Raw genomic sequence first — 55059 nt, 5'->3', positions numbered from 1 at the left:
GGCCGGGCAGCGGCCGCGAGATCGGCGTGTTCTCGGTGGCGACGAGCCGGGACAGCGCCTCGTCGCTGCCCGGGCGCATCTGCCACGCCGCGAGCGACAACTGCGCCGACGTGGTCGGATCGTTCTCGCGGAGCGCGTCGGACAGCGACACGACCTGCTGGAACTGGGCGTCGGCCCGTTCGTCCTCGGCCCGGGTCTTCGCGGCCAGCGCCATCACACCCATCACGACGGCGATCACCGTCGAGAACGCGAGCGCGGCCATCACCGTCCGCTCCATCCGGGCCTGCCGCCGCACGTGCCGCACCGACGCCTCGAGGAACTCGCCGGCCTCGGGTGTCAGTGACGTCGCCAGGGCCGGGATCCCGTCGGCGTCGGATCCGGCGGCGCCGGACCGGGGCAGGGTGTGCTCGGTGAGCAGGTCGAGTCGGCCCCGGGGATAGAGCAGGCTGTGGGTGCGGTCCCGCTCCCCCCAGTGCGCGGCATCGTTCTCGATCTGCTGCCGGAGCGCCGACGACGACCGGTCCTCCTGGATCCAGCCCTCGAGCCGCGGCCAGGTCGCGATCACCGCGTCGTGGATGAGTTCGACGTCGTCACCGTCGACCACGAGGACCCGGGCGTTGACGAAGTGGTCGACGACGCGACGCCCGGCACCGCTGTCCGATCCCGGGGCCGCCGTCAACTGGGTGAGCGTGCGGCGGATCTTCACGTCGGTGCCGGTGTGCGTGACGTACACCAGGTGCACGAACATCGACCGGGCGACAGCACGGTCACGCTCGTCGAGTTGCTCCCATGCCCGTTCCGCGGCCGTGGCGACCGAGCCCAGCACACCACCGGTGGCCCGATAGTTCGCGATCGTCAACTGGCCGCCGCGCCGCCGCTCCCACATCGTGTCGAGCAGGTGCGACACGAGCGGCAGCACGGTGCTGCCCTCGGGCTGGGTCGAGGACGACGCGGTGAGGACGCCGAGATCGTTGAGGATCAGGTCGACCAGGCCCGACTCGAGTTTGAGGCCGATCATCCGCGCCGGCCGGGTGACGACCTCGACGACCTCGTCGCGCAGCAGCGGCGCCACCGTCTTGCTGCGCTGTTCCAGCGCATCGGCGAGGACGGGATACGTCAGCGCCTGCGCGTAGAAGTCGGATCGCATCGTCGCGACGACGGACGCGGCCTCGGACGGTTCCCGGCCGGGCCGCGCCGTCGACATGTGCTCGAGCACGACGAGGAACCGGGACCGCTCCGCGGCCACCCCGCACTGAGTGAACAGTTCCTCGATCTGGTCGACCACGACGAGCAGTCGGTCGGCGCCGGCGCGGTCGGCCGCGCGGCGCATCGCCGCATCGATCTGCGTGTGGTCCGCGTCCTCGACACCGTCGGCCAGTTCCGGGACCACGGTGGCGAGCGCGACGAGTGGATGCGCGCCGGGCGTGAACACGACTGGGGCGAACGCTGCGCGCCGACCGTCCCCGGGGGCACGGTCGAGGCCGCGGAGTTCGGGGATCAGGCCCGCCTGGACGAGCGAGGACTTACCGACACCGGATGCGCCGGTCACGACGACGAAACCGCGCCCCTGCGCCGCGAGCACCGCGCCGACGAGCCGATCGACGCTGCGGCGCCGCCCGAAGAACAGGTGCTCGTCGCGCTCCCGGTACGGGGACAGGCCGCGATACGGCCGCACCCCGGCGGGCAGGGTGGGCGCGTCCCGTTCGACGTCCGCGGTGAACGTACGGGCCGCGGGGGCCACGGTGGCGCTGCGCCACCGCGCCTCCCACTGCTGCATCGAGAACAGTCCGTCGGCGGGCGGCGTCCCGACGTGCAGGGCGCGTGCCGTCTTGATGAGTACCGCCAGGACCGGCCGCACCGACTCGAACGTCGCGGGCATGCGCTTGCCGGACCGCCAGTCGCTGATCCGCTGCACCGACGCGGGCTTGTCCCCGCCCATCGACCGGGTGAGGGCCGCCGCCTCGGAGGCCACCTTCTTGAGCGGGGGGCCGCCGGCCGTGGCGAACAGCAACCGGAGGTGGTCGGCGAAGTCCTGTCGGGCCTGCGCTCCCGGGGTCTGCGGGGCTGCCCCGTCGTCGGCCTCGGACGTCATCGTCCGCACTCCTTTTCCGTCCCGAGTATCCGCTGCGGAATTATTCCTCACCGCCTGTGAACTGCGATGATAACGCCTCACGTGGAGGATCCAGTTTCTGCGTTCGCTGAAGCAGGGCAAAGTCGACATCGACGCACAGCGGCCCTACGAGCCCGCTGCGGGTGCCGGTGGGGACTGAGTGGTACGAGGGGTAGCCCCTACCGGCACACGTACACGGAGGAGAGAGCGCACGATGATCGAACGAGCGACGAAGTTGACGGCGAAGACACCGCCGGCGGCACTCGCCACTCTCGTCATCGCGGCGACGGTAGGGCTGATGATGCTGTTGGGTGCGGCCCCCGCCGACGCGGAATCGACCGCGACGGGGGCGGTGTCGATCTCGGTCGACACCGCCCGTTGACGCTTCGATCCGATCGAGTCGGCGGGGGGCTGCCCGCCCACCGCGCCGCGCCGGACGTCAGTCCCGGCGCGCCGCGAGGACCGTCTCGTACAGTTCCCGCTTCGACACGCCCGCGGATTGTTCCGCGGCCACCTGGGCGCACGCGTCCTTGAGCCGGACACCGTCGGCGACGAGTCGTTCCACTTCCCCCACCAGATCCTCCGGATCCGCGGCCACCGGCCGGGCCCCCTCGAGGACGACGGTGATCTCCCCGCGCGCGCCGTCGACGGCCCACTCGGCCAGTTCGGCGAGCGTGCCGCGACGCACCTCCTCGTAGGTCTTCGTCAGTTCCCGGCAGACCGCGGCCCGGCGGTCCCCGCCGAGCACGTCGACCGCGTCGGCCAGGCACGCCGCCAGTCGGTGCGGCGCCTCGAAGAACACGCACGCCCGCTGTTCGGTGCGCAGCGCCTCGAACCAGGTGCGCCGCTGCCCCTGCTTGCGCGGTGGGAAACCGTCGAAGCAGAACCGTTCGACCGGCAGCCCCGACAGGGCGAGCGCGGTCGTCACCGCGGACGGTCCGGGCAGGCACGTGACCGGCAGATCCTTCTCGACGCACGCGGCGACGAGCCGGTAGCCGGGGTCGCTCACCGACGGCATACCGGCGTCGGTGACCAGCAGGACGGTGCGGCCGTCCTCGATGTCCGCGACGAGCGCCGGCAGCCGTGTCACCTCCACCTGGTCGTAGAAGCTGACGACGCGGCCGGTGATCGTCACCTCGAGCGCGGCGGCCAGGGACCGGGTGCGCCGCGTGTCCTCCGCGGCGACGACGTCGGCTGATCCGAGTGCGACCTTCAGGCGATCGGAGGCATCACCGATGTCACCCATCGGAGTTGCGGCGAGGACGAGGCGACCAGTCATGGGTGACAGCCTACGATCGACCCGTGACCCCACTGACGGACGAGCGCCCCGCGGCGCCGGGGACCGGTTCGTCCGACGGTTCCCCGGTGACGAGCCCGGCCCCGCTCGTACCCGTGGACGACGGCGGTCCGACCGATCGGCGACGCGGCTGGATCGTGACGCTGGTGATCACCGTGCTCGCCGCGATCACCCGGTTCACGATGCTGAACTACCCCACCGATGCCGGGACACCGGTGTTCGACGAGAAGCATTACGCGCCGCAGGGCTGGCAGGTGCTCACCGGTGGCGGGATCGAGGACAATCCCGGTTACGGACTGGTGGTGCACCCTCCGGTCGGCAAACAGTTGATCGCGGTCGGCGAGGCCCTGTTCGGTTACAACGCGTGGGGTTGGCGGTTCGCGTCGGCGCTGGCCGGGACGATCCTGGTGCTGCTCGTGGTGCGGATCGTGCGGCGGATGAGCCGGTCGACGCTGGTCGGCGCGCTGGCCGGTGTCCTGTTGATCGTGGACGGTGTCACGTTCGTGTCGTCGCGACTCGGGATGCTCGACATCTTCCTGGCCCTGTTCACGGTCGCGGCGCTCGGGTGTCTCGTCGTGGACCGGGACCAGGTGCGGGCGCGGACGGCCCGGGTGCGGGCGGAGGGCCGGATCGCGGTCTCCGATTTCGGGCCGCGGCTGGGGGTGCGGTGGTGGCGGTTCGGTGCGGGCGTCATGCTCGGTCTGGCGTGCGGCACCAAGTGGTCGGGCCTGTACTTCATCGCGTTCTTCGGCCTGCTGTGCGTCGGATTCGATGTTGCGGCGCGCCGGGCGTACGGGGTGCGCCGGCCGTGGGTGGGGACGGCGCTGCGCGATATCGGCCCGTCGCTGTACGCGCTGGTGCTGGTGCCGATCGGGGTGTACCTGGCGACGTACGCGGCATGGTTCGCGAGCGAGACCGGGGTGGATCGGCATGCGGTCGGCAGCCGGGTCGGGTCGGGCGGCCCGTTCGCGTTCGTCCCGGATGCGCTGCGGTCGCTGTGGTACTACAGCGCGAAGGTGCTCGAGTTCCATTCCGGGTTGACCAATTCCGCCGGCAACCACCATCCGTGGGAGTCGAAGCCGTGGACGTGGCCGATGGGGCTGCGGCCGATGCTGTACTACTTCGCCGAGGGCGAGCACGTGTCCGGGTGCGGCGCCTCGAGTTGCGTCAAGGCCGTCATGTTGATCGGTACCCCCGCGATGTGGTGGCTGGCGGTGCCGGTCCTCGGATGGGCGTTGTGGCGCACGGTCGTCGGACGGGACTGGCGGTACGCGACGGTCCTGACCGGGTACGCGGCGGCGTTCCTGCCGTGGTTCGTGACCATGGACCGGCAGATGTACTACTTCTATGCGGTCACGCTCGCACCGTTCTTCGTCATGGCCGTCGCGCTCGTGCTCGGGGAGATCCTCGGCCGGGCGACGTCGACGCCGGAGCGCCGCGGGACCGGTCTGCTCGCGGTGTGCCTGTACGTGGGGCTGGTGGTCGCGAACTTCGTGTGGTTGTGGCCGATCCTGACGGCCGTCCCGATCACGCCGGAGACGTGGCAGCAGGAGTTGTGGCTGCCGAGTTGGCGGTGACGCTCCGGGTCCGACGTCGACCCCCGGTCAGACGGCCGCCAGGATCCGGGAGTTCTTCCCGATCACTGCGTCGACGCTGAACCGTCCGGCGCCGACACCGGCGACGAGCAGCGACGCGACCCCGAGGGCGACCACCAGTTCGTAGCCGCCGTCGCCGACGAACAGGCCGTTCCCGGCGTGGACGAGGACGAACGCGCCGGCCATGTCCAGGAACAGCAGTGCGCCGGCGATCCGGGCGGCGAAGCCGACGAGCAGTGCGATGCCGCCGACGAGTTCGATCGTGGCGGCGGCGATCGCGGAGACGTCGGCGAGCGGAATCTCCATGCCGGCGAACGCGGTCTGGGTGCCGTCGATGCCCCACGTCGAGAACTTCTGCCAGCCGTGGGCGACGAAGACGACACCGAGACCGATGCGGGCGATGAGCAGAGTGACGTCACGGAGGACGGTCGAGGAGGTCATGGCAGGAACGATGACACGATTAAGTTGAAGCGTCAACCTAGTTGTGTCGGTTCACACCCCGCAGCGCCGTTGCCACGAACATCGCCGCATCCGCATCCGAGATCCCCATCCGGCGCACCGCCACGACGTACTCGCTGGCAGCCTGCTGCGCCTTCGCGCGCGTCGGATCACCGAACGCCGCGACGAACGACCCGAGCCGACCACGCGTCTCGATCACCCCGAGCTGCTCGAGCTCGCGGTACGTCCGGGCCACCGTGTTGGGGGCGATCCCCAGATCGGCCGCCAGTTTGCGCACCGTCGGAATCTTCGTGCCCGCCACCAGTTCCTCCCGGCGCACCAGGTCGAGGATCCGTATCCGCAACTGCTCGAACGGCGGCACCCCCGAGTCGTGGTCGATCTCGATCTCCACAACCGCCCCTTTCGTCCGCGCCGCCGGGGCGACCGTCGCATCCCACGGTAACGCGGTCGCGCCGCCGCCCCGTGCACAATGGCTCTCATGACAGACACGCACGGCAAGGCGACCACCGCGACGATCTACCACAACTCGCGGTGCAGCACGTCCCGGAACACCCTGAAGCTCATCGAGGAAGCCGGTATCGAGCCGACGATCGTCGCCTACCTGGAGACCCCGCCGACGCACGACGGGCTGCGCAAGCTCCTCGACGACGCCGGGCTGCGCCCGAGTGAGGCGATCCGCGCGAAGGAGGCGGTCTACAAGGAACTCGGGCTCGCGTCGGCGTCGGAGGACGAGCTGCTCGACGCGATGATCGCGAACCCGATCCTCATCGAACGGCCCATCGTGGTGACCGACCGCGGCACCGTGCTGGCACGCCCGTTCGAGAAGGTCCGCGACATCCTCTAGTTGCAGTCCCCGCCCGATTCCACCGGCCGGGGCAGCGGACCGCGGGCGAGCGGGCACGACATGCACCGCGGTCCGCCCCGGCCGGACCCCAGTTCCGAGCCGGGGATGCGCAGCACCTCGATACCGGACGCCTCCATCCGCGCGTTGGTCTCGACGTTGCGTTCGTAGGCGACCACCACACCGGGTGCGACGGCGAGCGTGTTGTTGCCGTCGTCCCACTGTTCCCGTTCGGCGACGACGTGATCGAGTCCGGTGTCGATGACCCGGAGCCTGTCGATGCCCATGGCCGCGGCGGCAGCCGCCAGGAACGGCTCCGGCCCGGCGATGACGACGGCACCGTCGCGGCGCCGGATCGTGTACGCGGACAACGTGTCCCGCACCACCGGATACATCACCACGGCGTCGACGTCGACCATCGTCAGGACGGTGTCCAGATGCATCGACGCCCGTCGCTGCTCGATCGGTACCGCCAGCACGGTGTGTGCGAGACCGTCCTCGAAGACACTGCGCGCCAACGCTTCCGCACCGGCCGGCGTGGTCCGCTCCCCCACCCCCACCGCGACGACCCCGGGCGCGAGCAACAGCACGTCACCGCCCTCGACGGGTGCGGTGTGCGATTCGTAGGCGCGGCGCACACCCCGGAACCGGGGATGGTGCGCGTAGATCAGGTCGGTGAGCGACGCCTCCCGCACCCGGGCCGGCAACGCCAGCGACGGGATCGCCACCCGCCGTCCGATCCAGAACGACGAGTCCCGCGTGAACAGCAGGTTCGGCAGCGGATCGATCACGAAGTCGGCGCCGTGATGCATCAGACGCACCAGGGACGGCGTCTCGGCGCCGGTGCCGATCGGCAGTTCGTCGAACGTCATCCCGGCGGTGAGGATCGCCGACAACTCGGCCGCGGGAACACCCCGCAGATACGCCGCCAGATCCTGGGCCAGCGCGTGCCCGAGCCGACGGGGGTCGACGGCCGCGGCGATGCCCTGGATCCGGGCCGCGCCGCTGGTGGTGAGGGTGTCGGTGAGCAGATCGGCGAGCAGCAGGACCTCGACGCCGCGTCCGCGCAGCACGTCGGCGAACGTGTCGTGCTCGTCCTGGGCCCGATCGACCCACGGCAGTCCGTCGAACAGCAGTTGGTCGTTGTTGCGTGGGGTGAGACGCCTCAGTTCGTCACCGGGACGGTGCAGCAGCACCGCCTGCAACGCACCCACCTCGGTGTCGACGCCCGGATCGGGCCCGACGTCACCCGCACTCATGGTTGAACGGTAGTCCCGGGCGCCGTCATCGGCACCCGGGACCACCGTTCGACATCAGTTCTCGTGGGTCAGTTCGCCGCGCCGAGGCGCGCGTCGATGTCGTCGCGGTCGCGGGTGACCATCTGCTCGACCATCTGCTCGACCATCTTCTCGATCTGGCCACCGATGATCGGCACCTTGACGGTGACGGTGCCCCGCACGTCGAGCACCGCACCGGTGTCGGACGGACGCAGGTCGTACTCGCCGACGATCGCCACCGGCACGCCGGTGGCGTTGCCGTCGACGCGGCCGGCGGCCCGGCCGCCTTCGAGCGGACGCCACGTGTCGATGCGCTCCATGCGGACGTCACCACGAATCGCCTTGCGCACCAAGGCCGGGAAGCCGTCGGTATCGACCAGTTCCGTCATCGTGACCACGGTGACGGGCGCGCCGTCGGCGTCCTGGGCGGCGGCGACCTGGACGGACGAGCGGTCGTTCGCCTCCCAGCGCGAACCCCAGTACGCGGGGTCGGAGACGAGGGCGTGGACCTGCTCGACGGAGTGGCCGAACTCGGCCGAGAATGCGAACTGTTTCGGCATGCTCCACACGCTACCCGACCCGGTCAGGACAGCAGTCCACGCTCCCGGGCGACGGCCACCGCGGCCGTGCGGCTGTCCACACCGAGCTTGGTGAACGCATGCACCAGATGCGATTTGACGGTGGCCTCGCTGACGAACAGCACCTTCGCGATCGCGCGATTCGACAGCCCCTGCGCCACCAGGCCCAGCACCTCGACCTCGCGGCCGCTCAGGTCGGCACGCGGCTGCTGCATCCGCCGGTACAACCGCTGTGCCACGTCCGGGTCCAGGACCGTCTCGCCGCGGGCCGCCGCGAACACCGAATCGATCAGGACCTGCGGCGCGGTGTCCTTGAGCAGATACCCCGACGCCCCGGCCTCGACGGCCCGCAGGATGTCGGCGTCGGTGTCGTACGTGGTGAGCACGACGACCCGCGGCGGATTCGGCTCCGCGGTGATCCGCGCGGTCGCCCCCGCACCGTCCATCCCGGAGCCCAGCCGCAGATCCATCAGCACCACATCGGGTTTCGTGGTGGCCGCCAGTGCGACGGCGTCCTCACCCGACGACGCCTCCGCCGCCACCTCGACACCGTCGTGCGACGCGAGCAGTGCCCGCAGGCCCGCACGCACCACCGGGTGGTCGTCGACCAGCAGTACCCGGACCGCACTCACAGTGCCCTCCCGATCGGAAGTGTTGCGGCGACCGCGGTTCCGTCGCCGGGCGCGGACTCCACGACCACGGTGCCGCCGAGTTCGGCGAGCCGGTCCCGCATCGCCCGCAAACCGAAACCGCCGGCCTCCCGCTGATCGAATCCGATGCCGTCGTCGACGACGTCGAGCCGGACCTCGTCGACGGCGTAGCCGAGGGTCACCCGCACCCGCCGGGCCTGCGAATGCAGCCGCACGTTCGCGAGCGCGCTCTGCGCCACCCTCAGCAACGCGACATCGCAGTCCATCGACGGGATGCCCGGCTCCCCGTCGGTGCGCAGTTCCCCGGCGATCCCGGTCTGGTCGGTCAACTGGGCGAGCAACCGGCGCAGCGCCGACTCGAGCGGCGCCGACTCGAGATCCGCGGGGGCCAGCGCCGCCACCACCCGACGGGCCTCGGTCAGGTTCTCCTGCGCGGTGTCCGCGATCTGCGTGAAGATCGCCGTCGGCTCGGTGCCCCGCTGCCCGGCCCGGGCGAGCAGCAGGATCGACGAGAACCCCTGCGCGAGCGTGTCGTGGATGTCGCGGGCCAGCCGGGAGCGTTCCGCGAGCGCCCCGGATTCGCGTTGCAGGAGCGCGAGCTCGTCCTGCGCCCCCACCAGCTCCCGGTGCGCCTCGGTGAGTTCGTCGACCAGGAGTTGACGTTGCGCGGCCTCCCGCGCCAACTGCTGATACACCATCGCCATGCCGGCCGCGACGGTCGCGCCGATCACCGGGCCGAGGATCGACGGCACCGTGTCCGTCTCGGCGTGCCACAGGCTCGCCGCGACCGAGACCGCGGTGAGCGCAACCGTCGCCGCGAGCGCCTGCGGTATCGACAGCAGATGGAACGCCAGGAAGAACAGTGCGAACGTGACCCACACGAAGTTGGGGTCCGAGACCACGAGTACCAGCCAGCCGAGCACCAGCCCGGCCAACCACCACCGTCCCGCACCGCCACCGAACGCACCCGACCGACGGGCCGCGGCGACACCCGCGAAATACCACGCGAGTTCGACGACGGCGAGCACGACGATCCACCATCCGGACGCCCCGTCGGCCGCGAGCACACGCGCGGCACCGACCGCGAGCAGGGCCGCGAACAGGACGTGGGCGCCGAACTGCATCGCTCGCAGGATCGGAGCCACACCACCGCGGTGGGCCGCATCATGAGCACGGGAGTTCTGCATTTCGCTCACGCTAACACCGGGACGGCCGGCGGCAGCCCCGCGAACGGGTATCTCCGACTTTCGATGGAGCGACGGACTCAACCGATGCGCGATGCCGTGACCACCGGTGTCCCGCCAGGCTGGAGTCATGTTCCTGAGCCTTCGCGATCTCCGCCATGCCAAGGGCCGATTCACGTTGATGAGTTCGGCCCTGTTCCTGATCTCCCTGATGGTCGTGATGCTGTCCGGACTGACCACCGGGCTGGGTAACCAGTCGATCGCCGCCGTCCAGAACATGGGCGCCGAACGGTTCGCGTTCGGTGCACCCGCCGAGGGCCAGTCGCTGTCCTTCGGCGAGTCCACGGTCACCGAGCAGCAGCGGTCCGTGCTGTCCGCCACGCCCGGCGTCGACGCCGCGGTCACCGTCGGTATCGCGCCGGTGCGCATCACCACCGGCGGCCGCGAAGTGGCGGCCTCCGCGTTCGGTGTCGACGGACGGTCGTTCGCGGCCCCCGTCCCGCTCGGCGCCGGCGATGCCGCCGTCGACCGCGATCTCGCGACCGAGAACGGATGGACCGTCGGTGACCACATCGCCATCGGACAGCAGACGTTCACGATCGGCGCTCTCGTCGACGACTCGTTCTACAGTCACCAGCCGGTCGTGTGGATCGACCACGGCGCCTGGACGCAGCTGCCGTCCGCGGGCGGCAGCGACGGCACCGTGATCGCGCTGCGCACGTCGGGCAGCTTCGACGCCGCGACGGCCGCCGCTGCGACGGGCACCGAGATCACGACCGTCCAGGGCGCGCTCGAGGCGATCGGCTCCTACACGTCCGAGCGTGGTTCGCTGCTGCTCATGCAGGTGATGCTGATGATCGTCAGCGCACTCGTCGTCGGCGCGTTCTTCACCGTCTGGACCATTCAGCGCGGCCAGGATCTCGCGGTCCTCAAGGCGATCGGCGCATCCACCCGGTACCTGCTGCGCGACGCGCTCGGCCAGTCCCTGATCGTGCTGACCGTCGGTGCCGGCCTCGGCACACTCGCCGCGATCGGGCTCGGCGCGATCGCGTCGACGGCCGTCCCGTTCACGTTGACGCTGTCGGGCACGCTCGTGCCGTTCGCCGCCCTCATCGTGATGGGCATGGTCGGTGCCGGCGCCGCGCTGGCCCGGATCGTGTCGATCGACCCGCAGACCGCACTCGCGACCGCCCGCTGACCACCGCCTCCCGAAAGGACTTCCCATGAGCATCGAACTGCGCGACATCTGCCTGTCCTACCCCGACGGCGACGCCCGGCTGCGGGCCCTCGATCACGTCGACCTGCACGTCGGACGCGGTGAACTGGTCGCGGTCACCGGGCCGTCCGGCTCCGGTAAGTCGAGCCTGCTGGCCGTCGCGGGGCTACTGACCACCCCCGAGTCCGGGACCGTGACGATCGACGGAACCGACGTCACCGGCCTCGGCCGCGGCGGACGCACCGACGTGCGCCGGGAGAAGCTCGGATTCGTGTTCCAGCAGTCGAACCTGCTGCCGTCGCTCACCGCGACCGAACAGCTGCTGATGGTCACGCACCTGAACGGCGGCTCGGTCCGCGGCGCCCGCGCCCGGGCCCGCGACCTGTTGGGAAGCCTGGGTCTGGAGAACCAGCTGGACCGACGCCCGAACCAACTGTCCGGTGGTCAGCGGCAGCGGGTCGCGATCGCGCGGTCCCTCGTGAACGATCCGGCGGTCCTGCTGGTCGACGAGCCGACGTCGGCGCTCGACGAGGACCGCAGCCGGGAGATCGTGGCCCTGCTGGCGACGCTGAGCCGGGAGCGGTCGGTGGCGACGGTGATGGTGACGCACGACCTGTCGCAACTCGATCTCGTCGACACCGCGTACGAGATGCACAGCGGCGCACTGCGTCCCCGTGTCGATTCCCGTCCCGCGGCGGCCCCTACAGCAGCCTGCTGAACCGGTCGTTGGCCTTCTGCATCACGAACTCGTACGGCGGCGCGAACTTGCGCGCCCACCAGTAGCCGAACCGGACGTCCGCGGACGTGTACACCATGAACCGGTTCTTCTCGATGCCGGCGACGATGCAGGAGGCCACCTTCTCCGGGGTGACGGCGTGCTTCTCGAAACGTCGGGTGAGTTTCTCCACCTGCGGGTCGGTGCGGTCGACGCCGGCGATCTGCACGGACCCGACGAGCGGGGTCCGCACCCCACCCGGCACGACGAGGCTGACACCGATGCCGTGCCGTTTCAGATCGAACCGCAGCACTTCGGAGACACCACGCAACCCGAACTTGCTCGCGCTGTAGGCGGCATGCCACGGCAGCGCCAGCAGTCCCGCGGCCGACGACACGTTGACCAGGTGCCCGCCGCGCCCGGCGGCGATCATCGGCGGCACGAACCGTTCGATGACGTGGATGGGACCCATCAGGTTCACGTCGACCATCGACTTCCAGTGTCGATGCTCGAGATTCTCGACGGTCCCCCACGCGGAGATCCCGGCGACGTTCATGACGATGTCGAGGCTGCCGGTCTGCTCGTGGACGGCGTCCGCGAACGCGGTGACCGCGTCGAAGTCCGCGATGTCGAGGGCGCGGGAGAAACGCACCGTTCCGCCGGCACGCTCCACGAGCGTGACCGTCTCCGCGAGACCGACCTCGTTGACGTCGGTGAGGACGAGGTCCGCGCCGCGGGCCGCGACCGCGATCGCGGTGGCCCGGCCGATTCCGCTCGCCGCACCGGTGATCAAGCATTTCCTGCCGCCGAACGCCCTGATCGCCATGCGGGCAGTGTACGTGCCGGATTCAGAGTCGCTGGGCCATCTCGTCCTGATAGTCGCGGATGGTCTTCTCGATGCCGTCGGCGTCGTCGACCCGACCGCGGTTGCGTGCCTCGTCGGCACGGTCACGCAGCATGCGGATCGCCCGACGCAATTCCGTGTCACTCATTCTGCGGTCCATGGCTCCACCCTCCCGCCGTCAACGTGCCGATTCGAGCTACCGTGAGGCTATTGTAGGCCGACTACGTCACATGGCTGTCTCAATCGCGGCATGGGACCAACCGAACGAACGATCTATCAACCTTCTCAATCGAGCTACCCGCCGGTTACCTCCGGTGCTACGATCGTCGCGATGTCTGACTTCGCCGCACGGCTCAACACGCTCTTCGACACCGTCCACCCTCCGGGCCGCAAACCCCACACCAACGCCGAGGTGGCGAACGCCCTGGTCGCGGATGGTCATCAGATCTCGAAGCCGTACATTTCGCAGTTGCGTTCCGGGCAGCGGAGCAATCCGTCGGACGAGACCGTCGCGGCGTTCGCGAAGTTCTTCAAGGTGCAGCCGGCGTACTTCTTCAACGACATCTACGCCGCCAAGATCGACCACGATCTCGAGCTGTTGTCCCGGCTGCAGGGGTATGGGCTGCGCCGGCTCACGACACGCGCGTTCGACCTGTCCGAGGAGTCGCAGGCACTGCTCACCACGCTCGCCGAGAAATTGCGGGCCGCGGAGGGGTTGCCGGAGGTTCCGCCGGACGCACCGCATTGAGACACGGACAACCCGCCGGCAAACGAAGCCGGCAAACGAAGAAGACCCCCTCCGGAAGGAGGGGGTCTTCTCGTCGGTGGAGCTGAGGGGAATCGAACCCCTGACCTCTTCGATGCGAACGAAGCGCGCTACCAACTGCGCCACAGCCCCGAACCACGATCCGCTTTCGCTGACCGCTCGGAAACTCTAACAGGACAGTGCCCCGTTCAGCGAATCGCCTGGTCAGCGTGCAGAATTCGAGTTCACATGGCGCGTCGCATGCCGCTGTAATCGTCGTAGCCGCGACGGTCCCGATCGTCGCGGCGCGCCGTTTCCACGTCGTAGTGCTCGAGATGGTCGAACGCCGGGTCGCCGTCGTCGACCTCGAGGACCACGGCCCCCGGCCGACGCAGTCGGGACGGGGCCGGTCGCAGTTCCTCGTCGGAGTCCGCCTCGGCTCCCGGACGGGACCGACCCAGGCGCACCGTCCGGCGGTGGCGGATCTCCTGCTCGATCGTGACCTGCCGGCGCAGGTACGCCAGGTAGCCGACGAGACCGCAGAAGGACGCGGCGAACACCCACCACATGATCGGGGTGAGCGCGACCGCGAGCCCGGCCGTGAGGATGGCCGCGAACACGATCCCGAGCAGTGCCCGCTGACGGAACCGGTATCGCTCGGCCCGCGCGATCGCATCCGCGTCCGGGTCGAACCCTCCCCGCCCGCGGCGATTGGGCACGAAGTCCCGCTCGACCCGGTCGTCGACCGTCTCGGATTCGGCGTGCGCGTCCATTCGATCCTCCGCATCTGTGCCGTACATATCGCCGTGCATATCACTACCGTGGGTGTTGCTGCTCTGACTGGTGGGTCCGTGCTCCCAGTTCGGGTCGCTGCGGTGCCCCGCCGCGGGTCCCCGAGCCGGACGTCGCGCGCCCCCACGGAACAGCACGCGGGTTGCGAGTGCCGCATCCGTCGTCTGCCGGATCCGCGGACGCCTGCTCACGAGCATGGGAACGAGGACGAACAGCCAGACCGCGACGAGAGCGATCCAGATGATCGAGGAACTCGGCATACCGGCGACCTCCTCCTTCGTCTACCAGCACTGACGACACCTACGACCGGCGCCGACCCTTCACCACGAACCCGTCCCAGGGTAGTGGTACAGCCACCTTCGCCGCCGCAGACGCGCCGACTCAGCTTTCGCAGGTGTCACACCCGTCACTCGATTATCGCCTCCCCGGACGAAAATTGCAGCCTCGAGACTCGATCGGCACCTCGGCCCGGCGTGTTACAGGTCACCCGACCGAGCTCGACCGAGCCGACATCGGACGCCTCGCGCATCACCGACATTCACCGCAGAACAATCGAATCGCGACAATTGACGCTCGACATCAAATCGTTAGCATCCGTTTATCGAAATCGCGTGAACAAGTGTCCAAACTCTTACGCATCAGTGATCGAAAAACGGATACTGCAACCGGGACGCCCACACCGGCTTCCACTCCGCTCGTGGCCGGCGCCCACCGGTCGCACACGTAGACGAGGAATTCCCATGGTCGCGAATCACCAGTCGTCCCTCATCCGCACCATCGTTCGAACCGGTACCGCGGTCGTCGCCGGGGCCTCCGTGGTCGTGCTGACGGCGGCGGTGGGAACGGCCGGCGCCGACGTCCTGACCCAGGAGAACACGTCCGCCCACGCCACGAGTTTCGACGGGTGGGAACTGAACATCGACCAGACCGGGCAGTCCCTCAACAGTGTGACGCCGCTGGCGGGGAACCAGTTCACCCGCGATCTCTTCGCGAGCGGACGGGCTCTCGCCACCGTGACCGGGAACGGGACATCCCCCTACACCGGGGGTGTCCTCGAGGTCGGCTACCAGATCGGCTACCAGGTGGACGTCGCCAACGGCGCCGTCATCACCGGGAACGCGGGTATCACCCCGAATGTCAACGTGCTCCCCGAGGTCGCGCAGACCCTGATCCTGACAGCCGACCCGGCCATCCCGGAGGCCGCGGAATTCCTCACCGGGCAGGCCCTCGACCTCGGCGTCCAGACACCGCTCGAGGGCAACCTGTCGACCCAGATCGCGCCCGGCACCATCGCGACCGTGCCGGTGCAGAAGAAGGAATGCAAGACCACCCAGTGCGCGATCACCCTGCGTGACGTCCACCTCGAGGTCAACCATGCCGCGGGCACGGTGTCCATCCGGTCGTATGCGACCTTCATCGCGTCCACCGACGTCGCCGACGACGTCGTCGTGAGCTACGGGCCGCCGGTCGTCGTCTGATCCGGTCACCGGGCCGGCTACGCCCAGTCGGCCCGGCCGGACCGCACCAACCGGTCGGACACCGAACCGGGCACCTCCTCGACGGTCATCGCGACCAGCAGATGGTCACGCCACTGCCCGTCGACGTCGAGGTAGCGGCGCAGCAACCCCTCCTCACGGAATCCGGCGTGCCCGAGTACCGCGCGGCTGGCGTGATTCTCCGGGCGCACCGTCGCCTCCACCCGATGCAGGCCCATCCGGCCGAAGCAGTGGTCCAGTCCGAGGGCGAGTGCCCCGGTGGCAACCCCCTGACCGGTGACCGCCTTGTCGACCCAGTAGCCGATCCACGCCGACGACAACGCACCCCGCACGATGTTGCCGACGGTGATCTGCCCCGCGAACACGCCGTCGACCTCGATGACCAGGGGGAGCATGCGCCCTTTCCGGGCTTCCCCGCGCAGATTCGAGCACAGGCCCGGCCAGGCCGTGGCGTGATGCCGGTCGTCCCACGGGGCCTGCCCCGTCGGCTCCCACGGCTCGAGCTGTTCCCGATTCTCGATCCGCAGCCGACTCCACACGACGGCGTCCCGTAACCGGATGGGCCGCAACGTGACCCGACCGGCGGACACCCGCAGCGGGCCGATCCGCGCGGGCCATCCCGGATGCACGGACACGGCGCGGTCAGCCCCGCTGCGCGAGGAAGGCGACGTCCACCTCTTCACCGGCACGGATCTCGGTGACGTCGGGATCGACGAGCACCAGACAGTTGGCCTCCGCCAGCGTCGCGAGCAGATGCGACGACCCGCCCTGCGCGCCGCCGAGCGCCTGGACGAGATACTCGCCGGTCGTCTCGTCCCGCATCAGCTGACCGCGGAGGAACCCCTTGCGATTCGGGATCGACGTGACCGCCGAGACGGCCCGCGCCGTCACGATCCGTCGCATCGGCTGGCGGCGGCCCAGCGCGATCCGGATGAGCGGGCGCACCATCACCTCGAACACGACCAGCGCGCTCACCGGGTTGGACGGCAGCAGGAACGTCGGCACCTCGTCACGGCCGAGCTGGCCGAAACCCTGCACCGAACCGGGGTGCATCGCGACACGTTCCACCTCGAGATCACCGAGATCGGCCAGCGCCTCCCGGACCTCGTCGGACGCACCGCCGCCGACCGCACCCGCGATCACGACGATCTCCGAGCGGATCAGCTGGCCCTCGACGACCTCCCGCAACCGACGCGGGTCCATCGTCGCGATACCGACCCGGTTGACGTCGGCGCCCGCGTCGCGGGCCGCGGCCGCGAGCGCATACGAATTGACGTCGTAGACCTGTCCGGGCCCGGGTGTGCGGTCGATGTCGACCAGTTCACCGCCGACGGAGATCACCGACAGGCGTGGACGCGGATGCACCAGCACCTTGTCGCGTCCGACCGCGGCCAGCAGACCCACCTGCGCGGCCCCGATGATGGTGCCGGCACGCACCGCGACGTCACCGGGTTGGACATCGTCGCCGGCGCGGCGGACGTAGTCGCCGGACCGGACCGGCTTGTAGACCTTGACGCGGGCGTGCCCGCCGTCGGTGCGGTCCATCGGCAGGACCGCGTCCGCGAGGGTCGGCATCGGTGCGCCGGTGTCGACGCGCACGGCCTGACGCGGCTGCAACCGGATCGGTTGCCGCGATCCCGCCGTCACCTCACCGACGACCGGCAGGGTCAGCTCCGTCGGCTCACCGTCCTCGCCTCGGATGTCGCCACCCGCCGCGAGGACGTCGACGCTACGGACCGCGTAGCCGTCGATCGCGGCCTGGTCGAAACCGGGCAGCGGCCGTTCGGTCACCACTTCTTCGGCACACAGCAGTCCCTGGGCCTCGGAGATCGCCACCCGGACGGGCCGGGGCGCCACCGCGGCAGCAGTCACTCGGGACTGCTGCTCCTCAACCGAGCGCATGTGGTTCCTCGTCCTCCCGACACCGTCGACCCGACCCCGTCACCGGGGTCCCGTACCAGCGAACCGTCACTCGGCGGACGGCTCCTGCAGTCGGTCGACCAGCCACTGACGCAGGGACGGACCGTACTCCTCGCTGTTCAACGCAAAGTCAACCGCAGCACGGAGGTAGCCGCCGGGATTTCCCAGATCGTGTCGGGTTCCCCGATGCACCACGACGTGCACCGGATGCCCCTCCTCGATCAGCAGCGCGATGGCGTCGGTGAGTTGCAGTTCGCCACCCGCGCCCGGCGTGATCCGGCGCAGCGCGTCGAAGATCGCCCGGTCCAGCAGGTAGCGGCCGGCGGCCGCGAACGTCGACGGTGCATCCTCCATGGCCGGCTTCTCGACCATGCCGGTGACCTTGAGGACATCCGGGTTGATGGCGTCGGGCACGTCCTCGACGTCGAAGACGCCGTACGCGCTGACCTGGTCCTTGGGGACGTCGATCGCACACAGCACGCTGCCGCCGCGCTTGGCGCGGACCCGCGCCATCGTCTCGAGGACGCCGCGCGGCATCACCAGGTCGTCCGGGAGCAGGACCGCGATCGCGTCCTCGTCGTCGCCGAGCACCGATTCGGCGCAGCTGACGGCATGCCCGAGCCCGAGCGGCTCGGCCTGGACCACGGACTCCACCTCGAGCAGCCCCGGCGCCTTGCGCACCTTTTCGAGCAGGTGATGCTTGCCGCTGGCTTCGAGCTTGCTCTCGAGGACCAGGTCCTCGACGAAGTGAGCGACGACACCGTCCTTACCGGGCGACGTCACGATGACGAGTCGGCTCGCTCCGGAGTCCGCCGCCTCACCCGCCACCAATTCGATACCGGGGGTGTCGACCACCGGGAGCAGTTCCTTCGGAACCGTCTTCGTCGCAGGTAGGAACCGTGTTCCCATGCCTGCAGCGGGCACCACCGCAGTCCGGAAGGACTTGTTGTCATTGGTGACGGCTTCTGTCATAACTCACCACCCTATCCACCGGCCCCCGCGGCCGGTCGGAGCGATCCTAAGGTGAGGGTCGTGAAAATGTGTTCCAAGGCGGATTGGCGGGCGCACGTCCTCGGTGAACGGCGGTCCGTCGCCCCCGAGGTCCGGGTCGCCGAGGCGACCGCCCTGGTCAGGTCCATCACATCCGCGGCCGCGGCACTGGCGCCCGCACGGGGCGCGGGCACCGTCTGCGCATACGTTCCGGTCGGTTCCGAGCCGGGCTCGGTGGCGATGCTCGACGCCCTCCGGGAGTCCGGGTGGCGGGTCCTGCTGCCGGTCACCGGCGCGCCCGGCCCGCTCGGGTGGGCCGAGTTCACCGGCGCCGACAGTCTGATCCCGGCCGCGCACGGCCTGCGGGAACCGACCGGCCCGGTACTGCCGTCGTCCGAGGTCGGGACCGCATCGGTACTGTTCGTGCCCGCGCTCGCGGTCGACCGGTCCGGGGTCCGACTGGGCCGGGGCGCCGGGTTCTACGACCGCACACTGGGGGCGATCACCCCCGGCACACCGCTCGTCGCCGTCGTCCGGGACGACGAACTGGTGGCGTCGCTGCCGGCCGACCCGCACGACGTCCCGATGACGCACGCCCTGACCCCGGGCCTCGGACCGGTCCCGCTCATCGGCCCGGAATAGCCGACGAGTTCGCGATGTTGGCACTTTCGACTGTAGAGTGCCAACACCTGCGGTTTCACAACCCAACGCGCTACACCTGCGGAGGACGCCCGTGCCCACCTACTCGTACGCCTGCACCGAGTGTGACAACCGGTTCGACATCGTGCAGTCGTTCACCGACGACACGCTGACCGTCTGCCCGGCATGCACCGGCAAGCTCCGCAAGCTGTTCAACTCGGTCGGCATCGTGTTCAAGGGCAGCGGCTTCTACCGCACCGACAGCCGTGGTGGCGGTTCGACCACCGCGAGCGAGCCCGCGAAGAAGGCGGACACGTCGAGCACCTCGGTTTCCTCGTCGAGCACGTCGACCAGCTCCGCGCCCGCCGCCGCCAGCTGATCCGCGGCGAGTTGTCCACAGCTCCCCGTTCATCCACAGGCGAGTTCTGATCGCCGTAATCGACGGGGTCCGGCCGCACCCGCAGCCCTAGCGTTGCCGGCATGGCCCACGAACCGCCGCGTCGACGCGACCCCCACGGCACCCGATCGCTCGCACCGTCACCGATCGGCCGTCTCGGCATACTGATCCGTCCGGACCGGTTCCGCACGGATACCACCCGCCGGGTCGCCGCCGGCGTGCTCGTGCTGATCGCGGTCGCCCTGTTCGTCCGGGACGCCCGCGTCGACGCCGGCGCACCGGTGATCGTCGCAGCCCGCGACCTCGTCCCCGGCGACGTTCTCACCGCCGCCGACGTCCGCGTCGTCGACCGCCCCGGCACCGACGTCCCGCAGGGGATCGTGCCGGGACTCGACGGTGTCACCGGGCACACCGTCGCCTCCCCCGTCCGGGACGGCGAGATCCTCACCGATGTCCGTCTGCTCGGTCCGCGTCTCGCCGCGGCCGCCGGCAACTCCCCCGACGCCCGCATGGTGCCGGTCCGCCTGTCCGACACCGGGTTGGCCGACATGATCCGGGAGGGCGACCGGGTGGACGTGCTCACCGTCCGCGATCCCGGCGCCGGCAACGCCCAGGCCACCGCACCGTCCCCCACCGTCCTGGCCTCCGACGCGACCGTCGTCCTGGTGTCCCCCGAATCGTCGTCCGGTGCGCGGCGGGAGCGAGTCGTGATGCTCGCACTACCCGCAGCCGAGGCCGGCGCGGTCGCCGCCGCATCGTTGACGAGCGCGATCACCGTCACCCTGCACTAGGGTTTTCCCGAGAAGTTCGACACACGAGGGGATGTCACATGCTCAAGGGTTTCAAGGATTTCCTGCTCCGCGGAAGCGTGCTCGACCTCGCGGTCGCGGTCGTCGTCGGCGCCGCGTTCACGGCGATCGTCACGGCGTTCACGAGCAACATCGTCAACCCGCTCGTCGCGGCGATCGGCGGATCGAACGAGTACGGGTGGGGCAAGGAGATCATCTCCGGCAACCCGGAGACGTTCGTCAACCTCGGCGCTGTGGTGACCGCGATCATCAACTTCGTCATCATCGCGGCCGTCGTCTACTTCGTGCTCATCGTGCCCGCGAACCATCTGAAGTCGCGGTTCACCACCCCCGAGGAGAAAGCCGAAGAAGCGCTCGACACCGAGGTGGAACTGCTGACCCAGATCCGCGATCTGCTCGCCGACGGTCGTGGCAGCGTGTCGGATGCGTCGGCAGCGCCCTCGACGGACGGCAAGCACACCCGCTCGCTCGACTAGCGGACCAGCCCGTGGTGCGGCGGCACCTGCCGCCGCAGCCACTCGTCCTGCCCGCCCCGGGCCTCCGACGCGCCGTCACGGGAGCGTTCGTCGGAGGTCTGGTCGGGCAGGACAGTGCCGAAGATGGCGTCCAGCCGGGCCCGGTCGATCCGGTTCTTCTCGTCTGTCATGGTATTCCGCGCCTTTCCGTCGTGTCAGTCGTCGATGCTCGACAGCTGCCCGATGACGTGACTCGCGAGCGGGGTGAGCGTGGCCATGCCGTCCCGCACCGCGGCCCGCGACGACGCCAGATTCGCGACCAGCGTGCTGCCGGAGATGCCGACGAGCCCGCGGGAGACGACCGCGTCCACCGCGCCGGCGGCCAGTCCCGACGAGCGCAGCGCCTCACTGATACCCGGAATTTCCCGGTCCAGTACCTCCGCGGTGACGTCGGGGGTGACATCGCGCGCCGAGACGCCGGTGCCGCCGACGGAGATCACCAGGTCGACGCCACCGATCACCGCGGTATTGAGGACGTTGCGGATCTCCACCTCGTCCGCGGCCACCGCGACCGTCGCGTCCACCAGGAACCCGGCCTCCGTGAGCAGTTCGGTCACGAGCGGCCCGATCGAGTCGACATCGCCGTGCGCGGTCCGGTCGTCGACGACGACGACGAGGGCACGTCCGGCCAACGGTGCTTCGAGTTCCATGACCCCTACCGTAGTGGTCGGCCTCGGGTATCGGGCGCTGTGCATCAGCGGCCGCCCTGCGTCTGGCCGGCGAGCTGCGCCTCCACCGTCTTGGTGGCACCCGACGGATCCTTGTAGGTCACCTGCACCTTGTCGCCCGGCGCGTGGGAGCGGATCGCGGCGATCAGCGAGTCCCCGGTGGTGATGATGCGGTCGTCGACCTTCGTGATCACGACACCCTTGGGGATACCGGCCTTGTCCGCCGGGCCGCCCGGGGTGACGTCGACGACGGCCGCACCGCCGGTCGTGGTGTCCCGCGCGGACACCTGGACACCGACGATCGCCTGCGTGGCCTTGCCTGTCTTGGCGAGTTCGTCCGCGATGCGCCGGGCCTGATCGACCGGGATCGCGAATCCGAGTCCGATCGAGCCGCCCTGGCCGCCCGCCGTCGCGATCGCGGTGTTGATGCCGATGAGTTTGCCGTCCATGTCGACGAGCGCGCCACCGGAGTTGCCGGGGTTGATCGCGGCATCGGTCTGGAGCGCGTCGATGACGGTGTTCTGGTTGCCCTCCTCACCGCTCGTCGACACCGGCCGGTCGAGAGCCGAGATGATCCCGGACGTGACGGTGCCGGCCAGGCCGAGCGGGGAACCGATCGCGACGACCTGCTGCCCGACCTGGACGTCGTCCGAGTTCCCGAGTTCGATCGGGGTCAGGCCGGACTTGCCGTCGACCTTGATGACCGCGATGTCCGACGTCGGGTCGGCGCCGACGAGCGTCGCCGGTGCGGTGCTGCCGTCGGCGAACGCCACCATCAGTTTGCCGTCGGGTCCACCGCCGGACACCACGTGGTTGTTGGTCATGATGAGGCCGTCGGACGACAGGATCACGCCGGATCCCTCGCCCTGGCCGCGGGCACCGGACACCTGGATCTGTACGACGCTCGGCACGACCTTCTGGGCCACCGCCTCGATCGAGCCGGCCGGCGCGGCCGACACGTTGCTCGTCGACGGCTTCGGGGCGTCGAGCGCGTTCGTCACGGACGTGGTGCCGCCGCCGTTCGACGTGGCGAGCGAGCCGACGACACCGCCGATACCACCACTGACCAGGGCCAGCGCGATGGCGCCGGTGACGATCGCGGTGCGTCCGACCCGACGCGGATGCTGCGGTCCGGCGGCCGGAACGGGCGCACCGGTGGTCGGCAGGCTGCCCGTCCCCCCGAGACTCGGGAACTGCTCGGTCGGCTGGTGGCCGGCCGGGAAACCCGGCTGCGGGTAGCCGGGCTGCTGCGGGTGACCCGGATGCTGGGGGTAGCCCTGGTTCTGCGGGACGCCCGGGTTCTGCTGGTAGCGCCACGGATCCTGCGGGGCACCCTGGTCGGGGCCGCCGTGGGGGGTACGGTCGTCGGTCATCACGCCGCCTTCTGTCATGACCGCCTGGGGTTCGGCGGCACTGGTCCGGTCTGGACTTCAGCCTGCCGGGTACGACTGAGAAGCCGCTGAGACCGTGCTGTCAGTTTCCCGTGTCCTTGTCGAGGTCCCTGCCGGACTGGGATTCTGTGTACTGGGATTCGCCGGTCCGGGATTCGCCGGGCAGCACGATCCGGATGAGCGCCCCACCGCGCGGCGACGTCTCGACCGCGATCGTGCCGCCGTGCTTGGTCACCATCTGCCGGACGATCGCCAGACCCAGCCCCGATCCGGGCATCGACCGCGACGCCGTGGCCCGGTAGAAGCGCTCGAACACCAACTCGCGTTCCTCGACGGGGATGCCGGGGCCGGCGTCGTCGACGGTGATCTCCAGCAGTCGGTCACCGACCTGCCGCATCCGCACGTCGACGTGCTGCCCGGACGGGCTCCACTTCGCCGCGTTGTCGAGGACGTTGAGGACCGCCCGCGACAGGCCTGCCTGGTCGCCGTAGATGTACCAGGGGGTGGTGGCGGCGTCGAAGTCGATCTCGTTGCGGCGGCGACGCGCCTTCTCGAGGGACCGTTCGACGACATCGCACACGTCGACGAGTTCGAACACCGTCTCGGGCGCGTCCTCACGGGCCAGGTCCACGAGATCGCCGACGAGCGTGGACAACTCCTCGATCTGCGCGACGACGTCGGCCCGCAGATCGGCCATGTCCTCGTCCGGGATGCTCGGTGCGCCGGGACGGCTCGACGCGATGAGCAGTTCCATGTTGGTGCGCAGCGATGTCAGCGGGGTCTTCAGTTCGTGTCCGGCGTCCGCGACCAGCCGACTCTGCCGGGCCCGGGATTCGGCCAGCGCCCGCAGCATGGTGTTGAAACTGACGGTGAGCCGGGCGAGTTCGTCGTGTCCGGTGACCGGTATCGGGGTCAGGTCGTCGGTGCGGGCGACGCGTTCGGCGGCCGCGGTGAGCCGGGCGATCGGCCGCAGCCCGGTCCGCCCGACGGTGGTGCCGGCGGCCGCCGCCAACACGACACCGCATCCGCCGACGACGAACAGCACCCAGGCGAGCCTGTCGAGCACGTCCTTCGTCGGCTGCAGTCTCTGCGCGAGGACGAGGGTGCTGCCGTCTCGGGTGCGTTCGGCGAGGACCCGGTTGTCCTCGACGGTCCGCAGCGAGAAGTCCCGCTGCCCGCGGGCGACCGCGAGTTCCGGCGGCCCGATCGGGACGGCCGAGCCGGGCGGGATGTACTTGTTCAGGTCCGGGAAGATCAGCGCCACACTGATATCGCTGGTGTACAGCGTCGCACCCGCGATGTAGCGGGGGTCGAACGTGATCAGGTCGTTGTTCACGATCGCCGCGGCCCGCGACTGCAACTGTTTGTCGACGTCCGCGTACAGCGCCCGCGACACGACCGCGTACGCGGCCACGGCCATGACGGCGACCGCGATCGCCACCACCGACGCGGCGAGCAGCGTCACCCGCCACCGCAGCGACACCGACCGGGTCAACGGCATCGGCGGACGCATCTCGGTGCGGCCGGGTGCAGCCGTCACGGGGGCGTCTCCCGCAGCACGTAGCCGACACCGCGGACGGTGTGGATCAGCCGGGACTCCCCGTCGGCCTCGGTCTTGCGGCGCAGGTACCCGACGTACACCTCGAGGGCGTTCCCGGACGTCGGGAAGTCGTAGCCCCACACCTCCTCGAGGATCCGGCTGCGTGAGAGCACCCGGCGAGGGTTCGCCATGAGCATCTCGAGCAGTGCGAACTCGGTGCGGGTGAGACTGATCGACCGGCCGCCGCGGGTCACCTCGCGGGTCACCGGGTCCAGTGTCAGATCCTCGAACTTCAACGCCTCGGAGTCCTCCGCCGACGCCGGACCGGCCCGGCGCAGCAGCGCCCGCAACCGGGCGAGCAGTTCCTCGAGCGCGAACGGTTTCGGCAGGTAGTCGTCGGCGCCGGCATCGAGTCCGGCGACCCGTTCGGACACCGAATCGCGGGCCGTGAGCACCAGGATCGGCAGCTCGTCGCCGGTGCTGCGCAGCCGACGGCACACCTCGAGCCCGTCCAGTCGGGGCATCATCACGTCCAGCACGACCGCGTCGGGACGGGACGCGGCGATCTTCTCGATCGCGTCGACACCGTCGACGGCGAGTTCCACCGTGTACCCGTTGAAGCTCAGCGACCGCCGCAACGATTCGCGGACCGCCCGATCGTCGTCGACCACCAGAATGCGCATGCGGACATTTTGTCCCGACGGACTGAGATCCCGCTGAGAGGCTCCCGTTCGAAAGCACCCGGGCGTGTCGTGCCTGGTCCGGTAGGCTGAGCGTCATGGCAGTCAAGAGGGCACCGTCGCGGAAGGCACGCAGCGAACAGGGCCGCAAGCCGAAGAAGAATCCGCTGATCACCGCGGGCATCGAGACCGTCGACTACAAGGACGTCAACCTGCTGCGCACGTTCATCTCCGACCGCGGCAAGATCCGCAGCCGACGGGTGACGGGGCTGACCCCGCAGCAGCAGCGGCAGGTCGCCACCGCGGTGAAGAACGCCCGCGAGATGGCGTTACTCCCGTACATCACCGGCAAGTAGGTGCCGGCCGGGCCGACCGGCGGACAGGTCTAGACTTTCCGCCGAGTTTCGGTTCGGTTTTCGGAGGTGTCCCGCGGCGTGTCGGGTGTGGTCGCGGGTTTCACTGTCATCTTCGTCGTCATCGCGATCGGGTTCTTCCTCGGCCGCAGCGGCACTCTCGGCGAGCACGGCCAGTTCGTGCTCAGCCGCCTGGTGTTCTTCGTCGCCACCCCGGCGCTGCTGTTCGACACCCTCGCCGGCTCCGACCTGTCCGTGGTCTTCTCCCCCACCCTCGCGGTCGCCGCGGCCACCGCGTTCGCCGTCGCCGGCATCTATCTGGCCGTCGCGACACTGTGGCTGCGCCGGCCGTTGCCGGAGTTGACGATCGGCGCGCTCGCGTCGTCGTACGTGAACTCGGCGAACCTCGGTATCCCGATCGCGGTGTTCGTGCTCGGCGATGCGTCGTTCGTGGCGCCGCTGCTGCTGTTCCAGATCATGATCTTCTCGCCGATCGCACTGACTGTCCTCGACATCAGCACGATGCGCCGGGACGCGTCGCTGCTCGAGACGATCACCACCCCGTTCAAGAATCCGATCGTGCTGGCCGGTGCCGCCGGTCTGGCGGTCGCGGTGTCCGGGTGGCAGCCACCCGAAGCCCTCATGCAGCCGTTCACACTCATCGGCAACGCGTCCGTGCCCGGGGCGCTGCTCGCGTTCGGGCTGTCCCTGTACGGGGTGCGGGTGCTCGAGAAGGGTGCCAGTCCACGCCGTGACGTCGCCCTCGCCTCGGTGCTCAAGATCGTGGTGCAACCGCTGCTCGGCTACCTGATGGCCCGGTTCGTCCTCGGCCTCGACGGGCACGACCTGTTCGCGATCGTCGTCATCTCGTGCCTGCCGACCGCACAGAACGTGTTCGTGTACGCCAGTCGCTACCAGCGCGGCACGGTCCTCGCCCGCGATGCTGCGCTCGTCACGACCCTCGGCTCGATTCCCGTGATCGCCCTCGTGGCGGCGGTACTGGCGTGACCCGTCTACGAGGGCCACTGCGGGCGGTTGCTGCGCACGACTCTCGGGCGATCGTGCAGTAACCACCCGCGGCGACCTGATAGACACTCCGTATGGCCGACACCGAGATCACGTTCACCACGGGTGACATCACCCTGCACGGCAGCCTCCGACTTCCCGCCGGCTCCGGTCCCGACGCGCCGGCCCCGGCGGTGCTGCTGCTCGCGGGCAGCGGGCCGACCGACCGCAACGGCGACAGCGCCCTGCTGCCCGGCAACATCGGCACCCTCGAATTCCTCGCGGATCTGCTCGAGAAGCGTGGGTTCGCGAGCCTGCGCTACGACAAGCTGGGCAGCGGCACCACGGGTCTGGGCCCGTACGACCCGGAGGACATCGGGGAGCTCGGTTTCTCGGTGTTCACCGAGGGTGCCCGCGCCGCGTGGGAGTTCCTGGCGGATCGGGCGGCGGTCGACCCGGAGCGGGTGTACGTCGTCGGGCACAGTGAGGGTGCGCTGATCGCGCTCGCCCTGGCCGGTACCGGCGCGAACGTTGCCGGGGTCGGGCTGCTCGAGCCGCTCGCCGTGCGGCTGCTCGACCTGCTCACGACGCAGATCGACCGTCAGCTCACCGCGGTCGTCGGTGCCGGGCAGTTGCCGCTCGAACTGGCCGACGCGCTGCGGCTGGCGCTGGCCGGGGCCGTCGAATCGCTGCGCACCGATGCGACGCTCACCGACGATCTGCCGGAGCCGCTGCGGGCCGCCGGTCTGGTGCCGGCCAACGCTCGGGCCCTCGCCGAGGAGGATGCGCTGGATCCGCGGGAGCTGGCGGGACGCCTGCCGGCCGGGACGCCGGTCGTGACGAGTTGCTCCGCCAAGGACATCCAGCTCGACTGCACCGACGTCGACGCGCTCGACGCCGCACTCGCCCACACGGCGCTGACCTCGATCCGGATGTCCACCGCGAACCACGTGCTCAAGGAGATCGGTGACACCGCTTCGACGGGCGCCGACTACATCGCACCGTTGCCGTGGTCTGCCGAGTTCACGGCCGGTTTCGAGGGCTGGCTCGACACCCTCTGACCGCGTGGTGATCCCGCGCGGCGACACGCCGGAACGAGAAACCGAGATGTCGCCGCGCGGACACTGCTGTATGGTTCTCCGTTAACCAACGGGCTCACACGAGAAAGGTACGGTCGCGATGCAGTCGAAGTCCTCGGTACTTGCCGTGAAACTTGCTCACAAGCACATGTATTTCGCCGTACCCGCGTGGCACCGCCACGCAGCCTTCATCGAGTGGCCCCGAGAAACGAGTTCCCCGTAACCGGAACTTCTTTCTCGGGCACCCGAAGGCACATCGCCTCGGGTGCCTTTCTTTTATCCACTTCCAGTCAGGAGAACCACATGAAGCTTCGACTCGGTGCCGACGGCACCACCACCACGCCCCTGCCCGGGGATCTCACCGGTCAGGTCGTCACGATCGATCTGCGGCACGTCGACGCCGGACACGACACCGGTGCGGCCGCACTGGTGTCCGAGCTGCTCGCCCGCGGGGCGGCGCGTCTCGTCATCGCCGGCACCAGCGACGACGACGCTCCCCCGTCCGGCCTCGCGGCCTGAGAGACGAGGGAGCGTCGTGGCGGGATGCGCTCAGTGCGCGAAGTGGCGGGCACCCGTCAGGTAGAGGGTGACACCGGCGGCGCGAGCCGCCTCGACGACCTCGTTGTCGCGGACCGAACCACCGGGCTGGACGACGGCACGGACACCGGCGTCGAGCAGGACCTGCAGTCCGTCGGGGAACGGGAAGAACGCGTCGGACGCGGCCACCGAACCCTGTGCGCGGTCACCGGCCCGCTGCACTGCGAGGTGTGCGGAGTCGACGCGGTTGACCTGGCCCATGCCGACGCCGACCGAGGCGCCGTCGTTCGCGAGCAGGATCGCGTTGGACTTCACGGCACGGCACGCACGCCACGCGAACGCGAGGTCCGCGAGGGTCTTCTCGTCGGCGGCCTCACCGACGACGAGCTGCCAGTTGGCGGAGTCGTCGCCGTCGGCGTCGAGGACGTCGCGCTGCTGCAGCAGGGCGCCGCCGGAGATGGGACGCAGCTCGATGCCGGTCGCGGTCGGGGCTGCGGCCTCGAGCACCCGGATGTTCTTCTTGCGGGCCAGCACCTCGACGGCACCGTCCGCGTACGACGGGGCGATGATCACCTCGGTGAAGATGTCGGCGACCTGCTCGGCCATCTCGACGGTGACCTCACGGTTGGCGGCGATGACGCCACCGAACGCGGACACCGGATCGCACGCGTGCGCCTTGCGGTGCGCCTCGGCGATGTCGGCACCGACCGCGATACCGCACGGGTTGGCGTGCTTGATGATCGCGACGGCCGGCTCGGAGTGGTCGTACGCGGCACGCCATGCGGCGTCACCGTCGGTGTAGTTGTTGTACGACATCTCCTTGCCGTGGAACTGCTTCGCCTGTGCGAGGCCCGCCGGACCGGCCGGGCTGTCGTACAGGGCCGCGCCCTGGTGCGGGTTCTCGCCGTAGCGCAACACCGCGGAGCGGTCCCACGTGGCACCGATCCAGCGCGGGAACTGCGACAGTGCAGAATCTTCCGTCGCTTCGCTCGGGGCGACCGTCTCGACGAGGCTCTCGGTCATCCAGGTGGCGACCGCGACGTCGTACGACGCGGTGTGCTGGAACGCCTGCGCGGCCAGCGCGGTGCGCTCGAAGAGGCTGAAGCCGCCGGCCTCGACCGCGGCGAGGACGCCCTCGTACTTGGCGGGGTCGACGACGACCGCGACGGACGGATGGTTCTTCGCCGCGGCACGCACCATCGACGGGCCGCCGATGTCGATCTGCTCGACACACTCGTCCGGGGTGGCGCCCGACGCGACGGTCTGCGTGAACGGGTACAGGTTGACGATCACCAGCTCGAACGCCTCGATACCCAGCTCGGCGAGCTGCGCGAGGTGCTCGGGCTTGCGGGTGTCGGCGAGGACACCGGCGTGCACGCGCGGGTGCAGCGTCTTGACGCGACCCTCGAGGCATTCGGGGAAACCGGTCAGGTCCTCGACCTTGGTGACCGGGATGCCGGCGTCGGCGATCTTCGCGGCGGTGGAACCGGTGGACACCAGTTCCACTCCGGCCTTGTGCAGGCCGGTGGCCAGTTCGACCAGCCCGGTCTTGTCGTAGACGCTGACGAGTGCGCGGCGTACAGCCTTGCGTTCACTCACTGGGGATCACGGCCTTTCGTCCGTCGGAAACAACACCTCGGAGGGCGACGGCGGCCACGACCTCGGCCAGCAGTCGTCGTTCGACAATCTTGATGCGCTCGTGCAGCGCGGCCTCGTCGTCGTCGGGGCGGACCTCGACCGGTTCCTGCGCGAGGATCGGGCCGGTGTCGACGCCGCCGTCGACCAGATGCACGGTGGACCCGGTGACCTTGACGCCGTAGGCGAGGGCGTCGCGGACGGCGTGCGCGCCGGGGAACGACGGCAGCAGCGCGGGATGCGTGTTGACGATCCGGCCACCGAAACGCTCGAGGAACGCCGGGCCGAGGATCTTCATGAAGCCGGCACTGACGACCAGGTCGGGTTCGTGCGCGGCGACGGCCTCGGTGAGTGCGACATCCCACGCGGCGCGGTCGGCATGGTCGCGGAGCGACACCTGGAAATCGGCGATACCGGCGTCGGCGGCGTGCCCGGCGGCCTCGCAGTCCCGGTCGACCCCGACAGCGACGATCGTCGCGGGATAGCCGTCGGCGCGGGTCGCATCGATCAGAGCGCGGAGAAGGCTGCCCGTCCCCGACGCGAGTACGACGATCCGAGCGGGCACCGTGGGCCGCAGCTGGTCACGCGTGGCAGTCAGCGCACTACTCCTGGTTTCGCAAGACGGTTCCGGCCCGACAGGGCCGGGTACAGCCTAGTCGCTGGGGGTCACCGGACCTTCCGGCAGGTCGCCTTCCGTGACGGGCGTCATCTCGGCCTCGGGTTCGTCCACGATCTCCGCCTCGACGACCTCCGGTGTCCCGTTCTCCGGTGTCCCGGCTTCCGTGATCCCGGCCGGCGCCTCGAGTTCGGCGGCGGTGTCGGCGCGGTAGCGGACGGCGGGCCGCTCGAGGCGTTTGATCTCGAAATCCGGGACGGCGGTCTCCGGCACCGTGTCCGGTGCCGTCAGGGTGTCGGTGGCGACGTCCGGATCGTGTTCCTCTTCCGGATCGGGTTCGACGACGGCGCGGCGGGTGACGAGAACGCCGACGATCAGTCCGGGCACCAGCAGCCACCCGAAGGTGATCAGCCCCAGCAGTGCCGGGTCGACGCCGACGTAGCCGTACGCGCCGAGGTCGCCGCCGGCGAGGACACCGGCGAGGGCGGCGAGGACACCCGCCCCGGCGGCCGCGAGCGCGACGACGGACGCGGTCCGCTGCACGGACAGGTGGATGCGGCCGCAGTCGCGGCCGAGCAGTGCGCCGATCGTCACGGGGATCGCCAGTAGCACCGGCCACGCCGTGCCGACCAGTTCGGTGGGGACACCACCGAGCACCGGGACGGGGGGTACCGGTCCGGCGTCGACGGCGAACAGGCTCAGTGTGGTTCCGCCGGCGTGGGCGGTCCCGCCGAGCAGCACTGCGACACCGCCGATCGCGGCGTTCGGCAGGTACAGCACCGACAGGACGGTGAGACCGAGGACGCCGACCACACCGCTGCCCTCGGCGAGCAGGGCGCCGACGTCCGACCACGACCACACCAGCGACGCCGTGGTCACGGCCGTTCCGGCGGCGAACAACAGTCCTGCCGCGCGCGCACCGGGCACGACGGCGGACGGCACCCATCCGGGCAGGCCCCAGCGCCGGCACAGCGACCGTCCGGCGGTCGTCAGGACACCGGCGACGGCCGACAGCGCGTGGATCCCGACGACTGCCGCGAGTGCGGGGGCGATGCTCGGCGATACCAGCGGCAGCGTCCCCTCGGCGTCACCGACGACCGCGAACGCGATGAGGGTCGCCGCGATCGGTCCGGCGATCGCGGCGGCGATCACCTGGCCGGCGACCCGCGGGTCACTGTCCGGGTGGACGGCGCGAGCGCATCCGCGGGCCACCGCCCACATCAGCAGGATCGTGGGGAGCAGCGGCAGGACACCGAGCGGCGCGTCGGTGACCGTGAGCGACACGTGGTGCAGGGCCAGCCAGCCCGCCGCGACGCCGCCGACCGCGCCCGCGAGGTCGCTGTTCGACGACACCAGCACGACGACGACCGCGGCACAGACTGCGGCGAGGGCGATTCCGGTGGGGCGCAGGGCCACCGCGAGCAGTGCCCGCGCCCGGTCACCGCTCGGGGCGGCTCCGGTGGTGGTGCGACGGGTGCTGCGGGCGAGCAGGGTCGTCACGCGCTCACTTCGCCTCGTCGTCGGACTCGGCGGACGGGGAAGGCTGGGCGGGCTGCTGCTGTGGAATGTGCTGGGTGGGCTGCTGCGACTGGTACGCCTGGAACTGCCCGTATCCGGCGGTCGGCTGCTGCGGCGGGTAGCCCGGCGTCTGCGGTGCCTGACCGTACGACTGCTGCGGATAGCCCTGCGACTGCTGCCCGTACGGCTGCTGCGGGTACCCCTGCGGCGCACCGTAGCCCTGCTGCTGCGGCGGCGCGTAGCCCTGCGGGTGGCCGTAGGCGGCGGGGTGGACGTGTGTGGTCGTCGGCCGGCCCTGCGGCATCTTGAGCACCTCCGCGTCGACCAGGAAGAGCAGGACCGCGGCGACGGCCTGGACGAACGCCAGGATCAGGATGACGATGCCGCCCACCGCGAGACTGCCGCCGCCGGAGAGGCTCAGCATCACGACGAACGAGACGACCAGCCCGACGACCGATGCGACAGCCGCCGTCGCGTGCTGGTTCTGCTTGGGCAGCAACGACACTCCGGCGAGCAGACCACCGGTGAGCAGGAACGCGACCGGGAGCGCGCCGACACTCTCGAAGGCGTTCATCGTGAACGAGAACCCGTAGCCGACGCTGGACGAGTTCTCGACGTACGGGGCGAATCCGAGCAGGAAGACGACGACACCGACCGCGAGTACGCCGAGGCCGAGGAAGAACGACAGCCCTTTCGCCGCGGGGGTGGCCGGCGCCGGCGCGGGCTGGCCGAACGCCGCCCCTTCGGGGTAAGTCATGTCTGCTCCTAGTCGATCGTGCGGGCCCCCTGCACGCTACCCGCACCCTCCGACGACCCGCGCGAAATACCGGGCCGCCGTGGTCGTGGCGGAAGATGAACCATGCCTTTCACGCTGCCGCCCGGAGCCGACGTCGTCACCGAGACGGAGATCAAGCATTCCCGGTTCCGGGCCGCGGTGCGCCGGGTCGACGATCCGGCCGCCGCGCAGGCGTTCCTCGACGAGCAGCGGCGCCTGTTCCCCGACGCCCGCCACCACTGCTGGGCGTACGTGACGGGCAACGAGCCGTCCGAGCGGGCGGAACGCGCGGGCGACGACGGGGAGCCGGGCGGCACGGCCGGGGTGCCGATGCTGCAGGTGCTGCGGGCACGGGGCCTGGTGGACGTCGCGGTGGTCGTCACCCGCTGGTTCGGTGGCATCAAGCTCGGTGCGGGCGGTCTGGTGCGGGCGTACTCGGGTGCGGTCGCGGCCGCCCTGGACAGCGCCGAGTCGGCTGCCGCACTCCTGCGCCGGGAGCGGCTCGATCTGCTGGCGGTCGAGGTGGGGCACGACGTCGCGGGACGCCTGGAGGCAGAACTGCGAAGCCGAGGCGTCACCATCGTCGGCACGGCCTACGGTGCCGCGGTCACCTTCACCCTCGCGACGAAGGATCCCGCGCAACTGGCCGCGACGGTCGCCGAACTGACGGCGGGCGGCGGCGAACTCGTTCCGGCCGGAACCCGGTGGGCGGACGTGTGAGGGAACGCGAACGGCGCCCGCGGCCGGACGAGAAGTCCGGCGGCGGGCGCCGTTCACGCGAAGCTGTGATCCCTACGAACAGGATCAGAGGTTCTTCAGGATCTCCCGGGCGAGAGCCGCGGTCTCGGACGGCGTCTTGCCGACCTTGACACCGGCCGCCTCGAGGGCGTCCTTCTTGGCCTGCGCGGTGCCCGAGGAACCGGAGACGATGGCGCCGGCGTGGCCCATGGTCTTGCCCTCGGGAGCGGTGAAGCCCGCCACGTAGCCGACGACCGGCTTGGTGACGTTGGCCTTGATGTAGTCGGCGGCACGCTCCTCGGCGTCGCCACCGATCTCACCGATCATCACGATGACCTTGGTCTCGGGATCCTTCTCGAACGCCTCGATGGCGTCGATGTGGGTGGTGCCGATGACCGGGTCGCCGCCGATGCCGATGGCGGTCGAGAAGCCGTACTCGCGCAGCTCGAACATCATCTGGTAGGTCAGGGTGCCGGACTTGGAGACCAGGCCGATCGGGCCCTTGCCCGCGATGTCGGCCGGGGTGATGCCGACGAGCGCCTCACCCGGGGTGATGATGCCGGGGCAGTTGGGGCCGATGATCCGGGTCTTGTTGCCCTTCTCGACGTTGTAGGCCCACGCGAACGCGGAGTCCTGCACCGGGATGCCCTCGGTGATGACCACGAGCAGCGGGATCTCCGCGTCGATGGCCTCGACGATGGCGTCCTTCGAGAAGGCCGGGGGAACGAACGCGATCGAGACGTCCGCGCCGGTCTCCTTCATGGCCTCGGCGACGGTCGCGAAGACCGGCAGCTCGACGGCGTTACCGGCGGCATCGGTGTGCGAGACCGTGGTGCCGGCCTTGCGGGCGTTGACGCCACCGACGATCTGGGTGCCGGCCTTGAGCATCCGAGCGGTGTGCTTGCTGCCCTCGCCGCCGGTGATGCCCTGGACGATGACCTTGGAGTCCTTGGTCAGGAAGATAGCCATTGTTGTGTGTGTCCCTTACTTCGCGGCGAAGGCGAGCTCGGCGGCCTTGTCGGCAGCCTCGTCCATGGTTGCGACGACCGTGACCAGCGGGTGGGCGGCCTCGGCGAGGATGCGGCGACCCTCTTCGACGTTGTTGCCGTCCAGGCGCACGACGAGCGGCTTGTTGGCCTCGTCGCCCAGGGTCTCCAGGGCGCCGATGATGCCGTTGGCGACGGCGTCACACGCGGTGATGCCACCGAAGACGTTGACGAAGACGCTCTTGACCTGCGCATCGTTCAGGATGACGTCCAGGCCGGCGGCCATGACGGCAGCCGAGGCGCCGCCACCGATGTCGAGGAAGTTGGCCGGCTTGACGTTGCCGTGCTTCTCACCCGCGTAGGCGACGACGTCCAGGGTCGACATGACCAGACCGGCACCGTTGCCGATGACACCGACCTCACCGTCGAGCTTGACGTAGTTGAGGTCGTTCTCCTTGGCCTTGAGCTCGAGGGGATCGGTGGCGTCACGATCCTCGAAGGCCTCGTGGCCGGGCTGACGGAACGCGGCGTTCTCGTCCAGGGTGACCTTGCCGTCGAGGGCCAGGATCTGGTCGTCGGGCGTACGGACGAGCGGGTTGACCTCGACCAGGAGAGCGTCTTCCTTGATGAAGACCTCCCACAGCTTCTGGATCGTGTTGGCCGCGGCGTCGAGCACCTCGGCGGGCAGCTTGCCTGCCTCGGCGATCTCACGCGCGAACGCCAGGTCGACGCCCTTGACTGCGTCCACGGGGATCTTCGCGAGGGCGTCGGGGTTCTCCTCGGCGGTGACCTCGATCTCCACGCCACCCTCGACCGAGCACATGGCCAGGTAGGTGCGGTTGGTGCGGTCCAGCAGGAAGGAGATGTAGTACTCCTCAGCGATGTCACTCGCCTCTGCGACCAGCAGCTTCTTGACGACGTGGCCCTTGATGTCGAGGCCCAGGATCGCCTCGGCGTTCGCCTGCGCGGCATCCGCGTCGGGCGAGTACTTGACGCCACCGGCCTTGCCGCGGCCGCCGACCTTGACCTGCGCCTTGACCATCACAGGCTTGCCGATTTCCTCCGCGATCTCGCGGGCACCGGCGACAGTGTCGGTCACACGGCCGGCGGACGTCGGCACGTCATGCTTGGCGAAGAGTTCCTTCGCCTGGTATTCGAAGAGGTCCATCTGTTCACCGTCTCGTCTGCGTTGACGCCCGCTCGGGGGGTAGGAGCGGGTCCGTGTCGGACTTTAACTAGTTCAATCAATCGACTATCGCCCGCCCACATGCTATGTGGCACATGTCACGCGTCGACAGTCGTCGAAGTCCACCCCGCGACACTGCACCGCTCGAGCGGGCATCGCCCTCGTCGCGAGAGGCACCACGGAGAGGATGACAGGTGCCGCGCGGGGCGTCGTTACCGGGGATCGGCACCGCGCCGGACAGCCTCCGTATCGGGCGTTTCTGCCGCTCGAACATCGGGCATGTAACACGAAGATGACGTCTCGCTATATGAACGAGACCGCTCACGTTGTTCCACATATCCCCAGTTCAGCCTGTGACGCCAGTCACATATGCCGATTCGGTCCGTTCCGTAGGTTGCTCCCCTGCAACCGTTTCGTTACCGTCGCCAAGGTCAAAGTCACAGGCAGGTCACGGGCAGGAGGACGGCAGGGCACATGCACCACCGCTCCCAGTTCGCCCCGAGTCGATTCACGCAGGACCACACCGACCCCGAAGTCGAGACGTCCGTGATCACCGAGGCCCCCGAACCCGCCGCGGACGTCGATGTCGCGGCCCCCCGCAGCGGTGGCCGGCACCGCCTCCCCGCTCCCCCCGCCGCCCTCAAGGGCCGCGCCGCCGTCGTGGCGGTCGCCGCCGGAGCCGTCGTCGCCGCAGGCCAGGCAGCACTGACCGCACCGGCGGACAGGACCGATCACTCCGATGTCGCGCTGGCCTCCACCGGTGCGGCGCCCACCACCGCGGTCCCGCAGGCCGCACAGTTCAGCAACATCACCCAGAACCCGACCGGTTCGTCGGACAGTTCCGCACCGCAGGTTCTCGCGGTCGCGAGTCCGACCGACCTGGGCCAGTTCTCGAATCTGCTCGCGAAGGGGCACCGGTTCAGCGAGGAACGCGCCGCCCGTGAGGCCGCCGCGCGACGTCCGCTGTTCGTGCTGCCCGCACAGGGTGTCTACACGTCGTCGTTCGGCGCCCGCTGGGGCACGCTGCATGCCGGCGTCGACATCGCCAATGCGATCGGCACCCCGATTCTCGCGGTCGCCGACGGCGAGGTCATCGATTCCGGTCCGGCGGCCGGTTTCGGCATGTGGGTGCGCATCAAGCACGCCGACGGCACCATCACCGTGTACGGCCACATCAACGACACCCTGGTCACCGTGGGCCAGAGGGTGATGGCGGGCGATCAGATCGCCACGATGGGCAACCGTGGTTTCTCCACCGGCCCGCACCTGCACTTCGAGGTCCATCTCGGCGGCGACAACAAGGTCGACCCCATTCCGTGGCTCGCCACCCGCGGCATCAGCCTGGGCATCGAACAGCCCTGACGGCCGTCCTCTCCTCAGAGTTTCACCATCGGCACGCCGCCGATCAGCATCAGACGCACCTTGCCCGCCGATCCGAAGTCGACGGTGACCGTCGCGGTCGGGCCGGTACCCTTCGTCTCGAGCACCTTGCCGAGACCGTACTTGTCGTGACTGACCCGGTCGCCGACCGCGAGTACGAGGTTGTTGTTCCGCCCCCGGGGCGCACCGAAACTCGGTGACGCGGCACCGCCGCGACCACGCGAGTCACCGAATCCCGAACCGCCGTAACCGGATCCGCCGTAGCCCTGGTTGCCGTACTGCTGCCGGCGCCCGCCGCCGATCGCCCCACCCGTGCCGAGCACACCCGGGTCCTCCCGGCGCCAGTCCACGAGGTCGGCCGGAATCTCTTGCAGGAAACGCGATTCGGGGTTGGTGACCGGCTGCCCCCAGGCCGAGCGCACGACGGCGCGGGTGAGGTACAGCCGGTGCCGGGCCCGAGTGATACCCACATAGGCGAGGCGTCGCTCCTCCGACAGTTCGGCCGGATCGCCGAGAGCGCGCATGTGCGGGAACTGCCCGTCCTCCCAGCCGGTGACGAACACGACGGGGAACTCGAGCCCCTTCGCGGTGTGCAGGGTCATCAGGGTGACGACCCCTTCACCCTCGTCGGGCACCTGGTCGGAGTCGGCGACCAGCGACACCCGTTCGAGGAACGCGGCGAGCGAACCGGGGTCGGGCAGACCGTCCTCGTCGGCGGTCTCGTCGGGGGCCGCATCCTCCGCCACGAACGCGGCGGCGTTGCGCGCGTCGGAGCTGAATTCTCGTGCGACGCTGACCAGCTCGTTGAGGTTGTCGAGCCGCGCCCCGTCCTGGGGGTCGCTGCTGGCCTCGAGTTCGCGGCGGTAGCCGGTGCGGTCGAGGACGGCCTCGATCACCTCGCCGATGTCGGTGAGGTCGTTACCGTCGGATTCGGTGGCCGCCGACAGTTCGCGCAGCCCGTCGAGCAGTTCGAGGAACGACGCGATCGCCTTCACCGAGCGGCTGTTGAGCAGCGGCACCGTCCCCGCCGCACCGGCCCGCAGTGCGCGGGCGAAGCCGATCCCCTGCTGTTCCGCGTACACCGACACGCACGCCTCGGCGCGGTCGCCGATGCCGCGGCGCGGGGTGTTGAGGATGCGGCGCAGGCTCACCGTGTCGTCCTCGTTGGCGAGCACCCGCAGGTACGCGACGATGTCGCGGACCTCCTTGCGCTCGTAGAAGCGGGTGCCGCCGACCACCTTGTAGGGGATGCCGAGGCGGATGAAGATCTCCTCGAGCGCGCGGGAGGAGTTGTTGGTGCGGTAGAACACCGCGACGTCCGCGAACGTGGCGTCGCCCGCGTCGACGAGTCGGTCGATCTCCGAGGCCACGAACTGGGCCTCGTCGTGCTCGTTGTCGGCGACGTATCCGGTGATCAGCTCGCCGGCACCGGAGTCGGTCCACAGTCGCTTCTCGCGGCGACCGGTGTTGCGGGAGATGACCGCGTTGGCGGCCGACAGGATGTTCTGGGTGGACCGGTAGTTCTGTTCGAGCAGGATGGTGCGGGCCTGCGGGTAGTCCCGTTCGAACTCCTGGATGTTGCGGATCGTCGCACCGCGGAACGCGTAGATCGACTGGTCGGCGTCGCCGACGACGCACAGTTCGGCGGGCGGGACCGCGTGTGGGTCGTCGCTCGGGTCTCCGACGAGCTCGCGCACCAGCACGTACTGGGCATGGTTGGTGTCCTGGTACTCGTCGACGAGGACGTGCCGGAAGCGGCGCCGGTAGTACTCGGCGACCTGCGGGTAGCGCTGCAGCAGCGACACCGTCTCGCCGATGAGGTCGTCGAAGTCGAGTGCGTTACCGTCCCGCAGCCGCCGCTGGTAGATCGCGTACACGCGGGCGACGAGTTTGTCGAGGTCGGTGCCGTCCGGGCCCGCCGCCGCGGCCTCCGCCTCGGCGGGATCGATCAGCTCGTTCTTCAGGTTGGAGATCTTGGTGGCGAGCAGCCGCGCGGAGTGCCGCTTGGTGTCGATCTCGAGGTCCTTGGAGATCATCGTGAGCAGCCGGCGTGAATCGTCGGCGTCGTAGATCGAGAAGTTCGAGTTCATCCCGGGCAGCAGCGCCGACTGGGCGCGCAGGATCCGGACACAGCTCGAGTGGAACGTCGACACCCACATGCTGTTCGCGCGCGGGCCGACCAACTGCGCGACACGTTCGCGCATCTCGGCGGCGGCCTTGTTGGTGAACGTGATCGCCAGGATCTGGCCCGGCAGGACGTCCCGCTCGGCCAGCAGGTAGGCGATCCGGCGGGTGAGCACCGCCGTCTTGCCCGATCCGGCACCGGCGACGATGAGCAGCGGCGACCCGGCGTGCAGGACGGCCTCCCGCTGCTGCGGGTTGAGACCGCCGAGCAGGTCACGGGTGGACGGCTGGGCCGAGGGCATCATGGCGCCGGGAATCGTGTTCATCGCCTGTCCACGCTACCGGCCCGCCCCGACAATGCCGGTCGTGAAGGTGGTCACCCATACTTGGGCCGGTCCGGTGCGCGTGGCAAACTCGGTGGGTGATCACCGCCGTGCCGGAACCTTGATTCGTAACGATCCGACCGGACCCGACGAACCCACGTTCCGACACGAGGAGAAGATCCATGAGCAGCTCCACCGCAACTCCCTCACCCGAATCGTCGCCGGCTCCGAGCCAGGCCGAGATCGACGAACTCCGCATGGAGATCGACCGGCTCGACGCCGAGATCCTCGCGGCCGTCAAGCGCCGCAGTGAGGTGTCGCAGATCATCGGCCGCACCCGCATGGCGTCCGGCGGCCCGCGCCTGGTGCACAGCCGGGAGATGAAGGTGATCGACCGGTTCAGCGAACTCGGCCAGGAGGGGCACACCCTCGCGATGCTGCTGCTGCGTCTCGGACGGGGTCGTCTCGGCCACTGACGGCACTGACGGCACGCACGCACGCCGTCATGTGAGGGCGATGTACTTCGTCTCGAGGTACTCCTCGATGCCCTCGCTGCCGCCCTCGCGTCCGAAGCCGGACGCCTTGACGCCACCGAACGGGGCGGCGGTGTCCGAGACGACGCCGCGGTTGATGCCGACCATGCCGGTCTCGACGGCGTCGGCGACGCGCAGCGCCCGATCCAGGTCGCGGGTGTAGATGTAGGCGGTGAGCCCGAATTCGGTGTCGTTCGCGGCGGTGATCGCCTCGTCCTCGGTGTCGAATCCGGTGATCGCGGCGACCGGGCCGAACACCTCTTCCTTCAGGATCCGCGCGGTCGCGGGCACGTCGGTGAGCACCGTCGCGGGATAGAACCAGCCCGGTCCGCCGGGGGCGGTGCCGCCCAGCAGAACCGTCGCCCCCTTGCCGACGGCGTCGTCGACGAGATCGGTGACGGTGGCGAGCTGGTCCGCGTTGATCAGCGGGCCGAGTGTCGTCGCGGGGTCGATCCCGGGCCCCAGCGTGAACGCGGCCATGCGGTCGACGAGTTTCGCGGTGAACTCCTCACGGACGGTGTTCGCGACGTGGAAGCGGTTCGCGGCGGTGCACGCCTCACCGCCGTTGCGGAGTTTGGCGAGCACCGCGCCGTCGACGGCACTGTCCACGTCCGCGTCGTCGAACACCACGAACGGGGCGTTGCCGCCGAGTTCCATCGACGTGCGCAGCAATCCCTGCGCGGACTTCGCCACGAGCAGCCGTCCGACCCCGGTGGATCCGGTGAACGTGAGCTTGCGCAGCCGCGGATCGGCGAGCAGCGGCTCGGTGACCGCGCCTGCCCGGGATGTCGGCAGCACCGACAGCACACCCTGCGGCAGGCCCACCTCGGTGAACAGTTCGGCGAGTGCCAGCATGGTCAGCGGGGTCTCCGCCGCCGGTTTGACGATCATCGTGCACCCGGCGGCGAGGGCCGGCCCGATCTTGCGGGTGCCCATCGCGAGCGGGAAGTTCCACGGGGTGATCGCCAGGCACGGTCCGACGGGCTGTTTGGCGACGAGGATGCGTCCGGTGCCGCCGGGCGCCGCCTGGTAGCGGCCCTCCATCCGGACCGCCTCCTCGGCGAACCAGCGGAAGAACTCGGCGCCGTAGCGCACCTCGGCGCGACTCTCCGGTAGCGCCTTCCCCATCTCGAGTGTCATCAGTTGCGCGAACGTCTCGGCGCGGGCGGTGATCTTCTCGAACACCGCGCGCAGCATCTCGCCGCGCTCCCGCGGCGGTACCTGCGCCCACTCGGCCTGGACTGCCACGGCCGCGTCGAGGGCCGCGACCGCGTCGGCGGGACTCGCATCGGCGACGTCGGCGAGAACCTCTCCGGTCGCGGGGTCGTGGACGGGGAACGTGGCGCCGTCCTCGGCGTCGACCGGGGTGCCCCCGATCCAGAGCCGGGTGGGGACGGCGCGGAGCAATTCGGCGGGATTCATATTCCCCATCATGCGCCGTTCCCTCACCCAATGAGAGTCGACAGGAATGTCGATGGTGCGGCCGATAAGCTTCTTTCCCATGAGCACAGACATCACCGGTACCGCAGCCTGGCAGAACCTGGATGCGCATCATCGAGTGATCGAATCTGTGCATCTGCGAGACCTGTTCGCGCAGGATCCCGGCCGCGGCACCGACCTGACCACCACGGCCGGCGACCTGTACGTCGACTACAGCAAGCATCGCGTCACCCGCGAAACCCTGTCCCTGCTCGTCGAACTGGCCCGCACTGCCCGGGTCGAGCAGCGCCGCGACGACATGTTCGCCGGCGTCCGCATCAACACGTCCGAGGATCGTGCGGTGCTGCACACCGCACTGCGTCTCCCGGCCGGCGCCGCACTCGCCGTCGACGGGCAGGACGTGGTCGCCGACGTGCAGTCGGTGCTCGACCGGATGGGCGATTTCACCGATCGGCTGCGGTCCGGTGTGTGGCGCGGGGCGACGGGTGAGCGGATCCGCACGGTCGTCAACATCGGTATCGGCGGTTCCGATCTGGGTCCGGTGATGGTGTGCGGCGCTCTGCGTCATTACGCCGACGCCGGGATCACGGCCCGGTTCGTCTCGAACGTCGACCCGGCCGATCTGGTGGGCACGCTCGCCGACCTCGATCCGGCGACCACACTGTTCGTGGTGGCGTCCAAGACGTTTTCGACGCTCGAGACGCTGACCAACGCGTCGGCGGCCCGGCGCTGGCTGGTCGACGCGCTCGGCGAGGCGGCGGTCCCGAAGCATTTCGTCGCGGTCTCCACGCACGCGCAGCGGGTCGCCGAGTTCGGAATCGACACCGCCAACATGTTCGGGTTCTGGGACTGGGTCGGCGGCCGCTATTCGGTGGATTCGGCGATCGGGCTGTCGGTGATGGCGGTGATCGGGCGGGAGCGGTTCGCGGAGTTCCTCGGCGGGTTCCACATCGTCGACGAACATTTCCGCACCGCACCGATGGAGCGGAACGCGCCGGTCCTGCTGGGGCTGATCGGGGTGTGGTATTCGAGTTTCTTCGACGCCGAATCCCGTGCGGTTCTTCCGTATTCGAACGATCTGGCGCGGTTTGCGGCCTACCTGCAGCAGTTGACGATGGAGTCGAACGGCAAGTCGGTGCATACGGACGGGTCGCCCGTGACAACCCAGACCGGGGAGATCTTCTGGGGTGAGCCGGGCACCAACGGTCAGCACGCGTTCTACCAGCTGCTGCATCAGGGCACCCGCCTGGTGCCCGCCGACTTCATCGGGTTCGCCGAACCCACCGACGATCTGCCGACCGCCGACGGCACCGGCAGCATGCACGACCTGTTGATGAGCAACCTGTTCGCGCAGACGAAGGTGCTCGCGTTCGGGAAGACCGCGGAGGAGATCCGGCGCGAGGGTACGGCCCCGGAGTTGGTGCCGCACAAGGTGATGCCCGGTAACCGTCCGTCGACGACGGTCCTGGCGCCGCGACTGACACCGTCGGTGATCGGTCAGCTCATCGCCCTGTACGAGCATCAGGTGTTCGTGGCGGGCGTGATCTGGGGTATCGACTCGTTCGACCAGTGGGGGGTCGAGCTCGGCAAGACGCAGGCCCTCGAACTGGGTCCGGTCCTCACCTCGTCGGAAGCGCCTCCGCGGCAGGATGATTCGTCCACGGATGCTCTGGTCCGCTGGTACCGGACGCAGCGCGGCCGCGCCGTCTGACACCGGTCACGCGGCGTGCGGGCGCTGCCAGGCCGCCGTGGCGTGGACGCGTCCGCCCCGGTCCACCAGTCGCGCGGCCAGGTCCTGCTCCTGCAGCCACGACACCGCGCCCACCCCACGTCGTAGCGCGGCCGCCGCAGCGCCGTACGCCCAGACCGCGTCGTCGGTGATCACCGAGACCTGCGCCCAGGCGCCGGGCAGCGCATCGTCCGGGCCCCGATCCGGGTCCGGACCGGCGGTCGCGAACGCTCCCCCCGGCGGCAGTTCGATCGTCCCGTTACCGGCGATCGGGACCTGCCATCCCCCGGCCGGCGGGTGCCCGCCGGCCGCGACGACCGTTCCGACCCGCACCAGGACGCCGCACTCGAGTTCGCCCGCGGCGAGGGTCGCCGCCCGGCCCGCGGTGTCGGCCTTCGCGGCGCCGGTGATGTCGAACGACGCGCCGAAGGGCGCGAACACGGTGGCGTCGTCGATCCGGACGTCGGCGAACGTGAGATCGGGATGGATCGGTGGCACCCCGATCGGGGACTGCGCGGTGGCGAGTGGGCTGATCGCACCGTCCGTCATCCGCGCCACCCACAGCGCCGACCGCAACAGTCGCGCCAGGCTCGCACTCACCCGCACCGGCTGCCCCTGGGCCAGGTTGACGGCGTGGATCTCGGCGTCGCCGCGGCGCAGACTGCAGGCGGCCTCCGCCTCGGCGAGCAGCGCTCCCACGCGGCGCGCCGCGGATCCGAGGGCCGCGCCCTCCGTGACCTGGACGGTGATCTCCTCGTTCCAGGCGTTCCATCGCGTGTCGACCAGCATGACCGTGCTCCGTACTCTTCACGACGCCACTTCTCCCAGTATGCGCTCGTACCACGACTGTCCGGTTGCTCCCGGTCACGCGTGGTCGACGCGTGAATCCCGGTTCCTGCGCGCCGGTTCGCGGGTACCGTCGAACCATGCCGGTGCGCAGCGAACGTTCCGGGCCCGTGACCACGATCGTGTTGTCCCGGCCCGAGGTGCGCAATGCTGTCGACGGACCGACCGCCGCGGCGCTCGCGGACGCGTTCCGCGAGTTCGAGGCCGACGAGGGCGCCGCGGTCGCGGTGCTGTGGGGTGAGGGCGGCACGTTCTGCGCGGGTGCCGACCTCAACGCGCTCGGCACCGACCGATCCAATCGGGTGACACCGGACGGCGACGGCCCGATGGGGCCGACCCGGATGCAGTTGTCGAAACCGGTGATCGCGGCGGTCGCCGGGTATGCGGTGGCCGGCGGACTCGAGTTGGCGCTGTGGGCGGATCTGCGGATCGCGGAGTCCGACAGCGTCTTCGGCGTGTTCTGCCGCCGCTGGGGGGTGCCGTTGATCGACGGCGGGACGGTCCGGCTGCCCCGGATCGTCGGCCACGGGCGGGCCATGGACATGGTCCTCACCGGACGCCCGGTGGACGCGGACGAGGCCCTCGCGATGGGGCTGGTCAACCGGGTGGTGCCACCGGGCGAGTCCCGCACCGCCGCCGAGGAACTGGCCGCCGGGCTCGCCGCGTTCCCGCAGGTGTGCCTACGGGAGGACCGGATGTCGCTGCTCGAACAGGACGGACTCGACGAGGCGGAAGCGCTGGCGTCCGAGTTCCGGCACGGCATGGTCGCGGTCACCGTCGACGCGCTGACCGGCGCGTCCCGGTTCACCGCCGGGGAGGGCCGGCACGGCGGGTTCGACGACGATCGACGGTAGCGTCGTCCGGTATGGACCGGTTGACCGTGGTGGACGAGATCTTCCTGCGCCGGCATCGCGGGTACGGCCTGCCGATCGTGATGCAGGGCCTGTGGCGGACCGCCGACGCCCTGGACACCGACGCGGCGCCACTCCTGGCCTCCGTGCACGACGTCCTGGCCGGCGGCGCGCTGGGGCGGCGGGTCGTGCGGTCGCGGGTGCCGGGCGCCCGGCCCCGGTGGGAGCCGAGCACCGACACCCTGCCGTTGCGCTACGACACGGAACCGGTCGACGACGTCGTGGCCTGGGCGGACACGCAGACCGGTGTCGACGTCGATCCCGGGCGCGGCCCCGGTTGGGTGCTGGCCGCGGCACCGGTCCGGGGTGGCGGCACCGTGATCTCGCTGGTGTGTTCGCATGTCGTCGCGGACGCCCGCGGCCTCGTGGCGGCCGTGGACGCCGCGCTGACCGGTCGGGAGCCTGCGCCCACTCCCCCACGGACGTCGGACGTCGCGGACGCGGCACGGATCCTCCGCCGGGTGGTGTTCGGTGGGGCACTAGCGTCGCTGGCCCTGCTGCCGAGTGCGCGACGCCGCCGGGAGTTGCGGGCCTTCGCTGCGGCGGCGTCTCCCGCGGGTCCGGCCCGCACCGTCACCGGGACGGCCACCGCGATCGTCGACGTCGATGCAGCGGTGTGGGACACGGTCGCCGGCGCCGACGGCGGCACACCGAACGGGCTGTTCCTGTCGGTGGTCACCGGGATCGCCGACGCGGCCGGGGTTCCGATGCCACTGCACGTCAGCGTGCCGGTCGACGCCCGCGATTCCGCCGGCACGAGCAATGCCGTCGTGATGACGGATGTCGTTGTGACCCCGAATGATTCGCTCACCGAGATCCGGCGGTCGTGCCGGGAGGCGTTTACGCGCACCCCGATGGGGGCACCGTCGGGTTTCCCGGAGGAGACCGTGCACCTGCTGCCGGATCGGCTCGCACACCGGTTGACGTCGGGCGCCGGGGAGCGGGATGCACTGTGCTCCAACGTCGGCCGTCTTCCCGATTCCCTCGCGACGCTCGGCCCGTACCGGACGACCGGTGTCGCGACCCGGGCGGTGCATCCGGGACTGTCCCCGCAGCGGCCGGCCCGGACCACCACCCGACTGTCCGCCTACCTGTGCCGGTGCGGCGGTACGTACACGCTGTCGCTGGTCGCCCTGGACCTCGAGGCGTTCGGCAGCGGTGCCGCGCTGCGCGATCTGGCGGTGGACCGGTTGGCGGCCCGGGGACTGACCGCGCGCCCGTGGTGACCGGCGTCTACCGCGACAGGGCGGACGCCAGATCGTCGGGGATCGGCATCGGCGTCGTGAGTCCCGCCGCGGCGCGGCCGGTGTTGCCGTCGGGGTAGCGTCCGGTGAGGGAGCCCGGGGCGGCGACGACGATCCGCACGACCTGACCGAGCGCCTCCCGTCGGTCGTGTTGCCGCAGTGCGAGCGCGAGCATGGCCGCGTGGTTGCAGGTGTGCAGCCACGGGCTGGGCTGCGACGCGATGTGCGCGCGCTCGAGGTGCCGCCACCGCGCCTCCGCGGTGGCGGCCGTTCGCGCGGCCGTCATCTCGTCGCGGTAGACGGTGCGGGCCGCGGTCGTGATCCGGGGCATCGTCGAACTCCTTCCGGTCAGCAGCAGTGGTCGGTGTCGGCGGTCGGGCAGCACGACGGGTCGACGGCCAGGACCAGCCCGATCAGGTCGTCCAACGCGTGCCCGATACGGGGGTCCGCGAGTTCGTAGCGGGTGCGCCGCCCCTCCGGTGTCGCGACCACCAGTCCGCATCCGCGCAGGCAGGCCAGGTGGTTCGACAGTATCTGCCGGGACACCCCCATCCCGTCCGCCAGTTCCGACGGATATCCGGGGGTGTGCCGCAGGGCCAGCAGGATGCGGGTGCGCGTCGTGTCCGACAGGGCGTGCCCGAACCGGGCGAGGGCGTCGGTCGACATCGGTGACGTGTCCATACACCCGACGATACATTCAATTCTGTATTCATAAAGCCGTGAACTGTTTTTGCGGTGCCGTCCGGTCCGGCCCGGCCTACCGTGGACACATGACTGTCGAGGAGTTCGATGTCATCGTGATCGGAGGCGGGCCGGCCGGGGAGAACGCGGCGGCCTACGCGATCGCCGGCAGCGACCGCACGGCGGCTCTGATCGAGCACGAACTGGTGGGCGGCGAATGCTCCTACTGGGCGTGCATGCCGTCGAAGGCACTGCTCCGCCCCGCCGAGGTGCTCGCGACGGCCCGGCACATGCCGGGCGTCGGGGAGAAAGTGGGCGCGTACGGGCTCGACGCGGCGGCGGTCCTCGCGCGACGCGACGCGTTCACGCACGGCCGCGACGACTCGTCGCAGGTGCTGTGGGCGGACGCGACGGGCATCGACGTGGTCCGCGGGCACGCGCAGCTCACCGGGATCCGGGAGGTCACCGTCGACGGCAGGGTCCTGCAGGCTCGGCATGCGGTGGTCCTCGCGACCGGCACCACCACGAACGTCCCGGACGTTCCGGGTCTGCGCGGCGCGCTGCCGTGGACGTCGCGGGATGCGACCGCGGTGCGGGAGGTGCCGCGGCGACTCGCGGTCGTCGGGGGCGGCGTCGTCGCGTGCGAGGCCGCGACGTGGTTGCACGAACTCGGCGCCGACGAGGTGACCCTGCTGGTGCGCGGGCCGGCGCTGCTCACCCGTACCGAACCGTTCGCCGGAACCCTGGTCGCCGAGACACTCGGCAAGCACGGCGTGCACGTGCGTTTCGGGACGTCGGTGACCGCGGTGGCCCGGCCGGACGCGTCGGACACCGGTGTCGGGTGCATCCACGGCGGACCGGTCACGCTCACCCTGTCCGACGAGTCGACGCTGACGGTCGACGAGGTCCTCGTCGCCGCCGGGCGCGTCCCGGCCACGACCGGACTCGGACTCGGTGCGGCCGGTCTCGGTGACGGGTACGTGACCGTCGACGATCATCTGACCGCGGCCGGGGTGGACGGCGACTGGCTGTACGCGGTCGGGGACGTCACCGGCCGGGCACCGCTCACCCACATGGGCAAGTATCAGGCGCGGGTGTGCGGGGACGTGATCGCCGCGCGCGCCGAGGGCCGACCCCTCGACGGGCCGCGGTTCGTCGCGTCCGCCGACCACGACGCGGTCCCGCAGGTGGTGTTCACGGACCCGCAGGTCGCATCCGTCGGATACACCGAAAGCGCTGCCCGTGCAGCCGGTTCCGATGTCGAAACGGTCACGGTGGACATCGACGTCGCCGGGGCGGCCCTGTCCCGCGACGACTACACAGGACGCGCATCGCTGGTGGTCGACCGCACCACCGACACGATCGTCGGGGCCACGTTCGCCGGCTCGGAGGTCGCCGAACTGGTGCACGCCGCGACGGTCGCGCTCGTGGGCCGGGTGCCGCTCGACCGACTGTGGCACGCGGTCCCGTCGTATCCGACGGTGAGCGAGGTGTGGCTGCGATTGCTCGAGCAGCAGCGTCGACAGGCCGTACAGTGACCGCATGGATGCACGCCTGGACGTGACCTGCGCCGACGGCACCGTTCGCGGCCGCCGCCTCGGTGATCTGCTGACCTGGCGCGGAATTCCCTATGCGGCACCGCCGGTCGGACCGCTGCGGCTGCGGGCGTCGCAGCCGGTGACCCCGTGGACGGGGGTACGCGACGCCGGCGTGTTCGGGGCCGCCGCCCCGCAGCACCGCACCGGGACGACGCTGCGGCCGGGCCGAGCCCAGCCGATGTCGGAGGACTGCCTCACCCTCAACGTGCTCGCGCCGGCCGAACCCAGTACCGCACCGCGCCCGGTGCTGGTGTTCCTGCACGGCGGCGCCTACACCATGGGCACCACCGCCCTCGGGCTCTACCGCGGGGACCGGCTGGTCCGCCGCGGCGACGTGATCTTCGTGTCGGCGAACTATCGGCTCGGCGCGCTCGGATTCCTCGACTTCACCGCGTTCTCCACGCCCGAGCGACCGTTCGACTCCAATCTCGGCCTGCGCGACCAGATCGCCGCACTCGAGTGGGTGCGCCGCAACATCGCCGCGTTCGGCGGCGACCCCGGCAACGTCACCCTGTTCGGGGAATCCGCGGGCGGCACGTCGGTCACCACACTGATGGCGGTGCCGGCCGCGAGCGGGCTGTTCGCGCGGGCGATCGCCGAGAGCCCGGCCCCGGTACTCGTCAACGACGCCGACCGGGCCCGCAGCTGGGCGCGGGAGGTCGTCGAGCGACTCGGCGCGACCGATCCGGCGTCGGCCGTCGACGCGCTCGGGTCCGCGACCCCGACTCGGCTCGGGAAGGCCGGCAGCCGGGTGAGCGCCCGCATCCTGGCGGACACGCCGGGCCTGCACCTGTTCGGTCCCGTCGTGGACGGTGACGTCGTGCCCGAGTCGCCGGAGGTCGCCTTCGCGACCGGACGCGCCCACCGCGTCCCGCTGATCATCGGCACGAATGCCCGTGAGGGAACCCTGTTTCCGCGGTTCCTCGACGGACTGCCCACCGACGCCGGCCGTATCGACGCGATGTTCGCGCACACCGACCCGGACGCCCGCGACCGTGTCGTCGCCGCCTATCCGGGGTATCCGGCGGCGCGGGCCGCGATCGCCCTCGGCGGGGACGTGACGTTCTGGAAGCCGTCCGTCGACATCGCCGACGCGCACTCGGCCGTCGCCCCCACCTACGGCTACCGGTTCGATTTCGCACCACGTCTGCTGCACTGGGCCGGTCTCGGCGCCACCCACGGCCTCGAGATGTTCGCGGTGTTCGGGTACGGCGAGTCGATCGCCGGACGCCTGCTCACCGCTCCCGGTGGTCACCGCGGACTGCGCGCGGTCACCGACCGGGTGCAGGAGAACTGGCTCGCGTTCGCGCGCGACGGGGCGCCGACGCCGTGGTGGCCGCGGTACGACGCCGATGCGCGCCGTACCCTGATCTTCGACGTGCCGACCCGGGTCGAGCGGGATCCGGGCCGGGACCGGCGTCTCGCATGGTCCGGCTACCGGGGCTACGACGGGGCACCGGCCGAGGTCGAGGTGGCGGACCCGCTCCCCTGACCGGATGTCGTCGATGCGGACAGCATGGGCTACCGTTGCAACTTGCAACGAAATGCCAGGCTGTGGGAGACCCGATGTCGATGCTCGACCTGCGCCTGGGCGGCGACGGATGGACCGCCCAGCTCACCCGGTTCGCCCTCGTCGGCGGATCGAGCAACGCGGTGTACGCGCTCACCTTCGTCGTCCTCGACACGTACGGGACGTTCCTGGCGAATGCGGTCGGGGTCGCGACCAGCACGGTGCTCGCCAACGAACTGCACCGGCGACGCACCTTCCGGGCCGCCGCCCGGGTGCCGTGGTTCACTGCGCAGTGGGAGGGCGGTGCGCTGGCCCTCCTCGGCCTGGTCGCGTCGTCGTGCGTGTTGGCGCTGCTGAGTTTCTTCTTTCCCGACGCGTCCGATCTCCTCTCGATCGGCCTGGTGATCGCGGTCAGCGCGGTCGTCGGCGGACTACGGTTCCTCGTGCTCCGCGGCTGGGTGTTCGGCCGGCACGAACCCGTCAGCGCCTGATCAGATAGATGTCCATGATCCAGCCCTTGCGCTCCCGCAACTCGGCGCGGACCCGGACGATCTCGTCCTCCACCTCGCGCAGCTTGCCGGCGATCAGCACCTCGTCGGGCAGCCCCAGGTAGGCACCCCACCAGACCTCGACGTCCTCCCCCGGCACGTGGGTGAAACTGCATTCGGCGTCGAGCATGACGACCGCGGTGCCGACACCGTCGGGCAGGCCGTCGCGCAGCTTGCGCCCGGTGGTGACGTGGACGGGCTCGCCGATCCGGTTGAGCACGATCCGGTGCTGCGCGGCGAGCGACTGGATGCTGGTGACACCGGGGATCACGGTGTAGTCGAACGTCTCGTTGCCGCGGGCCAGGACCCGTTCGACGATCCGCAGTGTGCTGTCGTACAGCGACGGATCCCCCCACACCAGGATCGCGCCGACCCCGTCCTCCGCGGCGAACTTCGCCTCGAAGATCTCCGCGCGGCGGTCGTGCCAGTCGTCGACGACGGAGCCGTAGTTGTCGGGGGTGCGGTCCCGCGGCGGGTCGACGATGTCGACGATCCGGTAGTCGCGATCCATGTGCTCGGTGAGGATCGTGGTCCGCAGATCGACGAGCTCCTGCTTCTCGTCGCCCTTGCCGATGACGAAGAACACATCCGCCCGGTTCATGGCCTTCACGGCCTGAACGGTCACCTGGTCGGGGTCGCCGGCACCGATGCCGATCACGAGAAGCTCACGCATGTGCCGCAGGCTATCTGCTGTGCGCCTTTTTGGTAGTCCCGGCTACCAGAAAGGCGCACGGGTGGCGCAGCCGCCTAGACTGGCTCGGTGCATTCCCCCTACGAAGATCTGCTCCGCCTCGTCATGGACTCCGGGACGCCGAAGGCGGACCGTACGGGAACGGGTACACGCAGTGTCTTCGGGCATCAGATGCGCTTCGACCTGTCCGAGGGTTTCCCGCTGGTCACCACCAAGAAGGTGCACCTGAAGTCGATCGTCTACGAGTTGCTGTGGTTCCTGCGCGGCGAGTCGAACGTGCGCTGGCTGCAGGACCGGGGCGTCACGATCTGGGACGAGTGGGCGGACGCGGACGGTGAACTGGGCCCGGTGTACGGGGTGCAGTGGCGGTCGTGGCCGACGCCGTCGGGTGCGCACATCGACCAGATCAGCCAGGTGATCGAGACGCTGAAGTCGAATCCGGATTCGCGTCGGATCATCGTGTCGGCGTGGAACGTCGCCGATCTCGACGCGATGGCGTTGCAGCCGTGCCACGCGTTCTTCCAGTTCTACGTGGCCGACGGCAAGCTGTCGTGCCAGTTGTACCAGCGGTCCGCGGACCTGTTCCTGGGGGTGCCGTTCAACATCGCCAGCTACGCGCTGCTCACGCACATGGTGGCGCAGCAGACGGGTCTCGAGGTGGGCGATTTCGTGTGGACGGGCGGCGACTGCCACATCTACGACAACCACGTCGAGCAGGTCACCGAGCAGTTGTCCCGCGAGCCGTATCCCTACCCGACGTTGCAGTTGCGCAAGCGTGACTCGATCTTCGACTACACGTTCGAGGACGTCGAGATCGTCGGCTACCGGCACCATCCGGCGATCAAGGCGCCGGTGGCCGTCTGATGGTCGGCCTGATCTGGGCGCAGACCCTCGCCGGGGTGATCGGTCAGGACAACACGATCCCGTGGCGGATCCCCGAGGACATGGCGCATTTCCGGAACACGACCGCCGGGAGTCCGGTGGTGATGGGCCGGCGGACGTGGGACTCGCTGCCGCCGAAGTTCCGGCCGCTGCCCGGACGCCGCAACATCGTGGTCACCCGTCAGGCCGAGTGGTCGGTGGACGGCGCCGAGACCGCCCACGGTGTCGAACATGCCCTCGAACTCGCCGGCGACACCGCCTGGGTGATGGGCGGCAGCCAGATCTACACGGCGGCACTGCCGTTCGCGGATCGGCTGGTCGTCACCGAGATCGACGCGGCCATCGACGGTGACGCGTACGCACCGGAGATCGGTGCCGGGTGGGTGGTCCGCGACGACGGCGACTGGCGCGTCTCGGAGGCGTCGGGGCTGCGGTACCGGTTCCGCACGTACGTCCGCGCCTGACGGGTTCGGGCGCACGGTGGCCGAACCGTTAGGCCCGATCGCCGCGCCGACACCACCGTCGTGGGTCATACTGCGGAGGTGACGTCCCGTTCGTCCCCGACGTATCGGAGTGGCCTGTGATGGACAAGACCTCGTTGACGGCGCTGGCCCGCCAGCAGCTCAAGCTGGCGGCGACGTCGTCGAGCGGCCGCAGTTCGCAGACCGTCTTCGGTGGCCATCAGCGTCATCTCCGGCAGACCGTCGTCGCGTTGAGTGCCGGTAACAGTCTCGCCGAACACGACAGCCCCGGTGAGGCGACGATCCTGGTGCTCACCGGCAAGCTGGCGTTGGTGTGCGGCGAGGATTCGTGGAAGGGCTCGACGGGTGACCTGCTGATCATTCCGGCGGCCCGGCACCGTGTCGAAGCGCTCGAGGACGTCGCGTTCCTGCTCACCGTCGCGAAGTAGTCACACCGGCTGCGGTGCACCGAGCGACAGCAGCCCGTGCACGAAAGCGCGCACCGCGTCGTCGTCACCGGTGTCGACACTGCCGGTCGTGGTGACGAGCGACGCCACGAGCCGGAACGCCCATTCGCTCGCGATCCGCGGATCGATCGTCGACGACGGGTCGGCGGCGAGCATCCGCGCGAAATGCGGGGCGAGGACCTCGCCGCCGCGGTCGACGAGTGGCTGCGCGTGGACGGTGAACCCGGACAGCACGATGGCCGGCTCGTCCCGCAGACCCTTCTGCAGCACCCGGTGCCGGCGCGCGTATCCGACCGAGAACACGACGCACTCGACGAACCCGTCCCGGAAGCGGTCGTGGTCGAGGAGAACCGGTTCGAGGACCGCGAAGAACCGGGTGATCTCCCGCCGGAACAGTGCCTCGACGATCTCCGTCTGATCACCGACGTACTTGTAGACCGTCGGCCGGGACAGTCCGGCGCGTTCGGCGATGACCGCGTGCAACCGCGTCCCGTACCCGGCTTCGACGAGGCAGGCTGCCGCGGCGTCGAGAATGCGGTCGTGGATCGCGGTGGTGCTCAGATCCTGTGCTGTCGATTTCACCGGAGGAAGTCTAGTGGCGCCGGACGCTACCGACCGGTTCTAGCGGTGTCCGACACGAAAGGAAGGTCCGGTGTCGATCCCCTCCCCCGAGGTTCGACACCGGACCGGCGCGTGTCGGATCAGGCCACCACGACCCTGCTCACGACGACGTCATCCACTACATCGACCGGCCACTGCAACGTGTTACACACGAAACGAACCGAATTCTCGGAATTTTTTCCGCCACCTATGCTGCCCTCATGGTCGACAGCGCGGATCGGGACTTCGACAACCTGGAAGAGGTCCTCGCGGACATGCGGGGACGCCTCGTCGACAGCGTCGCGACACCGGCCCGGCTGCAGGAACTGCTCGAGGCCGTCCTCGTCGTCGGGGCCGGTCTGGAACTCGACTCGATCCTGCAGCGCATCGTGCAGGCCGCGACCACCCTCCTGGGCGCCCGCTACGGTGCGCTCGGTGTACGGAACCCAGACGGCGGCCTGTCCGAGTTCGTGTACGAGGGCATCACGGAGGCCGAACGGAACCGGATGGATCACCTGCCGGAAGGGCACGGACTGCTCGGACTGCTGATCGAGCATCCGCGTCCGGTCCGCGTCGCGCATCTGGGTGCACATCCCGCCTCGAGCGGGTTCCCGCCGAACCACCCGCCGATGGACAGTTTCCTCGGCATGCCGATCATCGTGCGCGGCCAGGTGTTCGGCAGCATCTATCTCACCGAGAAGCGGTCCGGACCCGAATTCACCGACGAGGACGAAACCATCCTCGACGCCCTCGCCACCTCCGCCGGAGTCGCGATCGACAACGCGCACCTGTTCGAGGAGTCCCGCACCCGGGAACGCTGGCTCACCGCCCTCGCCGGTTTCAACGCCCGACTGCTGTCCGGCGGCTCGATCGACGAGGCCCTCGACCTGCTGGTCACCCGCACCCGGGATCTGTGCGGGGCGGACGGCGCCTACGTCCTGGTCGTCGACGGCGCACGGGCGAGCATCGAGGCTGCCGCGGCACCGGACGGACCGCGCGCCGGCAGTGTCCACGACCTGTCCGGCTCGGATCTGCTGCCGGTGGTGCGGGGGCGGCGTCCCGCCCGGCTCACCGAACAGGATCGGGTGGCGCCGTTCGGCACCACCGGCCGAGTCCGGGTCGCCGCACTGCCGCTGTCGACGACGTCCGGGGTCGCGGGGCTGCTGGTGGTGACCCGCAGCAGCGAATGCTGGACGCCGGACGAGATCACCCGGCTCGGGTCGATGGCCGACTCGGCGGCCCTCGCGGTGGAATTCGCCGACCAGCAGCACCGCCGACGGCAACTCGACGTCCTCGCCGACCGGGACCGCATCGC

Annotated in this window: 60 protein-coding genes and 1 tRNA gene (2 of these 61 only partly in view); 28 read left to right on the top strand and 33 right to left on the bottom strand. The window is 70.0% G+C overall.

What is annotated here, in order from left to right; genetic code table 11:
• Positions 1 to 2092, bottom strand: partial view of an nSTAND1 domain-containing NTPase gene (locus E0497_RS04235; RefSeq protein ID WP_137723520.1) — the 5' portion only. 1976 nt of this gene lie to the left of the window's left edge; the window shows 2092 of its 4068 coding nt (coding positions 1-2092); its start codon is at positions 2090 to 2092; its stop codon lies beyond the left edge, outside the window.
• 232 nt (positions 2093 to 2324) lie between these two features.
• On the opposite strand from E0497_RS04235, the gene E0497_RS20385 reads away from it, so the two are divergent.
• Entirely contained in the window at positions 2325 to 2492 is a 168-nt protein-coding gene (locus E0497_RS20385) for a hypothetical protein (protein ID WP_161987384.1), read from the top strand.
• A gap of 57 nt (positions 2493 to 2549) precedes the next feature.
• On the opposite strand, the gene rsmI is transcribed toward E0497_RS20385, so the two are convergent.
• Entirely contained in the window at positions 2550 to 3389 is an 840-nt protein-coding gene (gene rsmI, locus E0497_RS04230) for a 16S rRNA (cytidine(1402)-2'-O)-methyltransferase (RefSeq protein WP_137723519.1), read from the bottom strand.
• 32 nt (positions 3390 to 3421) lie between these two features.
• Between rsmI and E0497_RS04225 the strand changes: the two genes are divergently transcribed.
• Entirely contained in the window at positions 3422 to 4984 is a 1563-nt protein-coding gene (locus E0497_RS04225; protein WP_421958302.1) for a dolichyl-phosphate-mannose--protein mannosyltransferase, read from the top strand.
• Between the two features lie 27 nt (positions 4985 to 5011).
• On the opposite strand, the gene E0497_RS04220 is transcribed toward E0497_RS04225, so the two are convergent.
• Together E0497_RS04220 and E0497_RS04215 are read right to left on the bottom strand one after the other, a co-directional pair.
• The gene (locus tag E0497_RS04220; protein WP_137723517.1) at positions 5012 to 5443 is read right to left on the bottom strand and encodes a DoxX family protein; all 432 of its coding nucleotides are present in this window, start codon (positions 5441 to 5443) and stop codon (positions 5012 to 5014) included.
• A gap of 37 nt (positions 5444 to 5480) precedes the next feature.
• A complete protein-coding gene (locus tag E0497_RS04215; RefSeq protein WP_137723516.1) occupies positions 5481 to 5852 on the bottom strand; it encodes a GntR family transcriptional regulator in 372 nt (123 codons plus the stop codon).
• Positions 5853 to 5939: 87 nt separating this feature from the next.
• Here E0497_RS04215 and arsC point away from each other — a divergent pair, with 87 nt between their 5' ends.
• Positions 5940 to 6305 carry an arsenate reductase (glutaredoxin) gene (gene arsC, locus E0497_RS04210; RefSeq protein WP_137723515.1) on the top strand — a complete coding sequence of 122 codons (366 nt, stop codon included), beginning with the start codon at positions 5940 to 5942 and terminating at the stop codon, positions 6303 to 6305.
• On the opposite strand, the gene E0497_RS04205 is transcribed toward arsC, so the two are convergent.
• The 4 genes from E0497_RS04205 to E0497_RS04190 form a co-directional block, all read right to left on the bottom strand.
• Positions 6302 to 7561 carry an arginine deiminase gene (locus tag E0497_RS04205; protein WP_137723514.1) on the bottom strand — a complete coding sequence of 420 codons (1260 nt, stop codon included), beginning with the start codon at positions 7559 to 7561 and terminating at the stop codon, positions 6302 to 6304. The two genes, arsC and E0497_RS04205, sit on opposite strands and share 4 nt — an antisense overlap.
• Before the next feature lie 68 nt (positions 7562 to 7629).
• A complete protein-coding gene (locus E0497_RS04200; RefSeq protein ID WP_137723513.1) occupies positions 7630 to 8139 on the bottom strand; it encodes a DUF2505 domain-containing protein in 510 nt (169 codons plus the stop codon).
• Positions 8140 to 8162: 23 nt separating this feature from the next.
• Complete coding sequence (locus tag E0497_RS04195) at positions 8163 to 8789, bottom strand: response regulator (protein WP_137723512.1); 627 nt, start codon at positions 8787 to 8789, stop codon at positions 8163 to 8165.
• On the bottom strand, positions 8786 to 9994 hold the full coding sequence (locus E0497_RS04190) for a sensor histidine kinase (protein WP_137723511.1): 1209 nt from the start codon (positions 9992 to 9994) through the stop codon (positions 8786 to 8788). Before E0497_RS04190 ends, E0497_RS04195 begins: the two co-directional genes overlap by 4 nt.
• 127 nt (positions 9995 to 10121) lie before the next feature.
• Here E0497_RS04190 and E0497_RS04185 point away from each other — a divergent pair, with 127 nt between their 5' ends.
• Entirely contained in the window at positions 10122 to 11189 is a 1068-nt protein-coding gene (locus tag E0497_RS04185) for an ABC transporter permease (protein ID WP_137723510.1), read from the top strand.
• Positions 11190 to 11214: 25 nt separating this feature from the next.
• Positions 11215 to 11925 (top strand): ABC transporter ATP-binding protein, encoded by a 711-nt coding sequence (locus E0497_RS04180; protein WP_137723509.1) that lies wholly within the window; start codon positions 11215 to 11217, stop codon positions 11923 to 11925.
• Here E0497_RS04180 and E0497_RS04175 read toward each other — a convergent pair.
• The gene (locus E0497_RS04175; protein ID WP_137723508.1) at positions 11909 to 12748 is read right to left on the bottom strand and encodes an SDR family oxidoreductase; all 840 of its coding nucleotides are present in this window, start codon (positions 12746 to 12748) and stop codon (positions 11909 to 11911) included. The genes E0497_RS04180 and E0497_RS04175 overlap by 17 nt on opposite strands.
• Before the next feature lie 22 nt (positions 12749 to 12770).
• Positions 12771 to 12914, bottom strand: coding sequence for a hypothetical protein (locus E0497_RS20535; RefSeq protein WP_162556334.1), 144 nt, complete (start codon positions 12912 to 12914; stop codon positions 12771 to 12773).
• Positions 12915 to 13097: 183 nt separating this feature from the next.
• Here E0497_RS20535 and E0497_RS04170 point away from each other — a divergent pair, with 183 nt between their 5' ends.
• Positions 13098 to 13514 carry a helix-turn-helix domain-containing protein gene (locus tag E0497_RS04170; RefSeq protein WP_137723507.1) on the top strand — a complete coding sequence of 139 codons (417 nt, stop codon included), beginning with the start codon at positions 13098 to 13100 and terminating at the stop codon, positions 13512 to 13514.
• Positions 13515 to 13591: 77 nt separating this feature from the next.
• Here E0497_RS04170 and E0497_RS04165 read toward each other — a convergent pair.
• Positions 13592 to 13664 (bottom strand) — tRNA-Ala (locus tag E0497_RS04165).
• A gap of 92 nt (positions 13665 to 13756) precedes the next feature.
• Positions 13757 to 14563 (bottom strand): divisome protein SepX/GlpR, encoded by an 807-nt coding sequence (gene sepX / locus E0497_RS04160; RefSeq protein WP_137723506.1) that lies wholly within the window; start codon positions 14561 to 14563, stop codon positions 13757 to 13759.
• Positions 14564 to 15043: 480 nt separating this feature from the next.
• On the opposite strand from sepX, the gene E0497_RS04155 reads away from it, so the two are divergent.
• Entirely contained in the window at positions 15044 to 15781 is a 738-nt protein-coding gene (locus E0497_RS04155) for an MspA family porin (RefSeq protein WP_137723505.1), read from the top strand.
• Between the two features lie 17 nt (positions 15782 to 15798).
• On the opposite strand, the gene E0497_RS04150 is transcribed toward E0497_RS04155, so the two are convergent.
• The 3 genes from E0497_RS04150 to E0497_RS04140 form a co-directional block, all read right to left on the bottom strand.
• On the bottom strand, positions 15799 to 16434 hold the full coding sequence (locus E0497_RS04150) for a GNAT family N-acetyltransferase (RefSeq protein ID WP_137723504.1): 636 nt from the start codon (positions 16432 to 16434) through the stop codon (positions 15799 to 15801).
• A gap of 7 nt (positions 16435 to 16441) precedes the next feature.
• Positions 16442 to 17701, bottom strand: a complete 1260-nt coding sequence (glp, locus tag E0497_RS04145) for a molybdotransferase-like divisome protein Glp (RefSeq protein ID WP_137723503.1) — start codon at positions 17699 to 17701, stop codon at positions 16442 to 16444.
• A 66-nt stretch (positions 17702 to 17767) separates the two neighbouring features.
• Positions 17768 to 18691 carry a UTP--glucose-1-phosphate uridylyltransferase gene (locus E0497_RS04140; protein WP_137723502.1) on the bottom strand — a complete coding sequence of 308 codons (924 nt, stop codon included), beginning with the start codon at positions 18689 to 18691 and terminating at the stop codon, positions 17768 to 17770.
• Positions 18692 to 18757: 66 nt separating this feature from the next.
• Here E0497_RS04140 and E0497_RS04135 point away from each other — a divergent pair, with 66 nt between their 5' ends.
• The 4 genes from E0497_RS04135 (at position 18758) to mscL (ending at position 21030) form a co-directional block, all read left to right on the top strand.
• Positions 18758 to 19351: a 5-formyltetrahydrofolate cyclo-ligase gene (locus E0497_RS04135; RefSeq protein ID WP_137723501.1), complete on the top strand. Its 594-nt coding sequence runs from the start codon at positions 18758 to 18760 to the stop codon at positions 19349 to 19351.
• 91 nt (positions 19352 to 19442) lie between these two features.
• Complete coding sequence (locus E0497_RS04130) at positions 19443 to 19727, top strand: FmdB family zinc ribbon protein (RefSeq protein WP_137723500.1); 285 nt, start codon at positions 19443 to 19445, stop codon at positions 19725 to 19727.
• Positions 19728 to 19828: 101 nt separating this feature from the next.
• Positions 19829 to 20536 (top strand): RcpC/CpaB family pilus assembly protein, encoded by a 708-nt coding sequence (locus tag E0497_RS04125; protein ID WP_137723499.1) that lies wholly within the window; start codon positions 19829 to 19831, stop codon positions 20534 to 20536.
• 38 nt (positions 20537 to 20574) lie between these two features.
• Positions 20575 to 21030: a large-conductance mechanosensitive channel protein MscL gene (gene mscL / locus E0497_RS04120; protein WP_137723498.1), complete on the top strand. Its 456-nt coding sequence runs from the start codon at positions 20575 to 20577 to the stop codon at positions 21028 to 21030.
• Here the strand turns inward: mscL and E0497_RS20590 are convergent.
• The 5 genes from E0497_RS20590 to E0497_RS04100 form a co-directional block, all read right to left on the bottom strand.
• Complete coding sequence (locus E0497_RS20590; protein WP_170312856.1) at positions 21027 to 21200, bottom strand: hypothetical protein; 174 nt, start codon at positions 21198 to 21200, stop codon at positions 21027 to 21029. The genes mscL and E0497_RS20590 overlap by 4 nt on opposite strands.
• Positions 21201 to 21224: 24 nt before the next feature.
• Positions 21225 to 21719, bottom strand: a complete 495-nt coding sequence (locus E0497_RS04115) for a MogA/MoaB family molybdenum cofactor biosynthesis protein (protein ID WP_241665693.1) — start codon at positions 21717 to 21719, stop codon at positions 21225 to 21227.
• Positions 21720 to 21763: 44 nt separating this feature from the next.
• Positions 21764 to 23110 (bottom strand): S1C family serine protease, encoded by a 1347-nt coding sequence (locus E0497_RS04110; protein WP_137723496.1) that lies wholly within the window; start codon positions 23108 to 23110, stop codon positions 21764 to 21766.
• A 100-nt stretch (positions 23111 to 23210) separates the two neighbouring features.
• Positions 23211 to 24641 (bottom strand): HAMP domain-containing sensor histidine kinase, encoded by a 1431-nt coding sequence (locus E0497_RS04105; RefSeq protein WP_241665703.1) that lies wholly within the window; start codon positions 24639 to 24641, stop codon positions 23211 to 23213.
• Between the two features lie 23 nt (positions 24642 to 24664).
• Positions 24665 to 25351 (bottom strand): response regulator transcription factor, encoded by a 687-nt coding sequence (locus E0497_RS04100; RefSeq protein ID WP_137723495.1) that lies wholly within the window; start codon positions 25349 to 25351, stop codon positions 24665 to 24667.
• A gap of 95 nt (positions 25352 to 25446) precedes the next feature.
• On the opposite strand from E0497_RS04100, the gene rpsR reads away from it, so the two are divergent.
• The 4 genes from rpsR (at position 25447) to E0497_RS04080 (ending at position 28304) form a co-directional block, all read left to right on the top strand.
• Positions 25447 to 25704, top strand: a complete 258-nt coding sequence (gene rpsR, locus E0497_RS04095; protein ID WP_137723494.1) for a 30S ribosomal protein S18 — start codon at positions 25447 to 25449, stop codon at positions 25702 to 25704.
• Positions 25705 to 25782: 78 nt separating this feature from the next.
• Entirely contained in the window at positions 25783 to 26709 is a 927-nt protein-coding gene (locus tag E0497_RS04090) for an AEC family transporter (protein ID WP_137723493.1), read from the top strand.
• Between the two features lie 92 nt (positions 26710 to 26801).
• A complete protein-coding gene (locus E0497_RS04085) occupies positions 26802 to 27767 on the top strand; it encodes an alpha/beta hydrolase (RefSeq protein WP_137723492.1) in 966 nt (321 codons plus the stop codon).
• A gap of 321 nt (positions 27768 to 28088) precedes the next feature.
• Entirely contained in the window at positions 28089 to 28304 is a 216-nt protein-coding gene (locus tag E0497_RS04080) for a hypothetical protein (RefSeq protein WP_137723491.1), read from the top strand.
• A 30-nt stretch (positions 28305 to 28334) separates the two neighbouring features.
• Here E0497_RS04080 and purH read toward each other — a convergent pair whose 3' ends face one another.
• From purH to E0497_RS04060, 4 genes are all read right to left on the bottom strand, one after another.
• Entirely contained in the window at positions 28335 to 29921 is a 1587-nt protein-coding gene (gene purH / locus E0497_RS04075) for a bifunctional phosphoribosylaminoimidazolecarboxamide formyltransferase/IMP cyclohydrolase (RefSeq protein ID WP_137723490.1), read from the bottom strand.
• Positions 29914 to 30522, bottom strand: a complete 609-nt coding sequence (purN, locus tag E0497_RS04070; protein WP_137723489.1) for a phosphoribosylglycinamide formyltransferase — start codon at positions 30520 to 30522, stop codon at positions 29914 to 29916. The genes purH and purN overlap by 8 nt, the downstream gene beginning before the upstream one ends.
• A gap of 87 nt (positions 30523 to 30609) precedes the next feature.
• Positions 30610 to 32073, bottom strand: coding sequence for a cell division protein PerM (locus E0497_RS04065; protein ID WP_137723488.1), 1464 nt, complete (start codon positions 32071 to 32073; stop codon positions 30610 to 30612).
• 4 nt (positions 32074 to 32077) lie between these two features.
• Positions 32078 to 32848, bottom strand: coding sequence for a DUF5336 domain-containing protein (locus E0497_RS04060; RefSeq protein ID WP_137723487.1), 771 nt, complete (start codon positions 32846 to 32848; stop codon positions 32078 to 32080).
• Between the two features lie 102 nt (positions 32849 to 32950).
• Between E0497_RS04060 and E0497_RS04055 the strand changes: the two genes are divergently transcribed.
• The gene (locus E0497_RS04055) at positions 32951 to 33586 is read left to right on the top strand and encodes an IMPACT family protein (protein ID WP_137723486.1); all 636 of its coding nucleotides are present in this window, start codon (positions 32951 to 32953) and stop codon (positions 33584 to 33586) included.
• Between the two features lie 84 nt (positions 33587 to 33670).
• On the opposite strand, the gene sucD is transcribed toward E0497_RS04055, so the two are convergent.
• Both sucD and sucC read right to left on the bottom strand, forming a co-directional pair.
• The gene (gene sucD / locus E0497_RS04050) at positions 33671 to 34573 is read right to left on the bottom strand and encodes a succinate--CoA ligase subunit alpha (RefSeq protein WP_137723485.1); all 903 of its coding nucleotides are present in this window, start codon (positions 34571 to 34573) and stop codon (positions 33671 to 33673) included.
• 15 nt (positions 34574 to 34588) lie between these two features.
• A complete protein-coding gene (sucC, locus tag E0497_RS04045; protein WP_137723484.1) occupies positions 34589 to 35758 on the bottom strand; it encodes an ADP-forming succinate--CoA ligase subunit beta in 1170 nt (389 codons plus the stop codon).
• Positions 35759 to 36250: 492 nt separating this feature from the next.
• On the opposite strand from sucC, the gene E0497_RS04040 reads away from it, so the two are divergent.
• Positions 36251 to 37138, top strand: coding sequence for a M23 family metallopeptidase (locus E0497_RS04040; protein ID WP_137723483.1), 888 nt, complete (start codon positions 36251 to 36253; stop codon positions 37136 to 37138).
• A 14-nt stretch (positions 37139 to 37152) separates the two neighbouring features.
• On the opposite strand, the gene pcrA is transcribed toward E0497_RS04040, so the two are convergent.
• Positions 37153 to 39606, bottom strand: coding sequence for a DNA helicase PcrA (gene pcrA, locus E0497_RS04035; RefSeq protein ID WP_137723482.1), 2454 nt, complete (start codon positions 39604 to 39606; stop codon positions 37153 to 37155).
• A gap of 179 nt (positions 39607 to 39785) precedes the next feature.
• Here pcrA and E0497_RS04030 point away from each other — a divergent pair, with 179 nt between their 5' ends.
• Positions 39786 to 40079 (top strand): chorismate mutase, encoded by a 294-nt coding sequence (locus E0497_RS04030; protein ID WP_137723481.1) that lies wholly within the window; start codon positions 39786 to 39788, stop codon positions 40077 to 40079.
• A gap of 27 nt (positions 40080 to 40106) precedes the next feature.
• Here E0497_RS04030 and E0497_RS04025 read toward each other — a convergent pair whose 3' ends face one another.
• Complete coding sequence (locus E0497_RS04025; RefSeq protein ID WP_137723480.1) at positions 40107 to 41570, bottom strand: NAD-dependent succinate-semialdehyde dehydrogenase; 1464 nt, start codon at positions 41568 to 41570, stop codon at positions 40107 to 40109.
• Positions 41571 to 41637: 67 nt separating this feature from the next.
• Between E0497_RS04025 and pgi the strand changes: the two genes are divergently transcribed.
• On the top strand, positions 41638 to 43287 hold the full coding sequence (gene pgi / locus E0497_RS04020; protein ID WP_137723479.1) for a glucose-6-phosphate isomerase: 1650 nt from the start codon (positions 41638 to 41640) through the stop codon (positions 43285 to 43287).
• A 6-nt stretch (positions 43288 to 43293) separates the two neighbouring features.
• On the opposite strand, the gene E0497_RS04015 is transcribed toward pgi, so the two are convergent.
• Positions 43294 to 44094, bottom strand: a complete 801-nt coding sequence (locus E0497_RS04015; protein ID WP_137723478.1) for an FAD:protein FMN transferase — start codon at positions 44092 to 44094, stop codon at positions 43294 to 43296.
• Positions 44095 to 44231: 137 nt separating this feature from the next.
• Here E0497_RS04015 and E0497_RS04010 point away from each other — a divergent pair, with 137 nt between their 5' ends.
• Together E0497_RS04010 and E0497_RS04005 are read left to right on the top strand one after the other, a co-directional pair.
• Positions 44232 to 45005 carry a crotonase/enoyl-CoA hydratase family protein gene (locus E0497_RS04010; protein WP_137723477.1) on the top strand — a complete coding sequence of 258 codons (774 nt, stop codon included), beginning with the start codon at positions 44232 to 44234 and terminating at the stop codon, positions 45003 to 45005.
• 11 nt (positions 45006 to 45016) lie between these two features.
• A complete protein-coding gene (locus tag E0497_RS04005) occupies positions 45017 to 46288 on the top strand; it encodes a hypothetical protein (RefSeq protein ID WP_137723476.1) in 1272 nt (423 codons plus the stop codon).
• Between the two features lie 7 nt (positions 46289 to 46295).
• Here E0497_RS04005 and E0497_RS04000 read toward each other — a convergent pair whose 3' ends face one another.
• Both E0497_RS04000 and E0497_RS03995 read right to left on the bottom strand, forming a co-directional pair.
• Positions 46296 to 46637: a DUF3703 domain-containing protein gene (locus E0497_RS04000; RefSeq protein ID WP_137723475.1), complete on the bottom strand. Its 342-nt coding sequence runs from the start codon at positions 46635 to 46637 to the stop codon at positions 46296 to 46298.
• 17 nt (positions 46638 to 46654) lie between these two features.
• On the bottom strand, positions 46655 to 46987 hold the full coding sequence (locus tag E0497_RS03995) for an ArsR/SmtB family transcription factor (protein ID WP_137723474.1): 333 nt from the start codon (positions 46985 to 46987) through the stop codon (positions 46655 to 46657).
• Positions 46988 to 47076: 89 nt separating this feature from the next.
• Here E0497_RS03995 and E0497_RS03990 point away from each other — a divergent pair, with 89 nt between their 5' ends.
• The 3 genes from E0497_RS03990 to E0497_RS03980 all read left to right on the top strand — a co-directional run bounded on the left by E0497_RS03990 (position 47077) and on the right by E0497_RS03980 (position 50586).
• A complete protein-coding gene (locus E0497_RS03990; protein ID WP_137723473.1) occupies positions 47077 to 48525 on the top strand; it encodes a dihydrolipoyl dehydrogenase family protein in 1449 nt (482 codons plus the stop codon).
• A 4-nt stretch (positions 48526 to 48529) separates the two neighbouring features.
• Positions 48530 to 50077: a carboxylesterase/lipase family protein gene (locus E0497_RS03985; protein WP_137723472.1), complete on the top strand. Its 1548-nt coding sequence runs from the start codon at positions 48530 to 48532 to the stop codon at positions 50075 to 50077.
• Between the two features lie 74 nt (positions 50078 to 50151).
• Positions 50152 to 50586: a GtrA family protein gene (locus tag E0497_RS03980; RefSeq protein ID WP_137723471.1), complete on the top strand. Its 435-nt coding sequence runs from the start codon at positions 50152 to 50154 to the stop codon at positions 50584 to 50586.
• Here E0497_RS03980 and cobF read toward each other — a convergent pair.
• Positions 50576 to 51316, bottom strand: coding sequence for a precorrin-6A synthase (deacetylating) (cobF, locus tag E0497_RS03975; protein WP_137723470.1), 741 nt, complete (start codon positions 51314 to 51316; stop codon positions 50576 to 50578). The two genes, E0497_RS03980 and cobF, sit on opposite strands and share 11 nt — an antisense overlap.
• A 123-nt stretch (positions 51317 to 51439) precedes the next feature.
• Between cobF and E0497_RS03970 the strand changes: the two genes are divergently transcribed.
• The 3 genes from E0497_RS03970 to E0497_RS03960 all read left to right on the top strand — a co-directional run bounded on the left by E0497_RS03970 (position 51440) and on the right by E0497_RS03960 (position 53126).
• Positions 51440 to 52198, top strand: coding sequence for a thymidylate synthase (locus E0497_RS03970; RefSeq protein ID WP_241665702.1), 759 nt, complete (start codon positions 51440 to 51442; stop codon positions 52196 to 52198).
• Positions 52198 to 52680, top strand: coding sequence for a dihydrofolate reductase (locus E0497_RS03965; RefSeq protein ID WP_137723468.1), 483 nt, complete (start codon positions 52198 to 52200; stop codon positions 52678 to 52680). The genes E0497_RS03970 and E0497_RS03965 overlap by 1 nt, the downstream gene beginning before the upstream one ends.
• 119 nt (positions 52681 to 52799) lie before the next feature.
• A complete protein-coding gene (locus E0497_RS03960) occupies positions 52800 to 53126 on the top strand; it encodes a cupin domain-containing protein (RefSeq protein WP_137723578.1) in 327 nt (108 codons plus the stop codon).
• Here E0497_RS03960 and E0497_RS03955 read toward each other — a convergent pair whose 3' ends face one another.
• Positions 53127 to 53726, bottom strand: coding sequence for a TetR/AcrR family transcriptional regulator (locus E0497_RS03955; RefSeq protein WP_137723467.1), 600 nt, complete (start codon positions 53724 to 53726; stop codon positions 53127 to 53129).
• A gap of 239 nt (positions 53727 to 53965) precedes the next feature.
• Between E0497_RS03955 and E0497_RS03950 the strand changes: the two genes are divergently transcribed.
• Positions 53966 to 55059 carry the 5' portion of a GAF domain-containing sensor histidine kinase gene (locus E0497_RS03950; RefSeq protein WP_137723466.1) on the top strand. Its footprint extends 580 nt past the window's final position, so only the first 1094 of its 1674 coding nucleotides appear in the window; it begins with the start codon at positions 53966 to 53968; its stop codon lies beyond the right edge, outside the window.

Origin of the sequence: Prescottella subtropica (assembly GCF_005434945.1) — a bacterium.
GTDB classification, from domain to species: domain Bacteria; phylum Actinomycetota; class Actinomycetes; order Mycobacteriales; family Mycobacteriaceae; genus Prescottella; species Prescottella subtropica.
The sequence above is the reverse complement of the archived record's forward strand: the minus strand, read 5'-3'. Positions and strand labels throughout refer to the sequence as shown.

Bases quoted from the DNA above. Each gene is read 5' to 3' on its own strand.
- E0497_RS20385 (WP_161987384.1), top strand. From the start codon at position 2,325: ATGATCGAACGAGCGACGAAGTTGACGGCGAAGACACCGCCGGCGGCA.
- rsmI (WP_137723519.1), bottom strand. From the start codon at position 3,389: ATGACTGGTCGCCTCGTCCTCGCCGCAACTCCGATGGGTGACATCGGT.
- E0497_RS04220 (WP_137723517.1), bottom strand. From the start codon at position 5,443: ATGACCTCCTCGACCGTCCTCCGTGACGTCACTCTGCTCATCGCCCGC.
- arsC (WP_137723515.1), top strand. From the start codon at position 5,940: ATGACAGACACGCACGGCAAGGCGACCACCGCGACGATCTACCACAAC.
- E0497_RS04205 (WP_137723514.1), bottom strand. From the start codon at position 7,561: ATGAGTGCGGGTGACGTCGGGCCCGATCCGGGCGTCGACACCGAGGTG.
- E0497_RS04200 (WP_137723513.1), bottom strand. From the start codon at position 8,139: ATGCCGAAACAGTTCGCATTCTCGGCCGAGTTCGGCCACTCCGTCGAG.
- E0497_RS04190 (WP_137723511.1), bottom strand. From the start codon at position 9,994: ATGCAGAACTCCCGTGCTCATGATGCGGCCCACCGCGGTGGTGTGGCT.
- E0497_RS04185 (WP_137723510.1), top strand. From the start codon at position 10,122: ATGTTCCTGAGCCTTCGCGATCTCCGCCATGCCAAGGGCCGATTCACG.
- E0497_RS04180 (WP_137723509.1), top strand. From the start codon at position 11,215: ATGAGCATCGAACTGCGCGACATCTGCCTGTCCTACCCCGACGGCGAC.
- E0497_RS04175 (WP_137723508.1), bottom strand. From the start codon at position 12,748: ATGGCGATCAGGGCGTTCGGCGGCAGGAAATGCTTGATCACCGGTGCG.
- E0497_RS20535 (WP_162556334.1), bottom strand. From the start codon at position 12,914: ATGAGTGACACGGAATTGCGTCGGGCGATCCGCATGCTGCGTGACCGT.
- E0497_RS04170 (WP_137723507.1), top strand. From the start codon at position 13,098: ATGTCTGACTTCGCCGCACGGCTCAACACGCTCTTCGACACCGTCCAC.
- sepX (WP_137723506.1), bottom strand. From the start codon at position 14,563: ATGCCGAGTTCCTCGATCATCTGGATCGCTCTCGTCGCGGTCTGGCTG.
- E0497_RS04155 (WP_137723505.1), top strand. From the start codon at position 15,044: ATGGTCGCGAATCACCAGTCGTCCCTCATCCGCACCATCGTTCGAACC.
- glp (WP_137723503.1), bottom strand. From the start codon at position 17,701: ATGCGCTCGGTTGAGGAGCAGCAGTCCCGAGTGACTGCTGCCGCGGTG.
- E0497_RS04140 (WP_137723502.1), bottom strand. From the start codon at position 18,691: ATGACAGAAGCCGTCACCAATGACAACAAGTCCTTCCGGACTGCGGTG.
- E0497_RS04135 (WP_137723501.1), top strand. From the start codon at position 18,758: ATGTGTTCCAAGGCGGATTGGCGGGCGCACGTCCTCGGTGAACGGCGG.
- E0497_RS04125 (WP_137723499.1), top strand. From the start codon at position 19,829: ATGGCCCACGAACCGCCGCGTCGACGCGACCCCCACGGCACCCGATCG.
- mscL (WP_137723498.1), top strand. From the start codon at position 20,575: ATGCTCAAGGGTTTCAAGGATTTCCTGCTCCGCGGAAGCGTGCTCGAC.
- E0497_RS20590 (WP_170312856.1), bottom strand. From the start codon at position 21,200: ATGACAGACGAGAAGAACCGGATCGACCGGGCCCGGCTGGACGCCATC.
- E0497_RS04115 (WP_241665693.1), bottom strand. From the start codon at position 21,719: ATGGAACTCGAAGCACCGTTGGCCGGACGTGCCCTCGTCGTCGTCGTC.
- E0497_RS04110 (WP_137723496.1), bottom strand. From the start codon at position 23,110: ATGACCGACGACCGTACCCCCCACGGCGGCCCCGACCAGGGTGCCCCG.
- E0497_RS04105 (WP_241665703.1), bottom strand. From the start codon at position 24,641: ATGCGTCCGCCGATGCCGTTGACCCGGTCGGTGTCGCTGCGGTGGCGG.
- E0497_RS04100 (WP_137723495.1), bottom strand. From the start codon at position 25,351: ATGCGCATTCTGGTGGTCGACGACGATCGGGCGGTCCGCGAATCGTTG.
- rpsR (WP_137723494.1), top strand. From the start codon at position 25,447: ATGGCAGTCAAGAGGGCACCGTCGCGGAAGGCACGCAGCGAACAGGGC.
- E0497_RS04085 (WP_137723492.1), top strand. From the start codon at position 26,802: ATGGCCGACACCGAGATCACGTTCACCACGGGTGACATCACCCTGCAC.
- E0497_RS04080 (WP_137723491.1), top strand. From the start codon at position 28,089: ATGAAGCTTCGACTCGGTGCCGACGGCACCACCACCACGCCCCTGCCC.
- E0497_RS04060 (WP_137723487.1), bottom strand. From the start codon at position 32,848: ATGACTTACCCCGAAGGGGCGGCGTTCGGCCAGCCCGCGCCGGCGCCG.
- E0497_RS04055 (WP_137723486.1), top strand. From the start codon at position 32,951: ATGCCTTTCACGCTGCCGCCCGGAGCCGACGTCGTCACCGAGACGGAG.
- sucD (WP_137723485.1), bottom strand. From the start codon at position 34,573: ATGGCTATCTTCCTGACCAAGGACTCCAAGGTCATCGTCCAGGGCATC.
- sucC (WP_137723484.1), bottom strand. From the start codon at position 35,758: ATGGACCTCTTCGAATACCAGGCGAAGGAACTCTTCGCCAAGCATGAC.
- E0497_RS04040 (WP_137723483.1), top strand. From the start codon at position 36,251: ATGCACCACCGCTCCCAGTTCGCCCCGAGTCGATTCACGCAGGACCAC.
- pcrA (WP_137723482.1), bottom strand. From the start codon at position 39,606: ATGAACACGATTCCCGGCGCCATGATGCCCTCGGCCCAGCCGTCCACC.
- E0497_RS04030 (WP_137723481.1), top strand. From the start codon at position 39,786: ATGAGCAGCTCCACCGCAACTCCCTCACCCGAATCGTCGCCGGCTCCG.
- E0497_RS04025 (WP_137723480.1), bottom strand. From the start codon at position 41,570: ATGATGGGGAATATGAATCCCGCCGAATTGCTCCGCGCCGTCCCCACC.
- pgi (WP_137723479.1), top strand. From the start codon at position 41,638: ATGAGCACAGACATCACCGGTACCGCAGCCTGGCAGAACCTGGATGCG.
- E0497_RS04015 (WP_137723478.1), bottom strand. From the start codon at position 44,094: ATGCTGGTCGACACGCGATGGAACGCCTGGAACGAGGAGATCACCGTC.
- E0497_RS04010 (WP_137723477.1), top strand. From the start codon at position 44,232: ATGCCGGTGCGCAGCGAACGTTCCGGGCCCGTGACCACGATCGTGTTG.
- E0497_RS04005 (WP_137723476.1), top strand. From the start codon at position 45,017: ATGGACCGGTTGACCGTGGTGGACGAGATCTTCCTGCGCCGGCATCGC.
- E0497_RS04000 (WP_137723475.1), bottom strand. From the start codon at position 46,637: ATGCCCCGGATCACGACCGCGGCCCGCACCGTCTACCGCGACGAGATG.
- E0497_RS03995 (WP_137723474.1), bottom strand. From the start codon at position 46,987: ATGGACACGTCACCGATGTCGACCGACGCCCTCGCCCGGTTCGGGCAC.
- E0497_RS03990 (WP_137723473.1), top strand. From the start codon at position 47,077: ATGACTGTCGAGGAGTTCGATGTCATCGTGATCGGAGGCGGGCCGGCC.
- E0497_RS03985 (WP_137723472.1), top strand. From the start codon at position 48,530: ATGGATGCACGCCTGGACGTGACCTGCGCCGACGGCACCGTTCGCGGC.
- E0497_RS03980 (WP_137723471.1), top strand. From the start codon at position 50,152: ATGTCGATGCTCGACCTGCGCCTGGGCGGCGACGGATGGACCGCCCAG.
- cobF (WP_137723470.1), bottom strand. From the start codon at position 51,316: ATGCGTGAGCTTCTCGTGATCGGCATCGGTGCCGGCGACCCCGACCAG.
- E0497_RS03970 (WP_241665702.1), top strand. From the start codon at position 51,440: ATGGACTCCGGGACGCCGAAGGCGGACCGTACGGGAACGGGTACACGC.
- E0497_RS03965 (WP_137723468.1), top strand. From the start codon at position 52,198: ATGGTCGGCCTGATCTGGGCGCAGACCCTCGCCGGGGTGATCGGTCAG.
- E0497_RS03960 (WP_137723578.1), top strand. From the start codon at position 52,800: ATGGACAAGACCTCGTTGACGGCGCTGGCCCGCCAGCAGCTCAAGCTG.